This is a genomic window from Nocardiopsis flavescens, from assembly GCF_900141985.1.
GTDB classification, from domain to species: domain Bacteria; phylum Actinomycetota; class Actinomycetes; order Streptosporangiales; family Streptosporangiaceae; genus Nocardiopsis; species Nocardiopsis flavescens.
The window spans coordinates 1-55,831 of record NZ_FQZK01000029.1 but is presented as its reverse complement, the minus strand read 5'-3'; the positions used below and the strand labels follow the sequence as shown (position 1 = coordinate 55,831).

48 protein-coding genes and 2 pseudogenes are annotated in these 55,831 nt (G+C 74.3%); 24 read left to right on the top strand and 26 right to left on the bottom strand.

Annotation, left to right across the window (positions count from 1 at the left end; all coding sequences use genetic code 11):
• Window positions 1-641: 641 nt before the first annotated feature.
• The 3 genes from BUE45_RS33940 (at window position 642) to BUE45_RS28010 (ending at window position 2,383) form a co-directional block, all read left to right on the top strand.
• Entirely contained in the window at window positions 642-1,079 is a 438-nt protein-coding gene (locus BUE45_RS33940; RefSeq protein WP_073383908.1) for an ArsR/SmtB family transcription factor, read from the top strand.
• A 1-nt stretch (window position 1,080) separates the two neighbouring features.
• Window positions 1,081-1,725, top strand: coding sequence for an SRPBCC domain-containing protein (locus BUE45_RS28015; protein ID WP_073383893.1), 645 nt, complete (start codon window positions 1,081-1,083; stop codon window positions 1,723-1,725).
• Between the two features lie 166 nt (window positions 1,726-1,891).
• On the top strand, window positions 1,892-2,383 hold the full coding sequence (locus BUE45_RS28010; RefSeq protein WP_073383891.1) for an SRPBCC family protein: 492 nt from the start codon (window positions 1,892-1,894) through the stop codon (window positions 2,381-2,383).
• A gap of 2,388 nt (window positions 2,384-4,771) precedes the next feature.
• Here the strand turns inward: BUE45_RS28010 and BUE45_RS28005 are convergent.
• Complete coding sequence (locus tag BUE45_RS28005; protein WP_218619601.1) at window positions 4,772-5,281, bottom strand: PaaI family thioesterase; 510 nt, start codon at window positions 5,279-5,281, stop codon at window positions 4,772-4,774.
• A 68-nt stretch (window positions 5,282-5,349) separates the two neighbouring features.
• Here BUE45_RS28005 and BUE45_RS28000 point away from each other — a divergent pair, with 68 nt between their 5' ends.
• Entirely contained in the window at window positions 5,350-6,678 is a 1,329-nt protein-coding gene (locus tag BUE45_RS28000; protein ID WP_073383890.1) for an aminotransferase-like domain-containing protein, read from the top strand.
• Between the two features lie 190 nt (window positions 6,679-6,868).
• Here the strand turns inward: BUE45_RS28000 and BUE45_RS27995 are convergent, their stop codons facing one another.
• The 4 genes from BUE45_RS27995 to BUE45_RS27980 are packed head-to-tail and all read right to left on the bottom strand — an operon-like array spanning window position 6,869 to window position 11,093.
• Window positions 6,869-7,735, bottom strand: coding sequence for a carbohydrate ABC transporter permease (locus BUE45_RS27995; protein WP_178378680.1), 867 nt, complete (start codon window positions 7,733-7,735; stop codon window positions 6,869-6,871).
• Window positions 7,735-8,673, bottom strand: coding sequence for a carbohydrate ABC transporter permease (locus tag BUE45_RS27990; RefSeq protein ID WP_084738019.1), 939 nt, complete (start codon window positions 8,671-8,673; stop codon window positions 7,735-7,737). The genes BUE45_RS27995 and BUE45_RS27990 overlap by 1 nt, the downstream gene beginning before the upstream one ends.
• 22 nt (window positions 8,674-8,695) lie before the next feature.
• Window positions 8,696-10,048, bottom strand: coding sequence for an ABC transporter substrate-binding protein (locus BUE45_RS27985; RefSeq protein ID WP_073383888.1), 1,353 nt, complete (start codon window positions 10,046-10,048; stop codon window positions 8,696-8,698).
• A gap of 16 nt (window positions 10,049-10,064) precedes the next feature.
• A complete protein-coding gene (locus tag BUE45_RS27980; RefSeq protein ID WP_178378679.1) occupies window positions 10,065-11,093 on the bottom strand; it encodes a LacI family DNA-binding transcriptional regulator in 1,029 nt (342 codons plus the stop codon).
• Window positions 11,094-11,243: 150 nt separating this feature from the next.
• Here BUE45_RS27980 and BUE45_RS27975 point away from each other — a divergent pair, with 150 nt between their 5' ends.
• Window positions 11,244-12,242, top strand: a complete 999-nt coding sequence (locus tag BUE45_RS27975) for an ADP-ribosylglycohydrolase family protein (protein WP_073383885.1) — start codon at window positions 11,244-11,246, stop codon at window positions 12,240-12,242.
• Window positions 12,232-13,269 (top strand): ADP-ribosylglycohydrolase family protein, encoded by a 1,038-nt coding sequence (locus BUE45_RS27970; RefSeq protein WP_073383884.1) that lies wholly within the window; start codon window positions 12,232-12,234, stop codon window positions 13,267-13,269. The genes BUE45_RS27975 and BUE45_RS27970 overlap by 11 nt, the downstream gene beginning before the upstream one ends.
• 123 nt (window positions 13,270-13,392) lie before the next feature.
• Here BUE45_RS27970 and BUE45_RS27965 read toward each other — a convergent pair whose 3' ends face one another.
• From BUE45_RS27965 to BUE45_RS27950, 4 genes are all read right to left on the bottom strand, one after another.
• Window positions 13,393-14,859 (bottom strand): glycoside hydrolase family 43 protein, encoded by a 1,467-nt coding sequence (locus tag BUE45_RS27965; protein ID WP_073383882.1) that lies wholly within the window; start codon window positions 14,857-14,859, stop codon window positions 13,393-13,395.
• 81 nt (window positions 14,860-14,940) lie between these two features.
• Window positions 14,941-16,497: a Na+/H+ antiporter gene (locus BUE45_RS27960; RefSeq protein ID WP_281256383.1), complete on the bottom strand. Its 1,557-nt coding sequence runs from the start codon at window positions 16,495-16,497 to the stop codon at window positions 14,941-14,943.
• A gap of 76 nt (window positions 16,498-16,573) precedes the next feature.
• On the bottom strand, window positions 16,574-16,945 hold the full coding sequence (locus tag BUE45_RS27955) for a DUF2255 family protein (RefSeq protein WP_073383879.1): 372 nt from the start codon (window positions 16,943-16,945) through the stop codon (window positions 16,574-16,576).
• A gap of 176 nt (window positions 16,946-17,121) precedes the next feature.
• Complete coding sequence (locus BUE45_RS27950) at window positions 17,122-17,487, bottom strand: hypothetical protein (RefSeq protein WP_073383878.1); 366 nt, start codon at window positions 17,485-17,487, stop codon at window positions 17,122-17,124.
• Window positions 17,488-17,677: 190 nt separating this feature from the next.
• Here BUE45_RS27950 and BUE45_RS32110 point away from each other — a divergent pair, with 190 nt between their 5' ends.
• From BUE45_RS32110 to BUE45_RS27930, 4 genes are read left to right on the top strand one after another with little or no spacing between them, the layout of a single operon-like run.
• A complete protein-coding gene (locus BUE45_RS32110; RefSeq protein ID WP_143173507.1) occupies window positions 17,678-18,040 on the top strand; it encodes a hypothetical protein in 363 nt (120 codons plus the stop codon).
• Window positions 18,037-18,933 carry a hypothetical protein gene (locus BUE45_RS27940; RefSeq protein WP_073383877.1) on the top strand — a complete coding sequence of 299 codons (897 nt, stop codon included), beginning with the start codon at window positions 18,037-18,039 and terminating at the stop codon, window positions 18,931-18,933. The genes BUE45_RS32110 and BUE45_RS27940 overlap by 4 nt, the downstream gene beginning before the upstream one ends.
• Window positions 18,930-19,220, top strand: a complete 291-nt coding sequence (locus BUE45_RS33935; protein ID WP_073383875.1) for a hypothetical protein — start codon at window positions 18,930-18,932, stop codon at window positions 19,218-19,220. The genes BUE45_RS27940 and BUE45_RS33935 overlap by 4 nt, the downstream gene beginning before the upstream one ends.
• A gap of 11 nt (window positions 19,221-19,231) precedes the next feature.
• Window positions 19,232-19,609: a roadblock/LC7 domain-containing protein gene (locus BUE45_RS27930; RefSeq protein ID WP_073383874.1), complete on the top strand. Its 378-nt coding sequence runs from the start codon at window positions 19,232-19,234 to the stop codon at window positions 19,607-19,609.
• A gap of 117 nt (window positions 19,610-19,726) precedes the next feature.
• On the opposite strand, the gene BUE45_RS27925 is transcribed toward BUE45_RS27930, so the two are convergent.
• The 5 genes from BUE45_RS27925 to BUE45_RS27905 all read right to left on the bottom strand — a co-directional run bounded on the left by BUE45_RS27925 (window position 19,727) and on the right by BUE45_RS27905 (window position 24,700).
• Complete coding sequence (locus tag BUE45_RS27925; protein WP_073383873.1) at window positions 19,727-20,881, bottom strand: amidohydrolase; 1,155 nt, start codon at window positions 20,879-20,881, stop codon at window positions 19,727-19,729.
• Complete coding sequence (locus BUE45_RS27920; protein ID WP_073383871.1) at window positions 20,871-21,536, bottom strand: DUF1028 domain-containing protein; 666 nt, start codon at window positions 21,534-21,536, stop codon at window positions 20,871-20,873. The genes BUE45_RS27925 and BUE45_RS27920 overlap by 11 nt, the downstream gene beginning before the upstream one ends.
• Window positions 21,533-21,955, bottom strand: a complete 423-nt coding sequence (locus BUE45_RS27915) for a RidA family protein (protein WP_073383870.1) — start codon at window positions 21,953-21,955, stop codon at window positions 21,533-21,535. Before BUE45_RS27915 ends, BUE45_RS27920 begins: the two co-directional genes overlap by 4 nt.
• A 7-nt stretch (window positions 21,956-21,962) precedes the next feature.
• Window positions 21,963-23,252 (bottom strand): flavin-containing monooxygenase, encoded by a 1,290-nt coding sequence (locus tag BUE45_RS27910; RefSeq protein ID WP_073383869.1) that lies wholly within the window; start codon window positions 23,250-23,252, stop codon window positions 21,963-21,965.
• A gap of 131 nt (window positions 23,253-23,383) precedes the next feature.
• Window positions 23,384-24,700 carry an MFS transporter gene (locus tag BUE45_RS27905; RefSeq protein WP_073383900.1) on the bottom strand — a complete coding sequence of 439 codons (1,317 nt, stop codon included), beginning with the start codon at window positions 24,698-24,700 and terminating at the stop codon, window positions 23,384-23,386.
• 280 nt (window positions 24,701-24,980) lie between these two features.
• Here BUE45_RS27905 and BUE45_RS27900 point away from each other — a divergent pair, with 280 nt between their 5' ends.
• A complete protein-coding gene (locus BUE45_RS27900; RefSeq protein WP_073383867.1) occupies window positions 24,981-25,898 on the top strand; it encodes a LysR family transcriptional regulator in 918 nt (305 codons plus the stop codon).
• A gap of 95 nt (window positions 25,899-25,993) precedes the next feature.
• Here the strand turns inward: BUE45_RS27900 and BUE45_RS27895 are convergent, their stop codons facing one another.
• Complete coding sequence (locus tag BUE45_RS27895; RefSeq protein ID WP_073383899.1) at window positions 25,994-26,557, bottom strand: helix-turn-helix domain-containing protein; 564 nt, start codon at window positions 26,555-26,557, stop codon at window positions 25,994-25,996.
• A 152-nt stretch (window positions 26,558-26,709) separates the two neighbouring features.
• Here BUE45_RS27895 and BUE45_RS27890 point away from each other — a divergent pair, with 152 nt between their 5' ends.
• A complete protein-coding gene (locus tag BUE45_RS27890) occupies window positions 26,710-27,927 on the top strand; it encodes an MFS transporter (RefSeq protein ID WP_073383866.1) in 1,218 nt (405 codons plus the stop codon).
• 214 nt (window positions 27,928-28,141) lie between these two features.
• On the opposite strand, the gene BUE45_RS27885 is transcribed toward BUE45_RS27890, so the two are convergent.
• Window positions 28,142-29,173: an SMP-30/gluconolactonase/LRE family protein gene (locus tag BUE45_RS27885; protein ID WP_073383864.1), complete on the bottom strand. Its 1,032-nt coding sequence runs from the start codon at window positions 29,171-29,173 to the stop codon at window positions 28,142-28,144.
• An 83-nt stretch (window positions 29,174-29,256) separates the two neighbouring features.
• Window positions 29,257-31,047, bottom strand: coding sequence for a flavin-containing monooxygenase (locus BUE45_RS27880; RefSeq protein WP_073383863.1), 1,791 nt, complete (start codon window positions 31,045-31,047; stop codon window positions 29,257-29,259).
• 461 nt (window positions 31,048-31,508) lie between these two features.
• On the opposite strand from BUE45_RS27880, the gene BUE45_RS27875 reads away from it, so the two are divergent.
• The gene (locus BUE45_RS27875) at window positions 31,509-32,165 is read left to right on the top strand and encodes a TetR/AcrR family transcriptional regulator (RefSeq protein ID WP_073383897.1); all 657 of its coding nucleotides are present in this window, start codon (window positions 31,509-31,511) and stop codon (window positions 32,163-32,165) included.
• Window positions 32,166-32,313: 148 nt separating this feature from the next.
• Here BUE45_RS27875 and BUE45_RS27870 read toward each other — a convergent pair whose 3' ends face one another.
• Window positions 32,314-34,131, bottom strand: coding sequence for a calcineurin-like phosphoesterase C-terminal domain-containing protein (locus tag BUE45_RS27870; RefSeq protein WP_073383861.1), 1,818 nt, complete (start codon window positions 34,129-34,131; stop codon window positions 32,314-32,316).
• 469 nt (window positions 34,132-34,600) lie between these two features.
• On the opposite strand from BUE45_RS27870, the gene BUE45_RS27865 reads away from it, so the two are divergent.
• From BUE45_RS27865 to BUE45_RS27855, 3 genes are read left to right on the top strand one after another with little or no spacing between them, the layout of a single operon-like run.
• On the top strand, window positions 34,601-35,128 hold the full coding sequence (locus tag BUE45_RS27865; RefSeq protein ID WP_073383860.1) for a PadR family transcriptional regulator: 528 nt from the start codon (window positions 34,601-34,603) through the stop codon (window positions 35,126-35,128).
• Complete coding sequence (locus tag BUE45_RS27860; RefSeq protein WP_073383859.1) at window positions 35,125-35,853, top strand: ABC transporter ATP-binding protein; 729 nt, start codon at window positions 35,125-35,127, stop codon at window positions 35,851-35,853. Before BUE45_RS27865 ends, BUE45_RS27860 begins: the two co-directional genes overlap by 4 nt.
• The gene (locus BUE45_RS27855; protein WP_073383857.1) at window positions 35,850-38,216 is read left to right on the top strand and encodes an ABC transporter permease; all 2,367 of its coding nucleotides are present in this window, start codon (window positions 35,850-35,852) and stop codon (window positions 38,214-38,216) included. Before BUE45_RS27860 ends, BUE45_RS27855 begins: the two co-directional genes overlap by 4 nt.
• A 60-nt stretch (window positions 38,217-38,276) precedes the next feature.
• Here BUE45_RS27855 and BUE45_RS34120 read toward each other — a convergent pair.
• Window positions 38,277-38,564: pseudogene (locus BUE45_RS34120) on the bottom strand (aldo/keto reductase); the annotation flags it as partial.
• A 573-nt stretch (window positions 38,565-39,137) separates the two neighbouring features.
• On the opposite strand from BUE45_RS34120, the gene BUE45_RS27845 reads away from it, so the two are divergent.
• A complete protein-coding gene (locus BUE45_RS27845) occupies window positions 39,138-40,085 on the top strand; it encodes a threonine ammonia-lyase (protein WP_073383855.1) in 948 nt (315 codons plus the stop codon).
• 320 nt (window positions 40,086-40,405) lie between these two features.
• Here BUE45_RS27845 and BUE45_RS32735 read toward each other — a convergent pair whose 3' ends face one another.
• Window positions 40,406-40,600: a hypothetical protein gene (locus tag BUE45_RS32735; RefSeq protein WP_178378678.1), complete on the bottom strand. Its 195-nt coding sequence runs from the start codon at window positions 40,598-40,600 to the stop codon at window positions 40,406-40,408.
• Window positions 40,601-40,956: 356 nt separating this feature from the next.
• Between BUE45_RS32735 and BUE45_RS27835 the strand changes: the two genes are divergently transcribed.
• Together BUE45_RS27835 and BUE45_RS27830 are read left to right on the top strand one after the other, a co-directional pair.
• The gene (locus BUE45_RS27835; protein WP_143173506.1) at window positions 40,957-41,358 is read left to right on the top strand and encodes a hypothetical protein; all 402 of its coding nucleotides are present in this window, start codon (window positions 40,957-40,959) and stop codon (window positions 41,356-41,358) included.
• The gene (locus tag BUE45_RS27830) at window positions 41,355-42,296 is read left to right on the top strand and encodes a hypothetical protein (protein WP_073383852.1); all 942 of its coding nucleotides are present in this window, start codon (window positions 41,355-41,357) and stop codon (window positions 42,294-42,296) included. Before BUE45_RS27835 ends, BUE45_RS27830 begins: the two co-directional genes overlap by 4 nt.
• Window positions 42,297-42,842: 546 nt before the next feature.
• On the opposite strand, the gene BUE45_RS27825 is transcribed toward BUE45_RS27830, so the two are convergent.
• The 4 genes from BUE45_RS27825 to BUE45_RS27810 form a co-directional block, all read right to left on the bottom strand.
• Window positions 42,843-43,526 carry a transient-receptor-potential channel family protein gene (locus BUE45_RS27825; RefSeq protein WP_178378677.1) on the bottom strand — a complete coding sequence of 228 codons (684 nt, stop codon included), beginning with the start codon at window positions 43,524-43,526 and terminating at the stop codon, window positions 42,843-42,845.
• 25 nt (window positions 43,527-43,551) lie between these two features.
• Window positions 43,552-44,352, bottom strand: a complete 801-nt coding sequence (locus BUE45_RS32730) for a DUF2637 domain-containing protein (RefSeq protein WP_245833501.1) — start codon at window positions 44,350-44,352, stop codon at window positions 43,552-43,554.
• A gap of 195 nt (window positions 44,353-44,547) precedes the next feature.
• Window positions 44,548-45,231: a GntR family transcriptional regulator gene (locus tag BUE45_RS27815; protein WP_178378674.1), complete on the bottom strand. Its 684-nt coding sequence runs from the start codon at window positions 45,229-45,231 to the stop codon at window positions 44,548-44,550.
• Window positions 45,232-45,304: 73 nt separating this feature from the next.
• A complete protein-coding gene (locus tag BUE45_RS27810) occupies window positions 45,305-46,492 on the bottom strand; it encodes a molybdopterin molybdotransferase MoeA (protein ID WP_245833500.1) in 1,188 nt (395 codons plus the stop codon).
• Window positions 46,493-46,643: 151 nt separating this feature from the next.
• Here BUE45_RS27810 and BUE45_RS27805 point away from each other — a divergent pair, with 151 nt between their 5' ends.
• The 5 genes from BUE45_RS27805 to fdhD all read left to right on the top strand — a co-directional run bounded on the left by BUE45_RS27805 (window position 46,644) and on the right by fdhD (window position 53,896).
• The gene (locus tag BUE45_RS27805; RefSeq protein ID WP_073383846.1) at window positions 46,644-47,627 is read left to right on the top strand and encodes a 2-dehydropantoate 2-reductase; all 984 of its coding nucleotides are present in this window, start codon (window positions 46,644-46,646) and stop codon (window positions 47,625-47,627) included.
• Between the two features lie 137 nt (window positions 47,628-47,764).
• The gene (locus tag BUE45_RS27800) at window positions 47,765-49,729 is read left to right on the top strand and encodes a molybdopterin oxidoreductase family protein (protein WP_073383845.1); all 1,965 of its coding nucleotides are present in this window, start codon (window positions 47,765-47,767) and stop codon (window positions 49,727-49,729) included.
• 205 nt (window positions 49,730-49,934) lie between these two features.
• Entirely contained in the window at window positions 49,935-51,944 is a 2,010-nt protein-coding gene (locus BUE45_RS27795; RefSeq protein ID WP_073383843.1) for an NAD(P)H-dependent oxidoreductase subunit E, read from the top strand.
• Window positions 51,941-52,882, top strand: coding sequence for a 2Fe-2S iron-sulfur cluster-binding protein (locus BUE45_RS27790; protein ID WP_073383841.1), 942 nt, complete (start codon window positions 51,941-51,943; stop codon window positions 52,880-52,882). The genes BUE45_RS27795 and BUE45_RS27790 overlap by 4 nt, the downstream gene beginning before the upstream one ends.
• Before the next feature lie 132 nt (window positions 52,883-53,014).
• Window positions 53,015-53,896, top strand: coding sequence for a formate dehydrogenase accessory sulfurtransferase FdhD (gene fdhD / locus BUE45_RS27785; protein WP_073383839.1), 882 nt, complete (start codon window positions 53,015-53,017; stop codon window positions 53,894-53,896).
• A 195-nt stretch (window positions 53,897-54,091) separates the two neighbouring features.
• Here the strand turns inward: fdhD and BUE45_RS27780 are convergent, their stop codons facing one another.
• Together BUE45_RS27780 and BUE45_RS33605 are read right to left on the bottom strand one after the other, a co-directional pair.
• Window positions 54,092-55,654, bottom strand: coding sequence for an aldehyde dehydrogenase family protein (locus BUE45_RS27780; RefSeq protein WP_073383838.1), 1,563 nt, complete (start codon window positions 55,652-55,654; stop codon window positions 54,092-54,094).
• Window positions 55,651-55,831, bottom strand: a pseudogene (locus BUE45_RS33605) (succinate--CoA ligase subunit alpha); the annotation flags it as partial. The pseudogene BUE45_RS33605 and the gene BUE45_RS27780, both read right to left, overlap by 4 nt.

Sequence of the window (55,831 nt, the reverse complement as noted above, 5' to 3'; positions counted from 1 at the left end):
CCTGGCCCCGGCGCAGTCGGCGGGCGGCAGACTTCCAGGTCGGTGCGTTGGGCGCACGGCCCCAGTGGTGGGGGTGTCATCCGGGGCCGGGTCGAGCGAGGCGATCCCACCCCAGCCCTTGAGACGGGAGGAATGCCCCCTGCAAAGGACCAGGCGCGCGAGGAGCGGCCCGAACGTAGAGCCCACCCATGCCCTCCCAATGCCATAGGGGGTGAAACGTGCACTGTCCTGGGACCCCGGCCACAGCCGGTCAGCGTTGATCCACACCCCGACCCCAGGCGGTTGACGAGGGCGTACTCGGCTCCGCGAACCCACGGGGGTGAAGGCCGCGCGCACCTGCCGGCCGCACCACAGGGGGTCGCCCACCCACCTGGAGCCCCCGGTCACAGCCGGAGGGTACCGCTCCCACACCAGGTCGCGCGGGGTAAGGCCGCGGGTACCCGCGGTCCGCGCTACCCGGGGTCGTCCACCCACCTGGATTCCCCAGCCCCAGCGGGACCCTGTCGCTCCAAGCTCAGGTCGCGCAAGGCGAGCCCGCGCACGCCCGCCCCGCCCCGCCACCGAGGCCCCCACCTCCCGGAGCCCCGACCAGAAAACATCGCCTCCACTTATATAAGTGAAATCTGTTACAATCCTTGACCGTGCACGCATTCGACATCCTCGGCGACCCGGTGCGCCGACGCATCCTGGAACTGCTCGCCGACGGCGAGCAGACCTCCGGCGCGATCACGGACGTGATCCGGGCCGAGTTCGGACTCTCCCAGCCGGGGGTCTCACAGCACCTGCGCGTGCTCCGCGACAGCGGGATCGCGTCGGTGCGGGCCGAGGGCGCCCGCCGGTTCTACTCCGTCGAGCCCGCGCCGCTGCGCGAGGTCGACGCGTGGCTGAACCGGTTCCGCCGGTTCTGGGACCAGCGCCTCGACGCCCTGGAAACCGAACTGGCCCGGGGCAGGCGCGCAGCGCGGACCCCGCCCGGCGGGGTGCCCGGCCCACCGGCCGTATCCGAGTCCGACGCCGGCACCAGCACCGACAACAGCGCCGGCACCGACCAGACCGATCCCCGAGCGCAAGGAGCATGACATGAAGGACGCCTTGGATGAACTGGCCGCCGCACGCCGGGCGATGGGCAAGGGCAGCCTGCCCGCCGGCGACGCCTACACCATCGAGGTGCGGCGCCGGTACCGAGCGCAGATCGAGGACGTCTGGGACGCCGTCACCGATCCCGAGCGGCTGGGCCGGTGGCTGAACCCGGTCACGGGGGACCTGCGGCTCGGCGGGAGGTTCGAACTGGACGGAGGCGAGCACGGCGAGATCCTCCGATGCGAGCCGCCGCGCCTGCTCAGGGTGTCCTGGCTCTACGGCCCTGAGGCAGACGCGTGGCCCGGCACGAGCGAAGTGGAACTGCGCCTGGCCCCGGGTCCGGCCGGCGACACCGAATTCGAACTCATCCACGCGGCGGCCGTCGGGGAACCCCTCTTCCCGACGTACGGCCCCGGTGCCGGCGGCGTCGGCTGGGACCTGCGCCTCCTCTCCCTCGCCCGGCTGCTGGCCGGGGTCGAGCCCGTCGACCACGAGATGGTCGAGAAGTCGGCCGAAGCGCGCGAGTTCATCCGGCGCAGCGCCGCGGCCTGGGGCGAGGCCCACCTGGCCGCCGGCGGCGAACCGGAGCACGTCGCGGCCGCGGTCGAGGCCACCACCGGGTTCTACGCGCCCGACCCGACCTGACCTGCGTTCTCCGGTGGGCCGGCCGGCGTCCGCCGCACCGCCGCCCGTCAAAAGCGCCGACCGCGAAACGGGGCCCAGACCCCTCCGCCGACCAGCACGGAGGCCACGGCGGTCGGGACGAGCAGCACGACGACCTGTAGTCCCGCACCCGGAAGGAACGCGCGCCGTGAAGTACACCAACTCGATCGAGATCGCCCTGCCCCGGGAGCAGGTGGCCCGACTGCTCGCCGACCCGGCGCACATACCGAAGTGGCTGCGGGGGATCGTGCTGCACGAGCCGGTGGACGGGATGCACGGACGGCTCGGAACCACGTCACGGGTCGTGATGGAGGCGGGGCGGCAGAAGATCGAGCTCACCGAAACGGTCACACGCCGGGAACCGGAAAACCTGCACGACATCCCCCGGGAGGTCGTCGTCCACTTCGACCGCGAGACCGCCGGCGCGGGCATGTGGAGCGTCGTGCGCGATCGGCTGACCGAAACCGGTCCGGAGACGACACTCTGGGAGAGCGAGAGCGAATACCGGTTCAGCGGCCTGCTGATGCGGCTGGTGGGGCTTGTGATGCCCGGTTCCTTCCACAAGCAGTCGCAGCAGCACATGCAGGACTTCAAGGCGTTCGCGGAACAGGGGAAGGACGTCCGCGAAGGACGGAACTGACCCGCCGTGAAGAGCGCCGTGTTCCGTTCGGCGTGTGCGGGAGGCGCTTGAGAACCCGGAACGGAACGGCGCGGATCGTCCCCCACTTAGGGCGCCAGGCCACAGCCGGCCGGTGGGCCGGAGCCTGCACCGTAGTGGTTTTCCGCCCGACCGGGGCGCCAGGCCACAGCCGGTCGGCGGACCGGGGCCTGCGCCACATGGTTTTCCACCCGACCGGAGCGCCCGGCCCCAGTCGGAGGGTGTCGCTCCCCCCTCAGGTCGCGGGGGTGAGAGCTCGACCGGAGTTCTCCAAGAGCTCAGCCATCTGGAAAGGGCGGCCAGCGGAGCGTGGACCTGGCCCCGGCGCAGTCGGCGGGCGGCAGACTGCTGAGGCTGTGCGTTGGGCGCACGTCCGTGGTGGTGGGGGTGTGTTCCGGGGCTGGGTCGAGCGAGGCGATCCCAGCCCAGACACAGCGGCGGGAGGAATGCCCCCTGTAAAGGGTGGTGGGCGCGAGGAGCGGCCCGTACGTAGAGCCCACCCATGCCCTCCTTAACGCAATGGGGGGTTGAGCGTGCACTGTCTCTGGGCCCAGGCACAACCCGTGAGCATTGATCGCCACCCCGACCCCAGGCGGTTGACGAGGGCGTACTCGGCTCCGCGAACCCCTGGGGGTGAAGGCCGCGAGTACCCTCCCCGCCCAGCCAGTGGGGGTTGTCCACCCGCCTGGAGCCCCCGACCCCAGCCGGAGGGTGTCGCGTCCACGCAAGGTCGCGCGGGGTAAGGCCGCGCGGACCTGCTCGCCTAGCCGCGCGGGGGTGAGGGCCGCGCGCACCTGCGTGCTCGCGGCCTCGGTGCGTCGTGGTGCGGGAGGGTGCTTTGGTGCTGGTTACTGCGTCTGGGGCTGGTGTTCCAAGCGAGGTCGTGAGCAACCGCGGCTGCGCGGGCGGACCCTTCCTCCCTTTCCAGATGGTCGAGCGGGGCAGGCCTCGCCCGGACCCGCCCCCGGACAGCACACCCCCACCACCCCACACGCGCGACCCACGCACCCGCCCGGCCGTCTGCCGCCCGTCGCATCGTGGGGGCGGATCCGGCTCCGCCGGTCTGTACCTTCCCAAGCGGCGGGCGTCTTGGAAACCAAAGGTTCTGGACGGGCGCGACCACAGACCGCCCTTCCCAACGGGTGACCGTCCTGGAAGCCTCCACGTCCGTCCCACCCCCTCGGGCGGAGCACGCGGGAGCGTGCCCCGAAACCCCCTACGGCGGGCCGAACAAGAGCGCGCGGCCCTACCCCGCGCGACCTGCGGTGGGAGCGATGCCCTCCGGCTGTGGCTAGGCGCTCCAGGCGGGTGGACAACCCCCAGGGGCGCGGCCAGCAGGTACGCGCGGCCTTCACCCCCATGGGTCCGCGGAGGGAGATATGCCCTCGTCAACCCCCTGGAGCCGGGGCATGGATCAATGTTCACCGGCTGTGTCTGAGGCCCCAAGACAGCGCACGTTTCACCCCCTACGGCGTTGGGAGGGCATGGGTGTGCTCTACGTTCGGGCCGCTCCTCGCGCCCCCCGCCCTTTGCAGGGGGCATTCCTCCCGCCGCTGTGTCTGGGCTGGGATCGCCTCGCTCGACCCAGCCCCGGAACACACCCCCACCACCGGCGACGCGCGCCCAACGCACCGACCCTGCGCTCTGCCGTGCGCCGACTGCGCCGGGGCCAGGTCCACGCTCCGCTGGCCGCCCTTTCCAAGCGGTTGAGCTTTCGGAGAACTCCGGTCGAGCTCTCACCCCCACAACCTGAGCAGGGAGCGACACCCTCCGGCTGAGGCTGAGCATTCCAAGTGGGTGGACAACCGCCACTGGCTGGGCGGGGCAGGTACGCGCGGCTTTGACCCCCGCGTGTCCGCGGAGCCGAGTACGCCCTCGTCAAGCCCCTGGAGCCGGGGTGGCGATCAACGCTCACCGGCTGTGTCCGGGGCCCCAAGACAGCGCACGCTCAACCCCCCATTGCGTTGAGGAGGGCATGGGTGTGCTCTACGTACGGGCCGCTCCTCGCGCCCACCACCCTTTGCAGGGGGCATTCCTCCCACCCCAAGCGGCTGAGCTGGGATCGCCTCGCTCGACCCAGCCCCGGAACACACCCCCACCACCACGGACGCGCGCCCAACGCACCGGCCCGCCGCTCTGCCGCACCCCGACCGCGCCGGGGCCAGGTCCACGCTCCGCTGGCCGCCCACCCCAAGCGGCCGAGCTTTCGGAGAACTCCGGTCGAGCTCTCACCCCCGCGACCTGAGCGGGGAGCGACACCCTCCCGCTATGGCCAGGTCCCCGGTCCTCCGACCGGCTGTGCCTCGGCGCCCCGGTCAGGGCGAAAACCGCCACCTCGCAGGCCCCGCCACCCGCGCCCGCCCCCACACCTCACCTCCCGAAAGCGCCGTCGCCGCGCAGGGTGATCACCGCGCTGGTGACCGTCGCGACGGTCTTCCCGTCCGCGCGCACGACCTCGCAGGCGTAGTGGGTGATCGTGCGCCCCGCATGGGCGGGGCGGGCGCGGGCGACCAGCTCCCCCGACCAGACCGGGCGCAGGAACACCACCCTGAGGTCGATGCTGGTGAACGACTCCCCCGGCCTGATCAGCGTGGACCTGGCGGTGCCGATCGCCGCGTCGGCCAGCTCCGCGAGGAAGCCGCCGTGGACCGTGCCCTGCTGGTTGCCGTGCAGCGCAGGGTCGGCCACGACGCGGACGGCGGCGGTCCCGGCCCCCACCTCGACGATCTCGAAGTCCAGCAGCCGGGAGATCGCGGTCGGGTACCGCATCGGCAGGGGGTCCCCCGGCGGCGGCCCGCCGGACACGACGCCCTCCAGGTAGGCCAGTACCGGGAGGTCGCCGTCGTGCGGCGCGGGCGCGCGGCCCGTGTTCTGCTCCATGCCGCCACGCTAGCCCCGGGACCCGCTACGATCTCGGCATTGTCCTGGATACAGGATCGGGGGCACCGGTGGCGCACGCGCGATACAAGACCATCGTCGACGGCTTCGCGTCGCGGATCCGCGACGGGCGGCTCCCGCCCGGGACGCGGCTGCCCACCCACCGGGACCTGGCCCGCGAGCACGGCGTCGCGCTGGCGACCGCCACCCGGGTCTACGCCGAGCTGGCCGGGGCGGGGCTGGTGGTCGGCGAGCCCGGCCGGGGCACCTTCGTGCGCGACCAGAGCGGCTACGCGGGGGCCGAGCCCCCGCGCGTCCCCCGGGAGCACCGGGTCGCCGACCTGTCCTTCGGCCGGCCCCTCTCCCCCGGCCAGGACTCCGACCTGCGCGCGGCCCTGCGGCGCCTGGCCGCGGCGGGCGACGCCGGGTCCCTGCTCCTACAGCCCCCGCCCGGGGGACGCGCCGCCGACCGGGCGGCGGTGGCCACCCACCTGCTCGGCGCGGGGATCGACGCCGCCCCCGACGAGGTGCTGCTCACCGCGGGCGCCCAGCACGGCCTGGACAGCGCGGTCCGCGCGCTGACCCGCCCCGGCGAGGTCGTCGCCGTGGACGAGTCGACCTACCCGGGGGTCAAGCTCACCGCCGGCCTGCACGGCGTCGAGCTGGCCCCCGTGCCCCACACCCCGTCCGGCATGGACACCGGCGCGCTCGACGCCCTGTGCCGGCGGCGCTCCGTCGCCGCCGTCTACACGATGCCGACGGTGCACAACCCGCTGGGGACCGTCATGGACGGGGAGCGGCGCCTGGCGCTGGCCGCCCTGGTCCGGCGGCACGGCCTGGTGCTGGTCGAGGACGGCACGCACGCCTTCCTGGACCCCGGGGCGCCGCCGCCGGTCCGGTCCCTGGCCCCCGGGCGCACCGTGTACCTGGCGAGCCTGTCCAAGAACCTCGCGACCGGGCTGCGGTTCGGCGCGCTCGTCGCGCCGTCCGCACTGCGGGGCCGCCTGACCCGCGCGCTGCGGGCGTCCACCTGGGGCGTGCCCCCGCTGGTCGCGGCCCTGGCCGCCGGCTGGCTGAGGGACGGGACGGTGGAGCGGCTGGAGCAGGAGCGGCGGTCGCGGGCCCGCCGCCGCCAGCGCCTGGCGGCCCGGGCGCTCACCGGGCTCGACTACCGGGCCCACCCCGGGTCCGACTTCGGCTGGCTGCGGCTGCCGCGCGAGCCGCGGCCGGCGACGGTCGCGCGCGACCTGGCCGGGCGCGGCGTCCTGGTCTCCACCGAGGAGGCGTTCGCCGTGGGCCCGCACCCGGCGCCCGCGCTGCGCCTGTCGCTGTCCTCCCCGGCCTCGTCCGCGGAGCTGGAGCGGGCCCTGAAGGAGGTGCGGGCGGTGCTGCCGGAGTGAGGGCCGGGCGCCGGGAGGCCGCGCGGGGTCGGCGAGGTGTGCACCCGCGGTCGAGGGCGGGCCGGGCGGGGGCGGCACCGGCAGGCGGGAGCGCCGCGGACGCGAAGGAGCCCGGGAACGCGGTCGAGGACGGCGACCACGTTCCCGGGCCCGGGGGGCAGGGACGGCCCTGGGGGGGCCGCCCGCCCGGTCAGTTGGCCAGGCCCGTGGAGGCGTAGCCCTCCACGAAACGGCGCTGGAGCACCAGGAACAGGGCCAGCACGGGCAGGGCCATGATGAGCCCGGCCGCGGCGACCAGCGCGTGGTTGACGGTGAACCCCTGCTGGAACGAGTACAGGGAGATCGACACCGGCAGCGCCTCGCTGTCCTGGATGAAGGTGACCGCGAGCAGGAACTCGTTGTAGGCCTGGAGCGCGGCGATCAGCCCGGCCGTGAGCACGCCCGGCCAGATGAGGGGCAGCACGATGCGGAAGAACACCGTCAGCTCCCCGGCCCCGTCGATGCGCGCCGCCGCCTCGTAGTCCGGCGGGATCGCGATCAGGTAGGACCGCAGCAGCAGCGTGCTGAAGGGGCTGTAGATCGCCCAGTAGATGAGGACGAGACCGAACTGGGTGTCGTACAGGCCCGTCTTCGTCCACCAGGAGACCAGCGGAACCAGGAAGAGCTGGAGCGGCAGGGCCGTGACGACCAGCAGGTACATCGTGATCGCGCCCGGCGCGGGCACGTCCAGGCGCACCATGGCGTAGGCCGCCGCCCCGGAGATCAGGCAGACCCCCACCGCCGTGGCGGTGACGATGACCGCGCTGTTGCGCAGCCCGGTCGCCATGCCGGCGTTGTTCCAGGCGGTCAAGAAGTTCTCCCACGCCGCGTCGGCGGGCAGGCCCATGGGGTTGGTGCTCAGCTCGGCCGGCGTCTTGAGGGCGCTGAAGAACAGCACCACGATCGGGGCCGCCGCGTACACCGCCAGCAGGATCAGCAGGAGGTACACCAGGGGGCCGCCCCGGTTCGGGGAGCCGAGCCGGCGCGGACGCCGGGAACGGCGTGCGGTCGTCGTCATCACACGTCCCATCGGAGTCGGCGGCGGAGCACGAGGTAGCCCGCGATGGTGAGGGCGCTGATCAGCGCCATGACGACGCCGACCGCCGAGGCGTGGCCGGCCCGCCCCTCGCTGAACGCGGTGCGGTAGAGCAGCGTGCTGAGCATGTCGGTGGAGCCCGCCGGCCCGCCCTGCGTGAGGATGTACACGTAGTCGAAGACCAGGAACGACCAGATGATGGTCATGAGGAACAGGAACACCAGGGTCGGCCGGATGCCCGGCAGGGTCACGTGCCAGAACTCGCGCCAGCGCCCCGCGCCGTCCAGGCGCGCGGCCTCGTACAGCGACGGGTTCACGGACTGCATGGCGGTCAGGAAGAGCATGACCAGGAAGCCCCACCACTGCCAGTTGTTGATCATGGCGATGGCGCCCAGGGCCAGGTCCGGGTCGCCCAGGGGGTTGAGCCCGCCCACCCAGGGCACGCCGAACGCGTCCAGGGCCGGGATGAGGCCCGCCGTGGGGCTGAGGACCTGCCGCCAGACCGCCGCGGAGACCACGGTGGCCATCACGTAGGGCACGAAGAAGATCACCCGGAAGAGGGTCCTGCCCCGCCGGATGCGGCTGAGCAGGTAGGCGCCGAGCAGGCCCATGCCCATGGGGACCGTCAGGAAGAAGAGGGTCCACACCAGGTTGTGCCGCAGGGCGTTGAGGAACGCCTCGTCGCCCCACAGGGCGGCGTAGTTGTCCCACCCGACGAAGCCGGGGGTGTTGATGCCGTCCCAGTCGGTGAACGAGTAGGCCACCGAGGAGAGCGCCGGACCGGCGATCACCAGGACGTTGACCACCAGCAGCGGGGCGAGGAACAGCAGCCCCGCCGTGCGGCGGCGCGGGGTTCGCGACGCCCGGGGGAGGGCCCGCGCGCGGGCCCTCCCTTCGGCGTCATGTGTGTTGACGGACATTCCGCAGGGTTTTCCGTTCCCTCTACTGGGGTGTGAAGGGAGTCGGCGAGGCGCCGCTGCCCAGTTCCTGGAGGAACATCGAGTTCAGGACCTCGGTGTACTCGGCGGGCTCGATGTCCCCGGTGATGATCTTGTCGAACTCGGTGTAGAGCGCGGTGTTGGTCTCGGGCGGCAGGAACGTCCAGCTGGCGTAGCCGAGGTTGGTCGAGGCCGGGATCTCCTCGTACAGGCGCTGGACGCGGGGGTCGGTGCCCTCGGGGAAGTCGGAGGACTCGTAGGCCACGGGCGGGGGGTTCTCGCCCTGCTCGGCGAGGTAGCCCAGGGAGCGGCCGGTGTCGCCCACGAGGTGGTCCAGGAACGCGGCGGCGGCGTCGGGGTCCTTGCTGCCGGAGCTGATGGACAGGGCGGTGCCGATGGCCAGGGGGTACACGCCGGGCTCGACGTCGTCGGACAGGGACGGCAGGGGCGCCCAGTCCCAGTCCTCGGGGTCGTTGCCGGAGTCGGCGAAGAAGGTGCCCATGGAGCTGAAGCTCCAGGTGCCGGACATGTACATGGCGACGTCGCCGGTGGCCAGGCCGGTGCACATGTCGGGGTCGGTGTTGGTGAAGTAGCGGTCCGCGCCGCCGCCCCACCAGCCCTTGTCCAGCTGCTCCTTCATCATCTCCATGGCCTCGACGACGGAGTCGTCGGTCCAGTCGCGGGCGCCGGTGAGGATGTCGTAGAGCCGGTTGGGGCCGACCGCGGCGTTGAGCAGGCAGGTGAGGTACCACTCGCTCTGTGCCGGGTAGCCGCTGTTGCCGGCGCCGACGGGGATGAGGCCCTTGGAGTCGGCGTCCTCGCACAGCTCCTCGAACTCGGCGCGGGTGGTCGGCGGGGTCCAGCCGTTCTCCTCGAACACGGCCCGGTTGTAGTACAGCACGAGGGAGCCGTAGCTGGTCGGCACCGAGTACATGCGGTCCTCGACCCGGCTGAGCTGGGCGGCCCAGGGCAGGAGGCGCTCGTCCCAGCCGTACTCGGTGGCGTAGTCGTCCAGTTCGAGCGTCTTGAGCCCCTGCGCGTAGGAGATCGAGGTGGTCGGGCCGGGCGAGTAGATGATGTCGGGGGCGTTGCCGGAGGAGACCGCGGTGTCGGTGAGGGACGCCAGGTCGGTCAGCTGCTTGGTCGACATCCGCACGGAGTGCGGGGTAGAGGAGTTGAAGCTGTCGATGAAGTTGGCGCGGAAGTACTCCTCCGTCTCGGGCGTGGGGAAGGCGCCCCAGTACTCGATCGACGAGGGGTCCCCTCCGGAGCCTCCGCAGGCCGAGAGCAGCGTGGCTCCGGCGAAGGCTCCTCCCGCGATCTTGAACATGTCGCGGCGGGGGAGGTGGTAGGTCACGGGATCCTCGGATTCGTCAGGTCGATTCGCGAATGATGAGCTTCTGGGGGAGGACGACCTCCCGGACGCCGCCGTCGGAGGCCTCCCCGGCGAGCCGGTCCAGGAAGATGCGGGCGCAGGCCCTGCCGATCTCGAACGCCGGGTTGTGCACCGTGGTGAGCCCGGGCGACAGCAGCGAGGAGGCCTCGATGTCGTCGTATCCGGTCACGGCGACGTCGCCGGGCACCGAGAGCCCCTTCTCCCGCACCGCGTCCAGGGCGCCGACCGCCATGAGGTCGTTGCCGCAGACCAGCGCCCGCGGCGGCTCGTCCAGGTCCAGCAGGGCGCGGGCGCCCAGGGCGCCGCCGCTGCGGGTGAAGGGACCGGAGGTGACGAGCGACTCGTCCACCTCCAGGCCGAACTCCCGGAACGCCCGCCGGTAGCCGGCCAGGCGCAGCCGGCCGGGGGGGGTGTTCAGGTCCCCGTTGACCAGGCCGATCCTGCGGTAACCGCGGTCGAGCAGGTGGGCCACCATGTCGGCCATGCCCCCCGTGTCGTCGGCGCGCACGATGTCGCCGAAGCGGGGGTCGAGGTCGCCGCTGAGCCGCACCAGGGACGCGCCGGCGGCCGTGATGTCCGCGAAGTGGCGCTCCTCGGCGCTGAGCGCCGCCATGACGATGCCGTCGACACGGCGGTCGATCAGGTGCCGCACCACGGAGTCCAGGTCCTGGGTGGTGCCCTGCGCCACACAGACCGAGATCAGGAAGCCCTCGGGCTGGAGGACCTCCTGGAGCCCGGCCGCCATCAGCGGGTAGAAGGGGTTGGTCACGTCGGAGACCACCAGGGCCACCGCCTGGCTGCGGCCGGTGCGCAGGCCGCGGGCCGAGGGATCGGGACGGTAGCCGAGGTCGTCGACGACCTGGAGGACCTTCGCCTTGGTCCGGTCGCTGACCGGTCTGCGCCCGCTCAGGACGTGGGAGACGGTCGTGATGCTCACACCGGCGCGGGCCGCCACATCAGCGATGCCGACACGGCTCTCCTTGCTCATCGCCCTCATCTCGCTCATATGCAAAACGTATTGCAAAGGGATAGGGTTCATAGTGGCCAAGCCGGGAGTGACGTGTCAAGCACAGAGATGCAACCATCCCCCCAACATGGGGTGATGCCGTGCGCACCTCCGATCGGGCCCTACGCAAAACGATGTGAGAGGACTTCGATGGCCACACGCGAAAGGTGCCGGGGGGCGCTGCTGGGGCTGGCGGTGGGAGACGCCATGGGCGCCCCCACCGAGGGCATGACGCCGTCCGCCATCCGCGCGGCCCACGGCCGCGTCGAGGACTTCCTGGGCGACCGCGTGTCCGGGACCGACGACACCGAGTACGCGGTCCTGTGCGCCCAGGGGCTGCTCGCCCACGGCCGCGCGCTCACATCGGACGACGTGGCCGGCGTGTGGCGCCGCGCCGTCCTACAGCAGGAGGGCGGCTTCCACGGGGCCGGCTTCAGCGAGATGACCGCCATCGCCAACCTCCGGGCCGGGATGGCGCCCCCGGTCAGCGGCAACGACAGCCACGAGTCCTGGAGCGACGGCGCGGCGATGCGGATCGCCCCCGTCGGCCTGCTGTGCGCGGGCGACCCCGGCGAGGCCGCCCGCCTGGCCGCGCAGGACGCCCGGGTCAGCCACGCCGAGGACGGGATCTACGGGGCGCAGCTGGTCGCCGCCGCGGTGGCCCGCGCCCTGGTCACCGACGACCACGCCGAGGTCGTCGCGGCGGGCCTGGCCGCCGTCCCCGCCGACTCCTGGACCGCCCGCCTGACCCTGCGGGCCCTGGACGTCGCGCGCCGGGCGCCCGACCTGGCCGCGGCCGAGCGGGACCTGTACGAGGAGATCTCGCTCTTCCACTACCCGTGGCCCGACAGCGCCCCCGAGGCGGTGGCGCTGGCCGTCGGGCTGTTCGCCGCGGCCCGCGGGGAGTTCGTCCCCGGGGTCGTCGCCGCCGTCAACATCGGCCGCGACTCCGACACCATCGCCGCCATGGTGGGCGCCATGGCGGGCGCCCTGCACGGGGAGTCGGCGATCCCCGAGCGGTGGCGGACCGCGGTGAGGGAGGTCACCGGGGTCTGCGTCACCGTCACGGCCGGGGTCGACCTGGTGGACCTCGCCGACGCCCTGTACGAGGCCGGACGCACGAACGAGGAGACCGACGTTGCACGCTGACAACGCGCGAGGCGCCCTGCTGGGCATGGCGATGGGCGACGCGCTGGGACTGCCCGCCGAGTACCACCGCCACGCGCGCGCGGGCTGGGGCCGCTCGGTCCTGTGGGAGAAGAACACCGTCCTGGACGAGCAGCGCATCTCCCGCCCGATGCTGCCCTTCGGCCTGTCCGGGGGGTCCGGGGGCCTGCTGTCCGGGACCGACGACGTCGAGACCGCCGCGACCACCGCCCTGGTCCTGCTGGAGTCGCGCGACCACGGCACCAACACCCTCTTCGAGGGCTGGCGCAAGCACTACGTGGAGACCGACGACGTGTGGTGCGGCATCGCCGAGCGCGGCGCCGTGCGCCACGCCCTGCGCGGCGAGCGCCCGCCCGTGACGGGGTCCGACAACCCCGTGTACTGGGACGACGGCGCCGTGGCCAGCGCGGTCCCGATCGGCGTCCTGTACGCGGGCGACCCCGCCAACGCGGCGCGGGTGGCGCAGGACTACGCCCGGATCACCCACTCCCGGGACGGCGTGTGGGCGGCGCGCGCGATGGCGCACGCCGTGGCCGCGCTCATCGGCGGCGAGTTCCTGGAGCCGGCCCTGCAGGAGGCGGAGCTGACGGTCCCCGCCGACAGCTGGCTGCGCCGCGGCCTGGAGCGCGCGGCCGAGGCCGCGGAGGGGGCCGACACCGCCTTCGAGGCGATCCCCGCCCTGGTCGAGTCGTTCGGCCGGCCGGTCTACAGCCACGGGGGCGTGGCGCCGGAGACCCTGCCGCTGGCCTTCACCCTGACCCGGCTGGTGCGCGGGGACCTGGCGGCGGGCCTGCAGGCCGCGGCGCTGCTCCCCCGGCAGTCGGACAGCCTGCCCGCGATGGTCGGCGCCCTGTGCGGGGCCATCGACGGCGAGAAGGCCGTGCCCGCCGACTGGGCGGCGCAGGTCGACCCGGTGTCGGGCGTGCTGCTGCCCGGCGTGGCCGGCCAGCGGCTGACCTCGCTGGCGGACCGGCTGCTGGAGGCCCGGGAGCGGTTCGCGCTCGCGTGAGCCGGTGTCCGCGTCCGCGCGGTGCGGGTCACCGCGCCGGGCGGTCCGGGAGCCGCCGACGGTCCGGGGCCCCGCGGGGGCGGCGCCCCGGGCCGTGCGGCGGCCCGCCCCCCGCTCCGGGGGTCACGCGCCGCCCCGGTAGTCGAGGCCGCGGACCTCGATCGAGCCCGACCGGCAGCTCACCCCGACCATCCGGCCGGTGAACCCGCCGGCGACCTCCGTGGACAGGTAGCGCCCGTCGACCCGGGCCAGGGCCGTGTCCCCGTCCGGGGTCCGGACCGAGGCCACGATCACGTCGGGGCCCCGCTCGCGGCTGTACGGCGGCGCGGACGGGGGCTCCACCCGCAGTTCCAGCACGGTGCCGGGCGGCGCCCCGCACTCCCCCAGCACGGCGGAGACGGGGCCGACGTCCATCACCGCGCGCACCCGGTCCCCCTCGACCTCCAGGGCCACCCGGTGGCGGGGGTCGATCCGGACCTCCAGGGCGCCCGCTCCCGCCCGCGCCCCGATCTCCGCGCTGACGACGGCCTCCGTGTGCTCCTGGCGGCGGCCGACGAAGACCGGCCCGTCCTCCCCCGGCGTCATGCGCCAGTGGTCCCGCGCCCGGCGCAGCACCCGGTCGGGCAGGACGCCCGCGCCGACCCAGCCGGCGCCGGCCTCCCCCGGGCCCGGTTCCGGGCGCACGGGCCGCTCCCGCGGTTCGATCGGGGCGCCCAGGACCGGCCAGCCCCCGCGCCACTCCACCTCGGCCGCGAAGGTCTCCCGGCCCAGGACGTGCCAGCCGGGGAAGGAGCCCCGCGGGCGCACCCCCAGGAACACCGCGGCCCACGACCCGTCGGCCCGCTCGACGAGGTCGGCGTGCCCGGTGTTCTGGACCGGCCCCGGCAGGCCCCGGGCGGTGAGCAGCGGGTTGTGCGGGCAGGCCTCGAACGGTCCCGACGGCGAGGGTCCACGGGCGACCGTCACGGCGTGCCCGGGCCCCGTCCCGCCCTCGGCGATCACGAGGTACCACCACCGGCCGGCCCGGTACAGGTGCGGGGCCTCGGGGTCGCGTCCCCCGGTCCCGCTCCACAGGGTGCGGGGCTCCGTCAGCAGCGCGCCGGTGGCGGGGTCGAGCACGGCCTGGCGTATCGCCCCTTCCGACCAGGTGAGCAGGCAGCGGCCCGCGTCGTCCCAGGCCAGGTCCGGGTCGATGCCGCCGGCGTCCGGGATGCGGACCGGGTCCGACCACGGCCCGGCGGGGTCGGAGGCCGTCATCAGCAGGTGCCCGGGGCCGTTGGAGACGTCCGTGGTCACCAGGTGGAAGGTCCCGTCGCGGTGGCGCAGGGTCGGGGCGTAGACGCCGCCGGAGGGCGGCACGACCCCGGGCGCCAGCTGGGAGGGGCGCTCCATCACCGCGCCGATCCGCTCCCAGCAGGAGAGGTCGGCCGACCGGTACAGGGGTACCCCGGGCATGTACTCGAAGCTCGAACAGGCGAGGTAGAACGTGTCGCCGACGCGGCAGACGGTGGGGTCGGGGTGAAAGCCGGGGAGGACGGGGCGCTCGGGGAGGCGGCCCGGGGACGGGGGTGCTTCGGCGGGCTCGGTCACCCCCCGAGTGTGGCACGCGGGCCCGCGGCCCAGAAGGCCGCGCGGGGGCCGGCCCCTGCGGCGGCGGGCGGGCACCGGGGATCACTCGAAGCGCTCGCGGTGGGTGAGGCGGACCTCCTCGGTGTCCATCGCCGACTGCATCCGGCGGAGCACGACGTCGTCGATGCGGCGCTCGTCGCGCAGCCGGATGACGGCCGCCCGCTTGCGGGCCAGCAGTGCCAGGCGCAGCGCCGCGTACTGGTCCCGGCGCAGGTGCACCGGCCGCTCCTCCCGCCCGTCCAGGTCCTCCCCCACCGACTCCAGGAAGTCCCGGTACTCCTCCTCCAGCCGGGCGGCCACCTCGGGGTCGGTGCCCAGGCGGTCGGCGGTCGCGGGCAGGGCGTCCAGGGCCTCCTCGGCCGCGACCCGGCGGGCGAACAGCTCCTCCCGGTCCACCTCGCCGTCGTCGCCCAGCCCCGCCCGGGCCACCAGCGGCGGCAGGACGAGCCCCTGGACGACGAGGGTCACCAGGATGACCCCGGTGGTGGTGAACACGATGAGGTCGCGGTCGGGGAAGGCGGCGCCGGAGGCGACCGTGTGCGGGACCGAGAGCGCGACGGCCAGGGACACCGCGCCGCGGAACCCCGCCACGGCGTTGACCAGGCGCGAAGGGTAGTGCGGGCCGTCCGCGGGCCGCAGCGCCCGGGGCAGCAGGGCGGCGGCCGCGGGAGGCCCCAGCACGAAGGCGCACCGCACCGCCAGGATCAGCGCGGACACCAGGGCCACCAGGAGGACGGCCTGGGCCAGGGCCAGGCTGGTGAGGCCGCGCACGGCCGTGTGGACCTCCAGCCCCACCAGCACGAACAGCGACCCGTTGACGAGGAACACCGCCAGGGACCAGGAGGCCTCGGTCTGGCGCCGGGACAGCGGGCGCCCCACGGTGGGCCCGGCCCGGCTCATCACCAGCCCCGCCACCACGACCGCCAGCACGCCGGAGGCCTGCGCGCTCTCGGCGAGGAGGAAGGCGGTGAAGGGGATGAGCAGGACGACGACGTTCTGGAGCAGGGAGTTCTCGATCCGGCGGCGCACGAAGGCCCAGAAGAGGGCGGTGACCGCCCCGGCCGCGACACCGCCGCAGTAGGAGAGCAGGAACAGCAGGCCCACGTGCGGGACGCTCAGCGACGCCTCCCCCACCGTGACTCCCACGGCCACGCCGTACACGACCAGGGCCGTCCCGTCGTTGACCAGGCCCTCGGCGCGCAGGACGGTGATGTCCCGGCGCGGCAGCAGGCGCGCCACCGCGGAGACGGCGGTGGCGTCGGTGGGGGCGACGGCGGCGCCCAGCACCCAGGCGGCGCCCCACGGCATCCCCCACAGGTGGCCCAGCACCGCGACGGCCCCGGCGGTCGCGACGACGAGCAGGGTGCCCATCACGGCGATGCCGGCGAGGTTCCGGCGGATCTCGCGCAGGGAGGTCGACAGGCTCTCCCAGTACAGCAGGAGCGGCAGGAGGATGAAGAGCATCAGCTCGGGGGGCAGCTGCACCTCGCGCAGCGCGGGCGCGAAGCCCAGCAGCCCTCCGGCGGCGAGCAGCAGCACGGGGGCCGGCAGTCCGGTGCGGCCCGCCAGCGCGGTGCAGACGAGGATCGCCGCCCCCAGCAGGACGACGAGGACGAGACCCGGCAGCGGGCACCTCCGACGGCTTCGCGCGCCGCGCCCGGCGGCGCGGCCGGTCTCAGGCGGGGACGATCCGCATCGTGGTCGTGCGGGCCGCCGGGGCGGTGATCGCGTCGACGGCGGCCGACCCGGGGCCGTACTTGTCCCGGTAGGCGGCGTCGATGGCGTCGTCCAGGGCGTGGTCGGCGTCCTGGAAGACCACGTCGGCGTCGAAGCCCCCGGCGCTGACGTGCCCCTCCAGGCGGTCGCGGGTGCCCCGGTACCAGGAGGAGGTGGTGCCGTTGACGGACCGGACGTACAGGTCGGCGCCTTGGCGCACGACCCAGATGGTCCGGGGGCGGCGGAGCCGCCCCTCGCCGTCGCGCGAGGTGATCGTCAGCTCCCCGGCCTCCCCGATGCCCGCGAGCTGCTCCTCGGTCCATCCGCTCATGCGCGTCCTCCCCGGTGTTCCCAGGGGGATCCTGCCCGGCCCGGAGCGGAACGCGCGCCCGGGACACGGTCCCTTGCCCGGGCCGGGAGGGAGCCGTGACCCGCCCTTGGGCCCGCCGGCCCCGCGGGGGCGGCCGGGGGTCCGGACGCGGACCGCGCCAGGGGGGCGGGGGTGCCTCAGAGCCGCAGCTCGGCGTCGATCTGCTTGAGGCGGTGGCGGGCCAGGGCGAGGTTGCTGCGGGAGCGGTCCAGGGCCAGGTACAGGAAGAGGGAGCCGCCGGAGCCCTCCAGCAGGCGGATGAGGTGGTACTGGCCGGACAGGGTGATGAGCATGTCCTCCACCCGGTCGTCCAGACCCAGCATCTCCAGGGCGCGGACCTTGGACCGGACCACCTCGGTGTTGGCGGCGGCGGCGATCTCCAGGTCGAAGTCGCGGCCTCCTCCGAGGGATTCGAGGCACATGCCGCTCTCGTAGTCCACGAGCGCGACGCCGATGGCGCCCTCGATGCTCATGGCTTCTTTCGTGGCGGTTTCGGGGTTCATGGGGATTCCTCCTCAGGTCCGTACCGTGGTGCGGCCTTTGGTGACTTTGGTCCGGAAAAAGTATCCGAAGCGGCGGCAGCCGCATAAGCGCCGATCACGAGCCCCGGGCGATTGTTACCCGAAGTTTTCTGGTCCGGCCATCCCGGGGCGATATGTTCCCCTTGGGGAAGATGTGCACGCTGGGAGGACCGTGTCGGGCATTGCGAGATCGGTGGACCGGGTCCTGGGCTGCGCGGGAGGGGTCGCCGCGATGCTCATGGACCGTCCGACCGGACATGTCGTGGCGGCGGCGGGCGACGTCTCGGCGCTCCCGTCCGCGGAGGCCGTCGCGGACGGGTTCCGCGCGGTGCTGGGCCTGGGCGCGGGCCGCGCGGGCCCCGTCGAGGTGGAGGGCCTGGCACTGGGGACCCGGGAGCGCCACATCGTGGTCCGGCCCGTGGCCGCCCCCCTGCCCCACGACCTGCTGCTGGTCGTGGTCCTGGACCGCGGGCGCACCAACGCGGCACTGGCCGCGCGCCAGGTCGACGAGTACGCCCGGGGCCTGCTGACATGACGGGCACGGCGACCGGGCCCGGGCCGGCCCCGCACCCGGAGTGGGTGGAGCGGCTGCGGCGGCTGCACCGCGAGGGCTTCACCGGGTGCCTGACCGTGGAGGGGCCCCCGGACGCGCGCGTCCACCTGCGCGGAGGGCTCCTCGTCGCGGTGCGGACGCCGGCCGCGCCCGGCCCCGGCACCCTGCTGGTCCGCTCCGGCGCCGTCTCCGAGCGGGCGTGGGCCGCGGCCTACGAGCGGGGCGAGGCGGACGGGGCCGCGGACGGCGGGGAGGTGGGGGCGGTCCTGCTGGAGCTGGCCCTGGTCCGCTCCGTGCTCGACGGCGTGTTCTCACTGGCCCTGCGCCCCGAAGCGCGGTCGGCGGCGGACGAGCCCGGGGCACCGGCGCCGCCGTACGCCCTCGCCGAGGGGATCTCCCCCGGGCGGGCCTGGGCGGAGGCCCAGCGCAGGATCGCCTTCCTGACGGCCCGGTGGGCGCCTCCGGCCGAGCTGATGGCGCTGCGGCCGACGGCGACGGCCCCCGCCGACACCGCCCCCTCCCCCGCCCACGCGCGGCTGATGGCCGGGGCCGACGGCCGGCGTACCCCGCGCGACCTGGCGTTCCTGTCGGGGCGGGAGGTGTCCGGCGTCCTGGCGGACGTGATGTGGCTGGTGGACCGGGGGCTGCTGGAGATCGCGGCCGAGCCGCGGGAGGGGCTCTCCCGGCGCCGTCCCGAACCGGCGGCCCCGGCCTCCCCCGAGGCTCCCCTGGCCAAGCGGCTGCCCGGCGCGGACAGCGTGCGACGGGCTCCCCGGGCGGACGCCGTGCTCTCCCCGGAGGCCGCGGCGCGGCTGCGCGGACGCCTGGCCGGGGGCGCCGGCGCCGCGCGCGGCGGGGAGGGCGGCCCGACATGACGCCGGAACCGCGGCGCCTCCCCCCGGAACGGGTCCCCCCGGCCCCTCCCCCGCCGGCGGAGGCCGCCCACGCGCAGGGCGCGCTGCCCCGCCGCTCCCCCTCGCCGGTCCCCCGGGGCCCCCGGCCGGGCCCCGGCGTGCTCGGCCCCGATCCCGCCGAGCCCGGCCCGCTGGCCGCGCTGCGCCGCCTCCACCGGGCGGGGGTCCCGCTGGAACGCGTGCGGCGCGGTTTGCAGGAGTTGAACGACGAGAGCGGTGCCCCCGGCCCCGGGGGCGACCGCGGTTAGGGAGGGACGCAGTGGTCCAGGACGAGATCGCCCGGGAACTGGCCGGTCTGCGCGAGCGGGTCACGGGTGTGACCGGGAGCGTCGTGGCCGCCTCGGACGGGCTGGTGGTGGCCTCCGACAGCCCCGGAGGGCGGGCCCAGGCGCTGGCCGCCCTGGCCGCGGCCGGGCTGGGGCTGGCGCACCGGACCTCGCACGAGGCCGCGCTGGGGCCGCTGCGCGAGGTGGAGACCCGCTGCCAGGGAGGGCACATGGTGGTCTACGCGGTGGGCGCCGAGGCGCTGATGGCGGTCCTGGGCGACGAGGGCCTGGACGGCGCGACCCTCAGACGCGAGTCACGGGGCACCGTGGAGCGGATCGGCCGCCTGCTCCAGGTGACCGGGGCCCTCTGACGGCCCGCGCCGGCCGCGCCGGCCCGCAGGCGCGTCAGGCGCCCCGGATCCGTACGCGGCCGGGACGGCGCCGGTCCGGGCCGGGGCCGAGCGGCCCCGGCCCGGACCGGCCGCCGCTCAGCCCCGGGGCGCGGGACCGGCGTTCCCCGCGCCGCCGAAGTACTCGTGCGCGGTGCGGGCGAGCAGCGTCGCGCCGTCCCTGATGACCCGGTCGGCCGCCTCCCCCACGCAGGCGGCGGCGAACTCCGGCTGGTGGTTGCTCACCGGGAAGCAGCCCAGGCCGATGTAGGGGTGGATGGCCGGCACGCGCTGGGAGACGTTGCCCATGTCGGTGGAGGCGCGGTTCATGGTCCGCTGCTCCGGGGGCGCGTCGAACGTCCTCCCCAGCGCGAGGGCGTGGCGCGTGTAGATCTCCAGGGCGCGCTCGTCCGTGCGGAACTCGGAGTAGGGACGGGACTCCGGGGTGAACTCCAGCACGGTGTCCGAGGCCAGCGCCCCCGCCTCGAAGCACCGCTCCACCCGGCGGCGCAGCGGCTCCAGCTCGGCCAGGCTCGGGGCCCGCGTGTACCAGCGGCCCTCGGTCGTCTCGGGGATGGCGTTGGGCGCCTGGCCCCCCACCGTCTGGATCCCGTGGACGCGGGTGCCCGGCGGGAGCTGCTGGCGCAGCAGGCCCAGGGCCACCTGCGCCACGACGAACGCGTCGTTGGCGTTGCGGCCCTCGTGCGGGTAGGCGGCGGCGTGGGCCGCACGGCCGGTGAAGCGGACGTGGTCGTGGGCGACGGCGTAGGGCTCGGCCCGCGCGGCGTCGACCGGCCCGGGGTGGGCCATCAGCGCCAGGTCCAGGTCCAGGAAGGCCCCGGCCTCCAGCAGCTCGATCTTGCCGCCGCCGCCCTCCTCCGCGGGGGCGCCGATCACGTCGATGCGCAGGTCCAGCCGGTCGGCCCACGGGCGCAGCGCGATCGCCGCGCCCGCCGACATCGCCGCGATCAGGTTGTGCCCGCAGGCGTGGCCCAGGCCGGGCAGCGCGTCGTACTCGACGACGAAGCCGACCCGGCGGCGGCCGGAGCCGTAGGAGGCGTGCAGCGCGGTGGGGAACCCCAGGTACGCGGTCCGCACGTCGAAGCCGTACTCCTCCAGCAGCTCGGCCGTCCACCGCGCCGCGCGGTGCTCCTGCCAGGCGGTCTCGGGGTGGGCGTGCAGGGTCTGGGAGTAGGCGATCAGGCGGTCCAGGTGCGCGTCGGCGCCGGGCGCCCCGCCGGGTTCAGCGGTCATCGCCGGGCACCCCGTACCCGGGGGAGGCGGCCGGGTCCAGGCCGCGCCGGACGTAGTCGTCGCGCTGGGGCAGCCACACCCCGAGCAGCCCGCCCAGCTCTCCGACCGGGTCCGGGCTCCAGTCCACGCGCAGGTCGGTGTCGCGCCAGCCGTTCGCGGACACGGTGGACAGCCCCGCGGAGTGCACCGGCCCCGCCTCGCCGCCGGCGGCCAGCCCCGCCGCCAGCGCGGCGAGCAGGCGCTCCTCCAGCTCTCCGCCCGCCGCGGCGAAGGCCGCGCACATGGCCGCGGGCACCCCGGGGCCGGCGAGCATGTTCCCGGCGGCGGCGCAGTGCGGGCCGGTGGCCTCGCCGTGCACGCCGAGGGTGCGGCCGCCGCTGAACGCGGCGGCGCCGGTGGCGCCGACCACGGTGAGCTGCCGGTACTGCGCGGTCGGCTCGGCGGCGACCACGGCGTCGAGCGCCTCCCGCGGGGTCGCGCCCGCGGCGATCCGGTCCAGCAGGGCCGTCCCCAGCCGCGGGTCGGTGATGTTCTGCGAGGCGGCCGCGCCGACGGAGTCGCGCAGGTGCACGGCCCGCGCGGCGACGGCGGGCGAGGACGAGGAGACGGCGACGCCGAACCTGCCGTCCTGGTGGGCGGCGATCGAGAAGGTCATGCGCCGCCTCCCGAGATGACGGCCGTGGCGTCGATCTCCACGAGCCACTCCGGACGGGCCAGGGCCTGGACGACGATGCCGGTGGAGACGGGGTGGACCCCCTTGAGCCAGCGTCCGACCTCGCGGTAGACGTCCTCGCGGTAGCGCGGGTCGACCAGGTAGATCGTCACCTTGACGATGTCCTGGAGCCCGCTCCCCGCCTCCCGCAGGAGGAGGTCGATGTTGGCCATGGCCTTCTCGGTCTGGGCGCGGACGTCGCCGATCCCCACGGACTCCCGGGTGTCCAGGTCCTGGCCGATCTGGCCGCGCAGGTAGACGACGCCGCCGGCCACCACCGCCTGGCACAGGTCGTTGTCGAGGTTCTGCTCGGGGTAGGTGTCCCTAGTGTTGAACTTGCGGATGCGCGTGTGCGTGGTCATGGTGCGTTCACCCCTGAACGTGGTCGTGGGTCCGGTCCGGGCGCGGGCGCGCGGCGTCGTGCTCCATGTAGCCGCGCTGGATGGAGATCTGGTCGGCGATGTACCGGGCGTCGTGCCAGGCGCCCCAGAGGAAGCTCGAACCGCGGCGGGACTGCCACGGGAGCCCCATGAAGTAGACGCCGGGCTCGGAGGAGACGCCGCGGCGGTGGCGGGGCCTGCCGTTCCCGTCGAGGGCGTCCACCTGGAGCCAGCCGTAGTCGGCGGTGAAGCCGGTCGCCCACAGGACCGTCGTGATCCCGGCTGCGGCGGTGTCGAGTTCGAGCACGGGGTCGGTCACCGACTCCGGGTACTCCCCCAGCACCCGGGCCTGCGGCTCCTCGGGGAGGTCGAGGCCGTTGCGCTCGACGTAGGCGTCGGCCTCGTCCAGCAGCGACAGGTGGTTCTCGTCGCCGCGGGCGATGTTCTCGCGCAGGTCGGGCGCGAAGCGCAGGGTTCCGGCGTCGTAGGACTCGGTGCGCCCGACCAGCGTGATGCCGCGGGCGGCCAGGTCCCGGAAGTCCACGGTGCGGCCCCCGTGCGCACCGCTGACCGCGATCGTGACGTGCTCGGCCCCCTGCGCGGGGGTCGCGGCCTCCCACTTGCCCAGGACTCCCAGCCACCAGACGAAGTCGTGCCCGCGGTACCGGCGCGGGGGGCGGTCGTGCGGGCCGACGGAGAGGTGGACACGGCGGCTGGCGGCGCGCAGCTCGTCGGCGATCTGGACGCCCGAGGAGCCCGAGCCGACCACGAGCACGCCGCCCTCGGGCAGTTGGGCGGGGTTGCGGTAGGCGCTGGAGTGGAGCTGGTGCAGGCCCGAATCCGCGGGGATGACCGGGGGGACGGCGGGCCGCTGGAACGGGCCGGTGGCGGCCACCACGTAGCGGGCGTCCAGGTCCCCGTCCGAGGTCCGGACCCGGAACCCCGGGCGGCCGGCGTGCCTGCGCACGGACTCCACCTCGACCCCGCACCGGATCGGCGCGCCGATCTTCTCGGCGTAGGCGGCCAGGTAGTCCGCCACCTCCTCCTTGGTGGCGAACTCCTCGGGGCCGCGGCCGGTGAACTCCAGCCCCGGGAAGCGGTCGTGCCACACGGGCCCGTTGGCGACCAGCGAGTCCCACCGCTCCGAGCGCCAGCGCTCGGCGACGCGGCTCCTCTCCAGGACGACGTGCGGGATCCCGTGGCCGCCCAGGTGCTCGCTCATCGCGATCCCGGCCTGCCCCGCGCCGACGACGACGACCTCGGTCTCTTGAACTGCCATCTGAAACCTCCAGGTCTCGATCAACGTGTGCGGACGCGCGGCGCCGAACGCGCTCCGCGTGCTCTCTCCGCGCCCGGGCGCCGCGCGGGGGCGTCGTCCCCGGGGGGCGCTCCGGGCCGGGCCCGCCCCGTTCAGCGCGGGGCGCGGTCGCTCTCGTGCAGCAGGTCCGAACCGCTGGTCTCGGGCATGGTGCGCAGGGTGACGGCGCCGATGACGCCGATCACGATCATGGTGAAGGCGGGGACCATGCTGCTGCCGGTGAGGGAGATCAGCCAGGTCATCAGGTACGGCAGGGTCCCCGCGAAAAAGGCTCCGGCGACGCTGTAGGCCATCGACAGCCCGCTCTGGCGGGTCCGGGTCGGGAACAGCTCGGCCACCGCGGAGGCGTGCGTGCCCAGGATGACCGCCAGGATCGCGGCGAGGCCGAAGGTGGCGGCGAACGCCGCCCAGGTCGTGTTCACCTGCATCAGCAGGAACAGCGGCACGGCCGCGACGATCAGCAGGGCGGCGGCGGTGTAGAGCACCGGCTTGCGGCCCACCCGGTCCGACATCCTGCCCGACAGCGGGATGATGCCCATGGCGACGACCGAGGCCGCCGCGGAGAGCAGGGCCGCCCGGTCGGCGGGCACCCCGACGATCTCCTCCTGGTAGGTGATCAGGTAGACGAGGACGATGTAGAACGTGGAGTTCATGAAGGTCTCGATGCCGACCGTCTGGAGGAACTGGCGGCCGTTGGAGCGGAACACCTCGACGACCGGCTGGCTGGGGACGTTGTTCATGTCCTCCAGGGCGCGGTACTCGGGCGTGTCCTCGATGCGCAGGCGGATGTAGAGGCCGACCGCGGCCAGGGGCACCGTCAGCAGGAAGGGGAGCCGCCAGGCCCAGTCCAGGACGGTCTCGGCGGGGAACACGGAGTGCAGGCCCCAGACGACGATGGACGCGCACAGGAACCCGCCGACCGAGCCGAACTCGATCCACGAGCAGCCGAACCCGCGCCGCTTGGGCGGCGAGAACTCCGCGAGGAACGCCGCCGCCGAGCCGAACTCACCGCCCGCGGCCAGGCCCTGGATGATGCGGGCGACCACGAGCAGGATCGGCGCGAGGATGCCGACGGACTCATAGCCGGGCAGCAGCCCGAGCATGAGCGTGCCCGCCGCCATCGAGATGATGACGATCGACAGCGTGGTCTTGCGGCCGAAGCGGTCGCCGAGGTGGCCGAAGAGCACCGAGCCGAGCGGGCGCACGAAGAACGCCACGGCGAAGACCGCGAACACCGACAGGAGTCCGGTGGTGCCGTCCTGCTCGGGGAAGAACACCTGCGCCATGGTGGTGGCCAGGTAGGCGTAGACGGCCCAGTCGAACCAGTGGACGAAGACGCCCACCGCGCCGGCGAACACGCTTCGCCTCAGGTCCTTCTTGTCCACGTGCTCCGAGACGTCGCTCGTCATGTCCCCTCCCGGGATCTCGTCCTGGCGCACCCCGGTGTCCGGGAGGGCCCGGTGGCCTCCCCCGCCGGGGCGTCCTTGTGATTGCTCAGGAGGCCGCCCGTTCGCGGGGGTGTGGAGTCGGGCGCTTCGCGGGGGCGCGGTGGAGCCCCCGGTGCCGTCGGCATCCGACCTGCCTGTGTCACGGGTCACCACTATCCAGGCGGGGGCTAGGATCTGTAAAACACATAGATCCGAAGATCGCCTTCGGAAAAACCGATACCCCCGTGGGAGGGCCGGACCGGTGAGCGACGTCAGCCTGCGCCAGCTGGAGTACCTGAGGGCCATCGCCCGGCTCGGGTCGGTGACCGGGGCGGCGCGGGAGCTGTTCGTCTCGCAGTCGACGGTGTCCACGGCGCTGGCGGACCTGGAGGCGGCGCTGGGGGTCACGCTCTTCGTCCGCTCCCCCCGGGGCATGCGCCTCACCGCCTCGGGGCAGCGCGCCCTGGCCGTGGCCGACAACGTGCGGGCCAACCTCGAACAGCTCCGGGAGACGGCCAGCCGGGAGCGCGAGGAGGTGGAGGGGGACCTCACCATCGGCTGCTACGCGACCATCGCGCCGATCCTCCTGCCGAGGGTCATCGCGGAGTTCTCGCGCCGGCACCCGCAGGTGCGGCTCTCGTTCGTCGAGGCGGCCCACGGGGCGCTCCTGGACGACCTGCTCAACTCCCGCATCGACCTGGCGATCACCTACCGCTACGAGCTGGCCTCGGTCCGCCCCGCGACGGGGGTGACCACGCGGTGGCTGCGGTCGGACCCGCCCTACGCCCTCACCCCGGTGGACGGCCCGCTGAGCGGGAGGGGCGGGGAGGGCGGGCTGGCCCTCGGCGACCTGGCGGCCGAGCCGCTGATCCTCTTCGACCTGCCTCCGGGCGGCGACTACTTCCTCGGCCTGTTCCACGAGGCGGGGCTGGTGCCGAACGTGCGCTTTCGCACCACGAGCTTCGAGATGGTGCGCGCCCTGGTGGCCCGGGGCCTGGGCAACGCCCTGCTCACGCAGCGCACGGTGCTCGAACGCAGCTACGAGGACCTGCCGTACGCGACCCGGGAGCTGGACATCCGCTCCGAGGGGCTCGGGATCGAGGTCATGCAGCTCGCCGGCCGCCGGCCGGTGCGGCGCATGGAGGCCTTCGTCGACGTCTGCCGCGAGACCCTGGCCTGACCCGGCCCGGCCCCGGCCGCGCGGGGAGGCGCGCCCGCGGGAACGGCGCCGGTCCGGGCGGATCGGCCCCGGGGCCCGCGCCGGACCCTCCCCGGTCAGGCGGTGGTGCGGGGCATCGTCACCACCCACAGGAAGTCCGCGGCGTCCGACCCGGCCTCGAAGGTGTGGTCCGCGGTGCTCTCGATGCGCGCCGACCCCCCGGCGCCGACGTACCGCTCCCCCTCGCCCGTCCGGACGCGGAGCCGCCCCCGCAGGACGTGCGCCATCGACGCGGGCGCGCCCCCGATGGGCGAGGCGCGGTACCGGTCGCCCGCGACCAGGTGCCACTTCCACATCTCCACGAACACCTCCCCCGTCTCCACCGCCTGGAGGAGGCGGGCCCAGCTCCCGTTCGGGGCCGACCACACCTCGACGCCGTCGGGCGGGCCCTCCCCGAGCACGCCCGCCAGGGCCGGGAACGTCGTGCCCAGCGCGGCGGCGATCCTGTCCACCGTGGCCACGCTCGGGTTCGCCTGGCCCAGCTCGATCTGCGTGAGCATCCGCCGGCTCACCCCGCTGAGCCCGGCGAGTCCGACCACGCTCAGGCCCCTCTCCCGCCGCACCGCACGGATGCGGCCGCCCAGCAGGACGACGACCTCCGGCCGCATCCGCTCACCCATGGTCTTCTCGGCCAACTCTCCGGTACACGTACTTCCCGGTAACACGTTCTTCCCGGTAACACATCCAAGATGAGCACTATACTGCCCACATTCCCTCGTGCGGCCCCCGCCGACCGGTCCGCCCCACGCACACGCGAACGCGAGAGGCACGCATGCCCCGAACGCAGGCGATCACCCCCCGGCCGGGACCGGGGGCCGCGCGCCCCGGGCCGCGCGTCCTCCGGTGGCAGGCCGCCTACGCCACCCTGGGCGTGCCGCAGGCGGCGGCGCCCATCGCCTTCGGCCTGATGGCCCTCCCCCTCACCGGATCGGTCGAGTCCGGCGCCGCGATGGTCTTCGCCATGACCACGGCGCAGATCCTCGGCGCCGTCCCCGTCTCCCGCCTGGGCAGGCGCTTCAACGGCGTGCACTACCTGCGGGCGCTCGTCGCCGTGCGCACGGCCGCACTGGCCGCCGTCACCCTGCTGGCCGCCGCGGGCGCCCCGTTCGGGTACCTCCTGGCGGCGGTGGTCGCCGCGGGCGGCGTCAACGGGGCCGCCTACGGGTACCAGCGGCTGCTCCTCAACCACCTGGTCCCCAGGGACCGGCTGCCCCGGACGCTGGGCGTGGCCGCGACGCTGAACGAGGTCAACTTCGCGCTCTCCCCGGTCCTCGCGTCCGTCCTCGGCGCGGCCTCACCGGTCTGGGCGATGGCGGCGATCACCGTGCTCGGGGCGGGGCCGCTGCTCCTGATGCCCCGGATCCCCGAGGCGCGCGGCCCGGGCCGGCGCGTGCCCGCGGGCGCCGCCGGGCGGGTCCCCGCCGAGGTGGCCCTGTGGCTGTTCTGCGCGGCGGCGGGAGGCGGCGCGGTCGCGGCCGTCGAGGTCGGCGCGGTGTCGTTCGCGCTCGCCTACGGGCTCGCCCCCGGCTGGGCGTTCCTGTTCGCCTCCGTGCTGTGCGTCGGCTCGGTCATCGGCGGTGTCGGGGTGAGCCTGCGCAACCGGGTTCCCGGGCGCGGCCAGGTCGCGTTCTTCCTCGCGGCGAGCGCCGCGGCGGCCGGGGTGATCCTCGCCGGGGGGCACATCGCCCTCCCGCTCGCCGGCGCGGCCGTGCTGGGGTTCTTCCTGCCGTTCCTGGGGACGTTCTACTCGCTGGTCCTGGACGAGCTCGCGCCGCCCGACCGGCGGGCGGAGATGTTCGCCTTCCTGCGCACCGCGAGCTCGCTCGGGGTCATCGCCGTCAGCGGGCTGCTCGCCCTGCTGGGCCTCCAGGCGGCGCTCGTCGGCAGTACGGGGTTCCTGCTGGTCGCGGCGCTCCTGGCCGTGCTGCACGCCGCCCTGTCCCGGCGCGGCGGCGCGGCGCGGACCGCCGGCCCCGCCCCGGACGCCTGACGCCTGCCAGGGGTGCCCGCAGGGTCCCCGCGGGGGCCGGGCCCCGGGCCTCCTTCCGCCGCGCGGACGGCCCCCGCCGTGCGGCACCGCCGCGCCCGCGGGGCACCGCACGGGGAGCGCCCGCACGCGCCGGCCGGCGGGGGGCCGCCGGGAAGGCGCTCCCGCCCTCCCGGTGCGGGGGCCGCACCACGCGGGGACACCCTCCGCAGACGCCCTAACCGCCGTTGGACTGGCGGATCCCCTCGGCGAGCGCGTCGAAGGAGTAGACGAACCCGCCGTCCTCCCCGCTCACGGTCATGTAGGCGTCGGTCGTCCCCGGCCGGATGGCGACGTTGGTGGCCGAGTCCAGCCCCCCGGCGGCGTCCTCGGGCACGTCCACCGTCGCCAGGTGCTCGCCGAGCGGGCTGTACACGAGGATGCCCGGACGCCCGTGGAGCGCCTGGTACAGGTTCCCGTCCGCGTCGACGGCGTTGGAGTCCACCCGGCTCGTACCGCCGTCGACGTGGACGGCGGTGTGGGCCGCGGCGACCGCGGTGCCCTCCCCGTCGAGTTCCAGGAGGTCGACGCGGTTCGCCCCGTACTGGCTCACCCACAGCCCCGTGAAGTCCTCGGTGAAGGAGATGCCGTTGGGCGCGGGCAGGTCCCCGGCCAGGACGGTCGCCTCCGCGGTCTCCCCGTCGATCCTGACCACCCGGCCGCGGGCCTCCCAGAACGGCTCGTCGTACCCGGCGGAGTCGGTGACGTACAGGTTCCCGGCCTCGTCGAAGGCCAGGTCGTCCGGCAGCATCACCGCCCCGTCCACCTCCCCGGAGAAGAAGGTCGTGCGGTCCTCCCCCTCGGCGGTGACGCTGTCGATCCGCCCTCCCGCGAAGTCGGTCAGGTAGAGGCGCCCGTCGGCGGGGCTGAACTGGGCGGAGGTGTACGCGCCGTCCCCCTCGGCGAGGACGGGCTCCACCTCGCGGGTGCCGGTGTCCACCCGCAGGACCTTCGGCTCCCCGGCGGGGGCCGTGACGTCCACGACGAGCAGCCCCCCGTCCGGGGCGAAAACGGGCCCCTCCAGCAGGGTCATCCCGGTCTCCTCGTGGACGGACGTCACCTGGACGAGGAGTTCGGCCGTCCGGTCCGCGCCGTCCCGCTCCGGCAGCCCCGGGGACGCCGGAGCGGCACAGGCCGCCGTGCCCGCCAGGGCGGTCGCCGCGAGGACGCGGGCCGCCGCGCGCCGCCCGCGGGACGGGTGGTGTTCCATGGTCTCTCCCTGCTGTTCGGCGGCCGGGGCCCCGCGGGGCCCCGGCCGGTGTCGCGGCCCGGGACCGGGCCGCGCGGCGGGCCTCAGCGCCCCGGGACCAGCACCTCGTCGAGGGCGTTCTCGCGCCACTCGCGCAGGAGCCGGTGGAAGGCCACGGGGCCGGGGCTGTAGGAGTTGCCGCCGTGCACGCCGGCGCCCTCGCGGTTGTAGTAGCCGGGCGTGCACTCGGCCTGGAAGGCGGAGTTGTCGTGCGCGCTCTCCCGCACGGTGCGCCCCCACTCCAGGGCCGCCTCCCGCGGGGGCTCGACCACCGCCCCGGCCTTGCGGGCCGCGGCGACGACCGCGGCGATGTGCCCGGCCTGCTCCAGCAGGATGTGCGCGAAGTTCACGGAGTTGGCGTTCTGGAGCGGGCCCAGGTGGAAGAGGTTGGGAAAGCCCGGGCTGTAGAAGCCGTGCAGGGTGAGGGGGCCGCGGCTCCAGGACGCCAGCAGGTCGTGCCCGCCGCGCCCGCGGACCGGGAGCGCGCCGGACAGCACCCCGGAGACGCCGACGTCGAACCCGGTGGCGAAGACGACGCAGTCCACGGGGTAGGCGGTGTCCCCCACGACCACGGAGTCCGCGGTCATGCGCGTGACGCCGCCGTGGTCGGCGGTGTCGACGAGCGTGACGTCGGGCCGGTTGAAGGCCTGGAGGTAGTGGTCGCTGAAGCAGGGCCGTTTGCACATGTACCGGTACCAGGGCTTGAGCAGCTCCGCCGTGGCCGGGTCCCGTACCACCTCGTCCACCCGCGCCCGGATCCGGTTCATCTTCCACGCGTCGAGCAGCTCGTCGGCGCGCTCGCGCTCCTGCGGGGAGACGTCCGTGTCCAGCGCGCCGGAGATCATCTTGCGCTGGAGCCGCGCGGTGGACGTCCAGCCGTCCCGGGTCAGGTCGGTCTCCACCCGCTCGCCCGAGACGACCGCGAGGAAGTTCTCCATGCGCTCGCGCTGCCACCCGGGTTCCAGGGAGGCGGCCCAGGCCGGATCGGTGGGCCGGTTGTCGCGCACGTCCACCGAGGAGGGCGTGCGCTGGAACACGTACAGGTGCCGGGCGTCGCGCGCGAGGTGCGGGATGACCTGCACGCCGGTCGCACCGGTCCCCACGACCGCGACCCTCTTGTCGGCGAGGCCGTCGAGCCCGCCGTCCTGGTCGCCGCCGGTGTAGCCGTAGTCCCACCGGCTGGTGTGGAAGGTGTGGCCCTGGAAGTCCTCGATGCCCGGGATGCCCGGCAGTTTGGGCCGGGTCAGCGTGCCGGAGGAGGTGATGACGAAGCGGGCGCGCATCCGGTCCCCGCGGTCGGTCCCCACCACCCACGTGTCGCTGCGCTCGTCCCAGTCCAGCGAGGTGACGCGGGTGTGGAACAGCGCGTCGCGGTACAGGCCGAAGGTCTCGGCGATCGCCACGGCGTGCCGGCGGATCTCCTCGCCGGGCGCGTAGCGCCAGGAGGGGACGGTGCCGACCTCCTCCAGGAGCGGCATGTAGGAGTAGGACTCGATGTCGCAGTGGATGCCGGGGTAGCGGTTCCAGTACCAGGTGCCGCCGAAGTCCCCGGCCTCGTCCGTCATGCGGATCGACTCCACGCCGGCCTGGCGCAGCCGCGCGCCGGTGGCGAGGCCGCCGAACCCGCCGCCGACCACGATCACCTCCACCGTGTCGGTCAGCGGCTCGCGCTCCCGGCGCGGGGTGTACGGGTCGTGCGCGTAGTAGCCGAACTCGCCGGAGGCCGGGCGGTACTGGGCGGCGCCGTCGGGGCGGATGCGCCGGTCCCGTTCCCGGGCGTACCTGGCGCGCAGCGCGTCGAGGTCGATCCCCTCGGTGTGGTCCGTGGCTGGCATGCGGTTTCCTCTCCTTCTCTGCGCCGTCCGGGACCGCGCCGGCGGTCCCGGGCCGGTGGGCGCGGGGGCGCCCCGAAGCTCCGCGCCCGGTCGGGTCCGAGTGCGGGGTGGTGGGAGGGGGATGTGGCCGTCCGGCGGTCAGGCCGTGCGGGCGGGGGCGCCCGAGGGGAGCCGCCCGGGGCCGGCGGGTGCTCGGGGGCGGACACCGGTCATGCGGGCTCCCGTCTCCTGACGTGCGCGGACACCGACTTTTAAGTCAGTTGCATGACTTAAGGTAACAGCGCGTGCCGGAGCGGATCACCCTGCGGCCCGGCCGCCCGGCGGCGGAGGGGCCCCGGCGGCCCCGCCAGCTGGGGCGGGGGCGCGCGGTGTGGGCCTCATCACGCTCGCGCGGCCGTCCGGCACCGGACCGCGCGGCGGTCCGCACGCGTGTTCCCCGGCCGGTCGGTACGGTGGTCCCCATGAACGGCAGGCGGACGAGGTCGGACCGTGTCACCACGACGCGGGAGGCGATCCTGGCAGCGGCGGAGCGGCTCTTCGCCGAGCACGGGGTCGCCGGCGTCTCCAACCGCCAGATCGGCCAGGAGGCGGGGCAGGGGAACAACACCGCGGTCACCTACCACTTCGGCTCCCGGGAGGGCCTGGTGAGCGCCATCGTGCGCGCGCACACCGGGCGGATCGAGGAGATCCGCCGCCACATGGTGCTGCGCACCGAGGGCTCCGACGAGGTCCGGGACTGGATCGCCTGCATGGTGGAGCCCTTCGCCCAGCACCTGGCGGACCTGGGCGTCCCCTCCTGGTTCGGGCGGTTCAGCGCCCAGGTGATGGCCGACCCCGCCTACCGGGACATCATGGCCCGGGAGGCACTGGGCTCCCCCCACCTGGCCCGCGCGGGCGAGCAGCTGCTCCGGTGCCTGCCCGACCTGCCCGCGGAGGTCGGCGAGGAGCGCCGGGAGATGGCGAGCCTCCTCATGGTCCACGTGATCGCCGAGCGGGAGCGGGCCCTGGCCCAGGGCGCGCGCACCCCCCGCGAGTCCTGGCAGCGGGCCGCGACGGGCTTGTCCGACGCCCTGGCCGGCCTGTGGACCGCGCCGGTGAGCGCGCACTCCCCGGGGTGAGGACCGCCCGGGGCACCGGGGCCCGCGGAGCCGGGCGGTGCGGGCGGGCGGCCCCGGGGCTGTACCGGTACCGCACCGGGACCTCGGCGGGAACACGGGGCGGGGCCGCCACCCGGAGAGGTGGCGGCCCCGCGGCGGGTCCCGGCCGTCAGGGCAGGTCCACGACCTCGAATGCGAGGGTGTCGGTGAACGCGCGGCCGTAGGCGTCGGTCGCGGTCACCTCGGCGGTGTGCCGGCCGGCGGCCAGGTCGGCGGGCAGGTCGAACCGCCACAGGTGCATCGTCCGGTCCGCGAGGCTGCCGCCGTGGACCAGCTGCTGGGAGACGGCGTAGGGGTCGGAGTACTCGGCGCCGACGTTGACGGCCTCGCCCTCCAGCCGCTGGGTGCGCGCGGCCTGCTCGGCGGGGCCGCCGTCGAGCCCGACCTCCACGGTGGAGCCGGTGGAGCCGAAGAAGAAGTTGGTGGTCAGCCAGGTGCCGCCGGCCAGGTCGTCCCGGTCCAGCACCAGGGGCTCCAGCTCGGGGGCCTCGCCGACGGGGTCGTCGTTCCACTCCTGGCGCTCGTCGAACCAGGTGCGGTAGGTCGGGCTGTTCAGGCCCAGCTGCGTCTGCACGCCGTCGGGCTCACCGGTGACCGTGTAGCGCTCCCGGAACTCGGCGCCCTCGACGTCCAGGGTCACCACGCCGGGGCGGCCGCCGTCGCGGCCGATCGCGGTGGGGTAGCCCTCCTCGCCGACCTCGCCGGAGTACCAGTCGCCCGAGATCGCGCCCGCGGTGATGTGCGGGAACGGCAGGCCCTCGACGCCGAAGAGCTCGCGCCAGCCCGCGGAGTCGTCGCCCTCCTTGAGGTTCTCGATGCTGTGGCTGTGCCCGGAGACCGCGACGGCGCTGCGGCCCTCCAGCAGTTCGTGCACGCGGGCGACCTGGTCGACCTGGTGCACCGGGGAGCTGTCGTCGGCGTAGTTGAGCAGGCCGATGTGCCCGGCGACCACGACCAGCTTGTCCTCGTCGACGCCGGCCAGGTCGTTCTCCAGCCAGGCGATCTGGTCCTCGCCGAGCCGGCCGTTGTAGGAGGGCCTGCCCTCCGGGTCGGCGCAGTGCCGCTCGATGCCCTCGGGGCTGTCCTCGGCGGCGGTGCACGGGTAGTCGACGGTGTTCAGCGCGACGACGTGCACGTCGCCGACCTCGTAGGAGTAGTACGCGGGGGCCAGCTGCGCGCGGAAGGTGTCGAAGGAGTGCGCGGCGCTGGGCGCGTCGAAGTCGAGGTCGTGGTTGCCGGGCAGGAAGCGGGCCGGGCCGTTGGTCTCGGCGACCAGGTCCTTGACGGCGGGGTAGAGCGACAGGTCGTCGCCGACCACGTCGCCGACGAACAGCGTGCCGCAGCCCGCGTAGTCGTGGCGCTCGGACAGGTCCTTGATGGCCCCGGCCCGCGCGTACTCGATCTCCTGCGCGGTGTAGGTCTGCAGGTCGCCGGCGATGACGCAGCTCTGCGCGTCGGCGGCGGTCAGCCCGCTCTCCACGAGGGGGAAGTTGACCTCGGAGGGCAGGGGGCCGGTCGGCTCGATGCCGCCGTAGCGCAGTTCCGGGGAGCCCTCGGGCAGGTGGTTGTAGTGGAACTGGGGGATGTTGTGCTCGTCCAGCGGCACCTGGTAGCCGGACGGCTGGGTGATCGACACGGTCATGTTGTCGAACGCGGGCAGCCGGTACCGGCCCTCGTCGTCGGTGCGCACCACGTCGCGGCCGTTGGTGACCGCGACCCCGGCCAGGCCCGGGTCGCCGTCGCCGGTGCCGTCGCGGCCGGTGTCGACGAACACCGTGCCGGTCAGCTCGGGGGTGTCCGGGGAGTCGGCGGCGGTGCGGACGACCTCGATCCCGCCGCGGTAGACGGAGCCGTCTCCGTCCTCCGCGGGCGAGGCCGCCGCCGGGGCGGTCGTCGCGGCCACGGAGCCGGCGAGGGCGGCGACCACCGAGACCGTCAGTGCGGCGCTCGTCCAGCGGCGCACCCGTGGGGCGCGCGGCGTCTGCGCAGGTGAGGATTGTGCCGTGAGCATGCGGTTTGCTCTCCGATACGTGAGGGGACCTGACCGGCCGGGGGACCGGCGCACGTTCACCTTTCTCGACACGGCTGAACACGGACACAGGCGCCGACCAACAAACGACTACCGTTCGGTGACACCTGGTGGCGCTGCGTGAGCATTGTGGCACGGCGACCTGCGAAAACCGGTCGCACCGCACCGGGTGTCGGAGGGAGCGTCGGGCGGGGTATGGGGCGGGCGCCGAACGCACCGCCCGCGGCCCGGCTCCGGGACCCGGCGGCCCTGGCCCCGCCCGGGCCGCCGAGGGCACCGGGGACGGGCGGACGACGGGCCCGCCGGCTCCCACCTGCGCGGACCTCACTATGCAAAGCGGGTATACACACCGTGTATAGTCGGCGTCATGTCTCTCGGCCAAACACTTCTGGGGCTGCTCGAAACCCGCCCCCAGCACGGATACGACCTCAAACGCGCCTACGACGAGCGCTTCGCCGCCGCCCGCCCGCTCGCCTACGGGCAGGTCTACGCCACCCTCTCCCGGCTGCTCAAGAACGGGCTGGTGGAGGTGGAGGCGGTGGAGCCCGGCGCGGGCCCCGAGCGCAAGCGCTACACCGTGACCGACTCCGGGGTCACCGACGTCGAAGCGTGGCTCGCCGCCCCGGAGGCCCCCGAGCCCTACCTCCAGAACACCCTCTACACCAAGGTCGTGCTCGCCCTGCTCACCGGCCGCTCGGCCGACGGGATCCTCGACGTCCAGCGGGCCGAGCACCTGCGCCTGATGCGCGAGCTCACCCGCCGCAAGACGGACGGGGACCTCTCCGACCAGCTCATCTGCGACCACGCGCTGTTCCACCTGGAGGCCGACCTGCGGTGGCTGGAACTGACCGCCGCCCGGCTGAACGACCTGGCCGGAGAGGTGCGCGGCCGATGAACCGACCCGCCTCCCCCGCGCTCCCCGACCGCCTCCCCGGGGACCCCGCGCCGCCCCTGCTCGCCGGCTCCGGCCTGCGCAAGTCCTTCGGCCTCACCCGGGCCCTGGAGGACGCCTCCCTCAGCCTGTACCCCGGTGAGGTCGTCGCCGTCATGGGCCCCTCCGGGTCGGGCAAGTCCACCCTGCTGCACTGCCTGGCCGGGGTGGTGCGGCCCGACGCCGGGACCATCGAGTACGGCGGGCAGGACCTGGTCACCGCCTCGGACCCCCGGCTCAGCGCGCTGCGCCGCTCCGAGTTCGGCTTCCTGTTCCAGTTCGGCCAGCTCGTCCCCGAACTCTCCTGCCTGGAGAACGTCGCACTCCCCCTGCGGCTCGGCGGGTGGTCCCGCCGCCGGGCGGAGCGCAGCGCCGCCGAGTGGCTGGACCGGCTGGACGTGGGCGGACTCGCGCGCAAGACCCCCGGCGAGTGCTCGGGCGGCCAGGGCCAGCGGGTCGCGGTGGCCCGCGCCCTCATCACCGGACCGCGCGTGGTGTTCGCCGACGAACCCACCGGAGCGCTCGACTCCCTGAACGGCGAACGGGTGATCCGCATGCTCACCGAGGCGGCCCGGGAGACCGGGGCGGCCGTGGTCGTGGTGACGCACGAGGCCCGGGTGGCCGCCTACGCCGACCGCGAGGTCGTCTGCCGGGACGGCCGCACCCTCGACACCGGAGCCCGGGGATGAGCCCGCGCGAGCGCGACCCCGCCGGGCCCGGACCCGCGCGCGAGCGCCCGTCCCGCCCGGGCGAGCTGCGGCTGGGCGCGCAGCTCGCCCTGCGCGGCGGCCGGGAGGTCGTCCTGCGGACCCTCCTGACGGCGATCGGGGTCGGCGTGGCCACCGCCGCGCTGCTCCTGGCCGCCTCCCTGCCGACCGTCCTGGACCGCCTGTCCGAGCGGAACGCGGACCGCGTGGACCACCAGGTCGCCCCGGACCCGCCGCCCCCGGCGGGCGAGGACACCCTGCTGATCGGCATCGCCACCACCACCTACGAGACACAGGAGATCCACGGCCGCCTGCTGCGGGCCGAGGGGTCCGACCCCCCGCTCCCGCCCGGCGTGGCCGAGATCCCCGGACCGGGCGAACTCCTCCTCTCCCCCGCCCTGGCCGACCTGATCGACGCCCCGGGCAACGAGGTCCTCCGGGACCGGTTCGACCAGACCGTCGTCGGGGAGATCGGGCCGGAGGGCCTCCTGGGACCGCACGAGGCGGCCTTCTACCTCGGCAGCGACGACCTGTCCGTGGAGAACGCCGGGATACGGATCACCGGGTTCGGCGGGGAGCCGGGCCCGGTCCTTCGGGGACCGGTCGTCCTGCTGCTCGGTGTGGTCGGCGCGGTCGTCATGCTCACCCCGGTCGTGGTCTTCCTCGGCGCGGCGGTGCGCTTCGGCGGCGAGCAGCGCGAACGGCGCCTGGCGGCGCTGCGCCTCATGGGGGCCGACCGGGGGGCCGTCCGCCGCATCGCGGCCGGCGAGACCCTCCCCGGTATCGGGCTCGGCCTGGTGCTCGGGGCGGTGCTCTTCCTCGCCGGGCGCCCGCTCGTGGAGACGGTGCGGGTGAGCTCCGGCCTGTACGCCGGCGACGTGACACCGCACCCGGTGCTCGGCGCGCTGGTGTTCGCCGGGGTGCCGCTGCTGGCCCTGTGGGTGGTGCTCGCCTCCCTGCGCGGTGTCGTGGTGGAACCGCTCGGCACGGTGCGCCGGGCCGAGCGGGCGCGCCCCAAGCTGTGGTGGCGCCTGCTGCTCCTGGTGCTCGGGGTGGTCCTGATCTTCCTGAGCATGAGCCCCGGCCAGGGGGCGAGCGGGGACGGGTGGCTGCCCCTGGTGACGATCGGACTCCTGGCCGCACTCTTCGGCACGACCGCCGTGCTGCCCTGGCTGGTGGACCGGCTGTTCGGACGCGCCTCGGGCGGCCCCCTCGCGCTCCAGCTGGCGGTGCGCCGGCTGGCGGCGGCGGGCGGCGGGCCCACCCGGGCGGTCAGCGGCATCGTGGTGACCGTCGCGGGGGCCATCGCGCTGCAGAGCCTGTTCGTGAACGCCTGGGCCGACGCGGAGGTGAGACTGGCGGACACCGCCGCCGAGGCGTACACCGTCGACGCGTTCGGCGCCGCCGGGTACCAGGTCCAGGCGGAGCTGTGGATGCCCCCCGCCGACGACGATCCCGCCGGGGCCCTCGCGCGGGTGCCCGGGGTGGAGGAGGCCGCCGCCTTCCGCACGGTGTGGGGCACCGCCGCCGACGGTACCGACGTCCCGGTCCGGATCGCCGACTGCGCCGTCCTGGTGCAGATGGCCGACCTGCCCGGCTGCTCCGCCGGGGACGTCTTCAGCGCGGTGCCGGGGCTGGGGTCCGGCGACACCCTCATGGTCCGCCCGCGGGACGGCGCGACGGAGAGCGCCTGGACGCTGCCCGCGGTCTCCGGTTTCGAGGGGCCGCTGGTCGAACACCCCTGGACCGGTGAGGGGCACACGGCGCGGGACGTGGTCCTGGCCACCCCGGAGGCCGCCGCCGTGCCCGGTGAGATCGCCGCCCGGAGCACGATCTGGATCCGGGCCGACCACACCGTCCCCGGGATGGAGGAGGGGGTGAGGCACACCGTCGCGGCGCTGGACCCGACCTCGCGCGCGCACTTCCCCATCACCACCCTGGTCAACCCCGGCATGCTCGACATCCGCGACGCGCTCGTCGCCGGGGCCCTGGCCTGCCTGACGGTGATCGCCGCGGGGCTGGTGGTGGGCACGGTCGAGCAGGTCCGCGGGCGCAGGCGGGTGCACGCGGTGCTCACCGCCTTCGGCGCCCGGCGGAGCACGCTGGTGGCCTCGGTGGTCTGGCAGACCACGCTGCCCGTGTTCCTGGGCATCGTGCTGGCCACGGCGGTCGGGACCGCCCTGGGGACCCTGATCCAGGGGGTGGCCGGGCTCCCCGTGCGCTTCGTCCCGGTGGAGACCCTCGTCATCGCGGGTGCGGGGGTGGGCGTGGCGGCCCTGACCACCCTCTTCGCGATCCCCGCGCTGCTGCGGACGATGCGCCCAGAGGGCCTGCGCTCGGAGTGAGGGGGTCGGGCGGCGGGTCCGCGGTGCCGTGCGCGCCGCCGGCCCGCCGCCGATGCCCAGGTCCCGGCACACGGGGAACAGCTCGTCCTCCGGACTCTGGTCGAACACGTTGTAGACGACCTGCACCGTGTCGATCAGGCCGGTGTCGGGCGTCCTGAGCACGTTCGTCGGCTCCCGGCGGTCGACGCTGATCCCGACCGCCCGGACGAGCCCTTCGCGTTCGGGCTCGCCGGCCGCTTCCCGCCCACGGTCGTCCTCGGACCAGGAGTCCTCCCAGACGTGGAACTGGAAGAGGTCCACACTGTCGACGCCGAGGTCGGCCAGGCTCTTCTCCGCGTATTCGCGGATGTGGTCCTCCGGAAAGACGTCCGCCGACTCGGATTCCCGCGTGGAGGGGAAGGCGGTGGTACGGGCTCTCGGCGGCGGGCCCGGCCGAACAGCCCCCTGCCCGGCCGGTTCTCAGCACTGCCGCACGGGGTCCGGCGGGCGTCCGCGCGCGGTGGTCGGCGGACCCCCGTTTCCAGGGTCACCGGCGGCGCGGCCGGGACGGTGGGCCCCGGTGCGGCCGGGTCGACCACCGCGGCCCGGCGGGAGACGGCCCCGGAGGCGCGGCGGCCGTGTGTGCGCCGCTGGACCGCGCCGGGATGGAGCCCCGCCTGCCCGCCGGGGGCGCGCCGGGTGCGCCGGGCGTCCTCCCGGAGGAGGCGCGGCGGGTGGTGGCCGGTGGTGCCGGGTGTGGGGGGCACGCGAGAATGGCGTGCGACGGCCGCAGGTGCTTCCGTCGCGACCACCTTCCTCCCCCCTGCCGTGAGGGGAGCGTCCGCCCCGGAGAACGGGGGGCGCTCCGCGTCGGCGTGTGCGTGGCGCCGCTCGGGACACCTGACGCGGCTCCCCTGGCTCCGAGAGCGAAAGGCACGCGGTATGCACACCCCGGATCTGGACCTGGAGCGGATCGCCCGCGCCCCGGAGCTGATCGACCCGGTCTTCCTGAACTCCCCGCAGTACGTGGACGAACAGCTGTGCGCCGCGCTCGGGCGGCGTGTCGTGGTCAAGGTCGAGACCCTCAACCCCCTGCGCAGCTTCAAGGGCAGGGGCGTGGACCTGCTGGCGCGGGAGTTCGCCCCGGGAACCCGCATGGTGTGCACCTCCACCGGCAACTTCGGCCAGGCCGTGGGGTACGCGGCCACCCGGCACGGCCTGGGGGCGGAGGTCTTCGTCCCCGCGGGGACCAGCCGGGTCAAGCTCACCCGGATGGGCGCCCTGGGCGCGCGGGTGCACGAGGTCGCGGACGGCGGGGTGGGCCGGGCGGCCCGCGCCTTCGCCGCGGCGCACCCGGACGCGGTGTTCGTGCAGGACGGACTGCACCCCCGGATCGCCGAAGGCGCGGGGACCATCGGCGTGGAGCTGCTGCGCGCGGGGCCGATCGACACGGTGGTGCTGCCCGTCGGGGACGGCTCCCTGATCACCGGGGTGGCCCGGTGGGTCAAGGAGCACTCCCCCGCGACCCGGGTCGTGGGGGTGTGCGCGCAGGGCGCGCCGAGTATGGCCACCAGCTGGGACCGGGGGCGGGCGGTCTCCACGGCGGGGACCGACACCTTCGCCGAGGGGATCGCGATCAGTGAGCCGATTCCGGAGTCGGTGGCGCGGATGCGGGCGCTGGTGGACCGGATGGTGGTGGTCACCGACGCCGAGATGCTCGCTGCCATGCGGACGGCGCTGACGACGCTCGGAGTCGTACCCGAGCCCGCGGGGGCGGCCGGCCTGGCCGCGATCGCCTCCCGGGAGCTGCCCGGTGAGGTGGTGGCCACGGTCATCACCGGCGCCAATGTGGATCAGGGGCTGTTCCCCCGGGTGATGGCGGCGCCGTGACGGAGCGGTCCGTGCCGCTCCGGCAGAGCCGCCGCCCGGTCCGGTTCCCACGGCGGGGGACCGGACCGGGCGGGCACGCACGGGGACGGGCGGTGTCCCGTACCGGGTGCGGAGCGGGCTCCGCGCCGCCGCGGGAGCCCGGCCGTGACAGGAGCCGTCACCGCTCGACGTCCCCCGGCGCCGTGCCCGCGGCGTCCGGCAACCTCCCGACGGGTGGCGGGCGGTTTCCGGGAGACGGGAACGCCCCCCGACTGCCTGCGACCGCCGTGCAGGTCCCGCAACGGAACCCTCTGATCTGCGCGGATGGCCGAAGCGCCAGGTCAGGACTGCACCCCGTCGACCTCCACGCCGAGGGTGCGGAACTGCGGCTGGACGCCACCGAGATCCAGGTCCACAGGCTCCAGGCGGGCCGCGGCGACCGGCGGGCATTCGTGGCGGGCAAGAAGAAGCACGAGCACGATGAAGGCCACCGTCGTGGCCGACCACCGAAGGCGCACGTTGTGGAGCGATTCCATCGGATTTCTTTTGGAGGGCCACGGTCTCCTGAGTTCAGGGCCGATGGAGGTCAGCACTACGGGGGTGATCGACCACGTGCTGGTGGCGGGAACCGGTCTCAGGATCGGAGCCGTCGGCCGCCACCTGGACGGGCGGGAGGTCGGGGTGCCCCTAGGGTGCGGGTATGGAGACGACCGGGGAACACCGCTTCGACGGTGTGATCTTCGACTTCTTCGGGGTGCTCACCCCGGCTGGGTCGCGAACCTCATCACGGACTGGGCGCTCGTGCCCGAAGGGATCTGGGACGGCTCCACGGACGAGATCCGCACGTGGCTCGATGCGGAAGAGAACCAGGGCAGCGGGAAGCTGATCGTCGATGAACGATACGGATGCCACGACGATCCAGTGGCTCAACCTGCTGCACGGCTCACCGAGCTTCGTCATCCGTATCGACCCGCGCACGAGCACGCCGACGGTGGTGCAGGTCGAGGTCGTGCCTGACGACGACGGCGTGTACTGGATCGCCGGGACGACGACCCTCCCGCGCGGCGACGTGCTCCCCTCGGTCTTCCAGGTCGACACCGCAGCCGGTGGGAGTCTCCTGGGCGTGCACTGGAAGATCCACGGAAGGTGGATGTCCTCGTCGGACAGGACGCAGGTCCTCGCAGCACTGGATGCCGGGGAGGGCGACATGTTCCCGTTCAACTGGACCTACGTGGTGCCACTGGCGCGCAACGTCTATCTCGACGGCACCGGGGCGTCGGAGGGCACGGCATGACCCGGGAGCGGCTGGAGAACCTCACCGGCGTCATCCTTGGGTCCCCGGCCGATGAGGTCGCCCTGGCGGTCGCGGATGCGCTGGCGCCGGCACCGCTTCCGCCTGCGTTGCGTGCGTTCCTGACGATCTGCGACGGTGCGCAGGCCGGCGGCGTCGAGGTGTTCAGCGCCGAACGCATCACGCAGGCGACGAACCACGGCGCACACTCCTGGCAGTTGCCTGCCGACACTCTGGTCATCGGGACGGCGGGTCCCGGTCGCGCGCTGATCATGGGCGCGGGCCAGGACGAGGTCCATGAGGTCGACGACGATCCTTGGGACGCGCGCACACTCGAACTCACCGCGGACACGCCGCTGGATCTGTTCGTGCGCCACCGCGGGATGCCGCTGCAGGACCGCGCTCCGTGGTCGGTGATTCCCGGTCTCGGTGCGGCGCTCGACGTGACCCGGGCGAGCCTGACCCGCGACGTCGAGGCACTGCTGGATACCGGCATCGCTTCCCGTGTCGGCGAGCCACTGCCGTTGTCGCTCCGGGGGTTGCGACAGCTCGACGTCGCCTCCGGGGCACGGCTGCCGGCCTCGGACGAGTACCACATGTTCCTCGTCAACTACCGCCCCGATGCCCCAGCGACCGGCCCATCGGCCAGGAAGGAGTGGGAGCAGGCATGCGAAGCGATCGTCTCGGCAGCCCTGCACGACCGCATCCGCGCCGCACCCGTGTCCGCGGTGATCGACGCGATCGGGTCGGTGAGCGACGATGACGAGATGACGATGGCGGATACCGTCAGATCATCGGCATGGTTGGCGCTGCTCGGTAAAACCCGTGATGAACTCGCCCTTCTGCTCGGGGGCGAAGACCATGGGGACGCTCCCTTGCGTCAGCTCGCGCAGGTGATCCTCGCCGGGCACGTGCCCGTGAGCCTCGATGCCGCGATCTGAGATGGGAAGAGTGTTCGCCGTTCTTCAGAAAATCGTCGACTCGCTATCGTCAGGCGATCTGCAGGCCGTCGTCGTCAGCGGCATGAGCGGCGACCTCACGTTGAGTTGCGAGTACCGGCTGAACGAGTCACCCCTCATGCGGATCCAGAACGGCCACGTCCTGTAGCGTGCTCGCCGCTCGAACGTCTCGTCGCGATACCTGATGGGCTGCTTCGCTCAATGGCTCCTCCAGTGCCTCTTCCCGCCGCACCTGAGGTTGCGCCGCTCCGATCCGTCTGGCACCGTCACCTGTGAAAAAGCCGGATGCCCCATCGCTCCTCGGAGCGATGTCTCCGGATCTCTGCTTTACACGGAGCCGGGCCGGTCGATGCCGATCGCGAGGTCAGTACGAGGCCGCGCGCTCAGCCGGGCATTCAGCCCTGGGCCCGCCCGATTGCGGGCGTCGCCGAGAACGGTACGCGGCGACTGGAAGCCGCGGAGATCCACTCCGGCGGAAAGACGCGGGCAAGGCCGAGGACCTGCGCGGGCCGCTCACCTGCGTATCGGCTACGCGACCGGGTCTGGTTCAACGTTTCCGATGAGGAACTTGCCGACGAGTTCGTGGCGGTAGTGGTGCGCCAAAGGCTTGCCGAGTTGGGGTTCGACCTGATGCGGATCGGCACCATGCGCTTTGAACAGCTGGAAGATGCGGCTGAGGTCGTGCACCAGCTCAGCCGTCAGCGGCTTACCGTCGGACAACTGAGGCTTCTCGTCGTTACGGCGAGGCAGCACGTCGTGAGCGGTGAGCACCGCACGACCAAAGGGGGTCGCACCCAGCGAGTCCTCGGCAGTCGCATCAGCGCCCGCCTCGATGAGCGCGACGAGCATCTCGAACGCTTCATCGTTCTTCGCGGTCTCGGCGAGGATCCAGACCTGCTCAGAGTCCGCGTTGAAGGTCCGACGCGACCAGCGCGACCGCATCACCGCGGCTACCGCGGCGTCGTGAAGCACAGATCTCGACCAGCCGGTCGACGACTTCGCATCGACGAAGCTCGGGTCGCTCCCCCTCCGCAGGAGCATCCTCGCGATGGTGAAGTGCCCCGTTCTGATCGCTACTTGCAGCGCGGACTGACCGGTGTACTTCTTCGGTGATCCCGTGGCAACAGCGTCGACCAGAAACGGATCCTTCTCAATCCGCGCCCTCACGCTCTCCTCATCGCCATTCACGATGTCCTTGAAGATCGCCTGCACCAACACTCCTCAGCTTCTGCATGAATCACGCCCAGGGCGGGCGGCGAGAAACGCCGGGCCCCGAGCGTGACTCTCGAATCATACGTGGCCGTCCTTCGTTGGAACTCATCTCAAAGCCATCAGCGTGCTTGGCCAGGTGCTTGTAGCGGATGAGGATGCAGGCGATGCCGAGCATGGCCGGGAAAGTGGAGGCCTCGCGTTCCCGGCGCACGTTCAACCTGCGGTAGGAGCCCGGCCAGGCGATCGAGCGCTCGATCTTGTGCCGGTGCCGGCCCAGGCGTCGGGAGGACCCGACGCCGGGGCGGGCCGGGCGCACTGCGATGCCGCGTTCGCGCAGCCGGCGGCGCTGAGCCCGGGAGTGGTAGGCCTTGTCGCCGTGGAGCTTGGCCGGACGCCGTCTCCGGGGGCCTCTCCTCGATCGCACCGCGGGGATATCGGGCCGGGGGCTTGAGGTGCGGAACTCGCGCATGAGCGGCTCGTACGCACCGATCAGCGCGAAGGACGGCCAGGCGTGGATGATCCGCGACCACTTCGTCGGGTCGGCCACCGCGACGCTCGCGGCAAGGGAGGCGATGGAGCCGAGGATGAGCAGGGTCCAGGGCAACAGGCCGCCCCGACGGCCGTGACGGGCATCGCCCAGCAAGGTCATGGGCGAGCCGACGATCATGCCGTCCACCGACAGCGGGAACAGCGCCGCGCGCCATTCGGATTCGCCGTGGCGCAGCGCGAGTTCGTACATGTGCGAAGAGGACACCACCGCGGCGATACCCGCGAGCATCAGCACGGCGGCGATGGCCACCATCCGTGACCACCGGGAGGGCTCCATCACGATCACTTCTCTCACGTGTGATCGAGGAACCCCCACAGGACCGGGAGCGGTGCGGCGGGTGGTGGGAGACGGCCGTCCCCAACACCCGCCGGGAGATTTCCGGGAGGCGGGAACGCCCCCCGACGGCCTGCGACCGCCGCGAAGGCCCAGCAACGGAACCCTCTGATCTGCGAGGGCGCCCGGACCGCCAGGTCAGGGCTGCACCCCGTCGACCTCCTCGTGGTAGGTGCGGCGGGTGCGCTCGGTGTGCTCGCTCATGAGGGCGCGGGCCCGCGCCGCGTCGCCGCGCTCGATGACCTCGACCAGCTCCTCGTGCTCGTCCCAGGAGGCCGAGCCGCGGATGCCGGCGACGGGCGCGTAGTACCAGCGGACCCGGCGGTCGACCTGGGCGGCCAGCTCGGCGAGCACCCGGTTGCCGGAGGCCTCGGTGACGGTCCGGTGGAAGTCGGCGTTGGCCTTGACCACGGCCTCGGTGTCCGCCCGCTCGGTGGCCTCGCGGCCCGCGGCGACCAGCGCGCGCAGGAGCCGGACCTGCTCGGGGGAGGCGTTCTCGGCGGCGAGCCTGGCGGACTCGGCCTCCAGCATGGCGCGGACCGCCAGGAGCTGGTCGGCCTCGCTCTCGGTGGGTGTGTGGACGAAAGCCCCGTAGCCGGGCCTCAGGTCCACCCAGCCCTCGTTGCTGAGCCGCTGCATGGCCTCGCGGACCGGCTGGCGCGAGACGCCGAGGGTGCCGGCCAGCTCGGTCTCGACCAGGTGCCGGCCGGGCGAGAGCGCCCGGGTGGTGATGAGGTCGAGGATGGCCTCGTAGACGGCCTCCCGCAGCGGGACCGGGCGCTGGATCCGTCCTGCGACGGCGTTCAATCCCTGCGAGGACATGAGGAGTCTCCAGATTCCGGCGGTGGGGTCGGTCTCACTGTAGACAGTGTACGAAGTGCATGGCGTGGGCGCGTCACCAGGGCAGTCCGACGAGTTCGACACGCCCCGGCGCGCGGACGGGCGGGACGACCGCGAGCGCGTCGGCCACGGCGGCCGCGCGCAGGTCGGCCGAGCCGCTGGAGGGCAGTTCCACCGCGAGGTCGCGGCTCACCCGTACCGGGACCAGCCGGACGTCGCGGGGGTGGGGCCGCGTCTCCCCGATGAGCCGGACCCGGCGCCCGGTGTGCGCCGGGTCGCGGCGTCCCGCGCGGCCGCTCAGCGCGGGGACGAGCAGGGTGAGGGCCGCGGCCAGGGCCGCGCCGGGGTTGCCGGGCAGGCCCACCACCAGGGCCCCGGAGGGGAGCACCGCAAGGACCTGTGGGTGGCCGGGGCGGCAGGCCACACCATCGACCGCGAACCTCGCGCCCAGGGCGGTCAGCGCCGCGCGCAGGTGGTCGGCCGGGCCCGCCGAGGAGGAGCCGCACACCGCGACGAGGTCGGTCCCCGGCACCGCCTCCAGGGCCTGCTCCAGGTCGCCCCGCCGGTCGGCCAGCAGGTCCGGGGGCGCGCAGTCGCCCCCGGACCAGGCGACCAGCCCGGGCAGTACCGGGCCGATCGCGTCGCGCACCGCCCCGGGGCGCGGGACGCCCTCCCGCACCACCTCGTCGCCGGTGACCAGGACGCGGACCCGGGGGCGGAGCACCGGCAGGGTGTCCCGTCCGAGGCTGGCGGCCAGGCCCAGGAGCACGGGGGTGACGGGGTGCCCGGCACGGGCGACCACCGCCCCGGCGGGGGTGGTCTCGCCCCGCAGCCGCAGGTGCCGCCCCGGCGCGGTCTCGCCGTTCAGGCGCCCGGCGTCCCGGCCCGCGCCGCCCGCCCCCGGCCCGGACGGGTCCGGGACGGCGTGCTCGTAGGGCAGGACCGAGGTGGTGCCGTCCGGCACGACGGCGCCCGTGGCCACCTCCACCGCCTCTCCCCCGTCCAGGCGGGCCACCGGCCCGCGGTGTCCGGCCAGCGCGCGCCCGAGCACGGTCCAGGGCCCCCCGCCGCTGACGGCGTAGCCGTCCATCGCGGCGCTGTCCAGGACGGGGACGTCGACGGCGGAGACGAGGTCGGCCCCGAGCGTGGCGCCCAGGGCACGGGCGAGCGGGACCTCCCCCACGGGCGCGGCGCCCGCGGCGCCGGCCTCGCGCGCCAGCTCGCGGGCGCGGGGCCAGGGCATCGGCGCGCGTTCCCGCCGGCGGCCGTGGAGACGAAGAAGCGGAGAAGTTTCCGAGGCGACCGGGTCGGGCATTCCTTCTCTCCCTGCCGTGGTGAGGAGACGCTTGTGTTAGAGCATACTGTATACAGTATGGCAAATGGAAGGAGTCCTCATGCGCATCGCCGTTCTCGGCGCCGGAGCGATCGGCGCCTACGCGGGCGCCGCGCTCCAGCGCGGCGGAGCCGATGTCCACCTCATCGCCCGCAACGAGCACCTGCGGGCCCTGCGCGAGCGGGGTGTGCGGGTGCTCAGCCCCCGCGGCGACTTCACCGGGCACCCCCACGCCACGGACGACCCCGCCGAGGTCGGCCCCGTGGACGTCGTCCTGCTCGGGCTCAAGGCGCAGCACTACGCCGCGTGCGGCCCGCTGCTGCGCCCCCTCCTGGGCCCGGCCACCTCCGTGGTCGCCGCCCAGAACGGCATCCCCTGGTGGTACTTCCACGGGGTCCCGGGCCCGTTCGCCGACCGCAGGGTCGAGAGCGTGGACCCGGGCGGCGCCGTCAGCCGGGCGATCCCGGTCGAGCGCGCCATCGGCTGCGTGGTCTACGCGGCCACGGAGATCGTGGAGCCGGGGGTGGTCAGGCACATCGAGGGCACCCGGTTCTCCATCGGCGAGCCGGACCGCTCCGACTCCCGGCGCTGCCGCGACCTGTCCGCGGCGATGGCGGCCGGCGGGCTGAAGTGCCCGGTCGAGCCCGACCTGCGCGTGGACATCTGGGTCAAGCTCATGGGCAACATCGTCTTCAACCCGCTCAGCGCGCTCACCCGCTCGACCATGGCGCAGATCTGCCGCCACCGCTCCACCCGGGACCTGGCCCGCACCATGATGAACGAGACCCTGGACGTGGCCGCCCGGCTGGGCGTGCGCCCCTCCGTCTCCGTCGAGCGCAGGCTCGCGGGCGCCGAGCGCACCGGCGACCACCGGACCTCCACGCTGCACGACCTGGAGCGGGGGCGCCCCATGGAGCTGGACGTCATCCTGTCCGCGGTGGTCGAACTGGCCGACCTGACCGGCGCCCCCGCGCCCACCCTGCGCGCGGTCGACGCCGTGGCGGGCCTGTTGAACCAGCGGGTCTCCGAGCCCGCCCCCGCCTGACCCGCCCACGCCCGGCCGCCACCCGCCCGGGACGCCTCCGCCCCTCCGGCCCCCTTCGCACCGGCCGCCCATTGCCCCGGCACGTAACATTGCATACAGTATTCTCTTCAAGGCCACGAACTCCAAGCGAGGCCAACATGCGCCGCTCCGAAGACTTCTCCACCTCCTACGAACGACTCACCCGGCCCCTGGTCCGCGAACACGGCGAACTGCGCCCGGCCTCCTGGGAGGAGGCCCTGGACCGCGCCGCGGCCGGGTTCCGGCAGGGCATCGACCGCCACGGGCCGAACTCCTTCGGCATGCTCTCCTGCGCCCGGGCCACCAACGAGATGAACTTCGTCGCGCAGAAGTTCACGCGCGTCGTCGTCGGCACCAACAACGTCGACTCCTGCAACCGCACCTGCCACGCGCCCAGCGTCGCGGGGCTGGCCGCCGCCTTCGGGTCCGGCGGCGGCACCTCCTCCTACTCGGAGATCGAGGACACCGACCTCATCGTGATCTGGGGCGGCAACCCGCGGTTCGCCCACCCGATCTTCTTCCAGCACGTGCTCAAGGGGGTGCGCAACGGGGCCCGGCTCTTCGTCGTGGACCCCCGGCGCACGCCCACCGCCGAGTGGGCCGACCGCTGGTTCGGCCTCAACGTGGGCACCGACATCCCGCTTGCGCACGCGGTCGGCCGGGAGATCCTGCACGCGGGGCTGGCCAACGAGTCCTTCATCGAGCGCGCCACCAGCGGCATCGACGAGTACCGCGCGCTGGTGGAGCCGTGGACGCCCGCCGCGGCCGAGGCCGAGACCGGCGTGCCCGCGGAGGCCGTCCGCGAACTCGCCCACACCTACGCCCGCGCCGAGCGCGCCCAGCTGTGCTGGACCCTCGGCATCACCGAGCACCACAACGCGACCGACAACGTGCGCTCGCTGATCAACCTGTCCCTGCTGACCGGGCACGTGGGCCGGCACGGCTCCGGCCTCAACCCGCTGCGCGGCCAGAACAACGTGCAGGGCGGCGGCGACATGGGCGCCATCCCCGACCGGCTGGTGGGCTTCCAGGACATCCTGGACCCCGGGGTCCGGGAGCCGTTCGAGCGCGCCTGGGGCCGGCCGATCCAGGGCCGCAAGGGCCTGAACCTGACCCAGATGTTCGAGGCCATGGAGGAGGGCGAGCTCAAAACCCTCTACGTCATCGGCGAGAACCCCGTGCAGTCCGAGCCCGAGACGCACAAGACCACCGCCCGGCTGCGGTCCCTGGACCACCTGGTGGTGCAGGACATCTTCCTCACCCGGACCGCCGAGCTGGCGGACGTGGTGCTCCCCGCGAGCGCCGCCTGGTGCGAGTCGGACGGCACCTTCACCAACAGCGAGCGGCGGGTCCAGCTGGTGCGCAAGGCGCTGGACCCGCCCGAGGGCGCCAGGGACGACATCGAGATCATGTGCGCGCTGGCCACCCGGCTCGGCCACCCGTGGGAGCGCCCGGCCGCCGAGGAGATCTGGAACGAGGTGCGCTCGCTGTCCCCCATGCACCGGGGCATGAGCTACGCGCGCCTGGCCGAGCTGGACGGCATCCAGTGGCCCTGCTACTCCGAGGACGCGCTGGAGCCGAGCTACCTGCACTCGCGCCTGTGGTCCAAGGCCCCGGCGCTGCGGGGCGATCCCGCACCGTTCGGGATCGTGGGCCACTCGCCGCCGGTGGACCTGCTGGACGAGGACTTCCCGTTCCGGCTCACCACCGGCCGCCGCCTGGACGACTACAACACCGGCGTGCAGACCGGGGGGTTCTCCTCGCCGCTGCGGCGGGGCGAGCTGCTGGACCTGTCCCCGGAGGACGCCGCCAAGCTCGGGATCGAGGACGGAGAGACCGTCCGCGTGACCTCCCGCCGCGGCTCGGTCCTGGTCCCGGCCTCGGTCACCGCGTCCATGCGGCCGGGCCTGGTGTTCATGACCTTCCACTTCCCGCACCAGGTCGACACCCAGCTGCTGACCATCGACGCCACCGACCCCATCGCCGGGACCGCCGAGTACAAGGCGGCGGCCGTGCGGATCGAGCGCCTGGGGCCCCGGCCCGCGGCCGAGCACAGGGGCGCCCCCGACGGGGCGCTCCGCTAGCCGAACGGAGCGGAGGGCGGACCGTCTCCCCAGCCCCCTGGCGGGACGGTCCACCCCCGTGCCCGACGGACCGGGCACCCGGAGGGACCGCCTCCGTCGCCGAATTCGCATCGGTGACGAGGGTTGTCAATCCGGAACTCCCATCCTACTGTCTCCTGTATACAGAATCCTGTGATCTGTCTTACATGATTGAGGTGATCCGGGCGTGGACCTGCGACTTCTGGACGAGGCGGCCACCGCCGACGAACGCGACGCCGTCGACTCCCTCCTGGGCACGCCCGAATCCGGCTGGGACGGCGGGACCCGCCAGGACTCCGACCTGCGCTACGCCCGGGGCGGGCACACCGCCCGGGACCGGCGCGACCTGCTCCTGCCCGCCCTGCACGCGGTCAACGACCGGGTGGGCTGGATCAGCCGCGGGGCGCTCAACCACATCTGCCGCAGGCTCACCGTCCCCCCGGCCGAGGCCTACGCCGTCGCCTCCTTCTACGCGATGTTCGCCCTGCACGAGCGCCCCCGGCGGGTCGTGCACCTGTGCACCGACATCGCCTGCGCGGCGGCGGGCTCGGACGGCCTGCGCGAACGGCTGGCCGCGCGCCTGGGCCCTCCCGGGACCGGCTCCGGCGACGCCCCCGCCGCCTGGCACGAGAGCCCGTGCCTGGGCATGTGCGAGCGCGCCCCCGCGGCCCTGGCCCTCCAGGCCGGGGCGCCGGCCCGGTTCGCGGTCGCGGCGCCCGCCACCCCCGGGGGCCTGGACGCCCTCGCCGAAGGCGGTCCCGGCGGACGGGGCGCGGACGGGGACCGCCCCTCCCCCGCGTCCGACCACCCCACCACCTTCCACCCCGGCCCCCCGCCCGGTGCCTCCCCCGAGCCCGGCCCCGCGGCCGCCGTGCCCGACGCCGGCTCCCCCGACCACGTCCTCCTGCGCCGGATCGGCCGCGTGGACCCGCTCAGCCTGGACGACTACCGCTCGGCGGGCGGATACGCGGCGCTGCGCGAGGCCCTGCGCCTGGGCCCCGCCGGGGTGATCCGGGAGGTCACCGACTCCGGCCTGGTCGGCCGGGGCGGCGCCGCCTTCCCCACCGGGCGCAAGTGGAACGCCACCGCCCAGCAGCCGGACGCCCCGCACTACCTGGTGTGCAACGCCGACGAGAGCGAGCCCGGGACCTTCAAGGACCGCGTCATCATGGAGGGCGACCCCTTCTCCCTGGTGGAGGCCATGACCATCGCCGGGTACGCGATCGGCGCGCGCACCGGCTACCTCTACATCCGGGGCGAGTACCCCCGGGCCCTCCTGCACCTGGAGAACGCGGTCTCGCTGGCCCGGGAGCGCGGCCTGCTCGGCCCCGACGTCATGGGGTCGGGCTTCTCCTTCGACATCGAGATCCGGCGCGGCGCGGGCGCCTACATCTGCGGCGAGGAGACGGCGATCTTCGGCTCCATCGAGGGGCAGCGCGGAGAGCCCCGCACCAAGCCGCCGTTCCCCGTGGAGAAGGGGCTGTTCGGCAAGCCGACCGCCGTGAACAACGTGGAGACCCTGGTCAACGTGCTTCCCGTCCTGCTGATGGGAGGACCGGCGTACGCGGCCGTGGGCACCGCGGGGTCCACCGGCCCCAAGCTGTTCTGCCTGTCCGGCGCGGTGCGCCGCCCCGGCCTGTACGAGCTGCCCTTCGGGGCCACCCTGGGCGACCTGGTGGAGGCGGCGGGCGGTCCGCACGAGGGCCGGTCCCTCAGGGCCGTGCTCCTGGGCGGGGCGGCCGGGACCTTCGTCCGGCCCGACGAACTCGACATCCCGCTGACCTTCGAGGGCGCGCGCGCCGCCGGGGCCTCGCTGGGCTCGGGCGTCGTGCTGGTCCTGGACGACACCGCCGACCTGCCCGCGATCCTGGCCCGGGTGGCCGCCTTCTTCCGCGACGAGTCCTGCGGGCAGTGCGTGCCCTGCCGGGTCGGCACCGTGCGCCAGGAGGAGTCCCTGCTGCGGCTGCGCTCGGGCGCCTCCCCCGCCGCGGAGGTCCCCCTGCTGCGGGAGGTCGGGCGGGCGATGCGGGACGCGTCGATCTGCGGGCTGGGCCAGACCGCCTGGAACGCCGTGGAGTCGGCGATCGACCGGCTCGGCCTGTACTCCGCGGACGACCCCGCCGCACCCGACCCCGCCCCCGGCGGCACAGCGACCCCAGCCCCGGGCGACCGGGCTGCGACCGAGGAGGCCCGATGACCGTCCCCGTACTCCTGCCCACCCCCCGACGGCTGATCGACGCGACCATCGACGGCGAGTCCGTCCGCGTCCCGGAGGGGACCACCGTCCTGGAGGCCTGCGAGGCCGCCGGGACCGAGGTGCCCACCCTCTGCTACGGCGACACCCTCACCCCGCGCAACGCCTGCCGCGTGTGCGTGGTGGAGGTGGAGGGCGCCCGCACGCTCGCCCCGGCCTGCTCGCGCAGGCTGGAGGCCGGCATGAGCGTGGCCACCGACTCCGAGCGGGTGCGGCACAGCCGCAAGCTGGTCCTGGAGCTGCTGGGCTCGTCGGTGGACCTGTCCACCACGCCCGCGGTCGCCGAGTGGATGGAGCGCTACGGCGCGGACCCGGGGCGGTTCGGCCCCCGGGCCGAGCCTGCCGCGCTCGGGGTGCGCGACGCCCGGCACGCGGGCGCGCACGAGCCCGGCGACGGCGCGGCGGCGGCGACCGTCGAGCAGCCCGCCAAGGTGGACAACGACCTGTACGTACGCGACTACTCCAAGTGCATCATGTGCTACAAGTGCGTGGACGCCTGCGGAGACCAGTGGCAGAACTCGTTCGCGATCGGGGTGGCCGGGCGCGGGTTCGACGCCCGCATCTCCACCGAGCACGACGTGGCGCTGCCCGACTCGGCCTGCGTGTACTGCGGGAACTGCATCGAGGTCTGTCCGACCGGGGCACTGTCGTTCACCACGGAGTTCGACATGCGCCGGGACGGCACCTGGAACGAGGAGGACCAGACCGAGACGACCACGGTGTGCACCTACTGCGGGGTCGGGTGCAACGTGACCCTGCACGTGCAGGACAACCGGATCGTCAAGGTGTCGTCCCCGCACGACAACCCGGTCACACACGGCAACCTGTGCATCAAGGGCAGGTTCGGCTTCCAGCACGTGCAGCGGCGCGGCGACGGCTGAGCCGCGGGGCGGAGTCCCGGTCCCGGCGCGGCGGTCCGTCCCGCACCGTTTTGACGCTTCGCCCCCTCGACACCGGATGTCGGGAAGAGTAGACCAGTAGACGGCCCGGACGCCGGAAGGCGGTGGTGGGGAATGGGACGGGTGACCGTCCGTGAGAGGGTCCTGCGGATCAGGGAGGGTGTCGAGGCCGAACGCGTGGACACCCTGGTCGTGGAGGAGCCGCTGGAGATCAGGCTGGACGGCTCGCCGTTGAGCATCACCATGCGCACCCCCGGGAGCGACTTCGACCTCGCCGCCGGGTTCCTGGTGAGCGAGGGCGTGGTGTCCGAGGGCTCGCAGGTCACCGCCATCCGCTACTGCGCGGGGGCCACGGAGGACGGGTCCAACACCTACAACGTGCTGGACGTGTCCCTGGCCCCCGGGGTGCCGCTCCCGGACACCTCGCTGGAGCGCAACTTCTACACCTCGTCCTCGTGCGGGCTGTGCGGCAAGGCCAGTCTGGACGCCGTGCGCACCAAGGCCCGGTGGCCGGTGGCCGACGACGGCCTGCGGATCGACGTGCCCACCCTCACCGGGCTCCCGGACCGCCTGCGCGAGGCCCAGCGGGTGTTCGACCGCACCGGCGGCCTGCACGCGGCCGGGCTGTTCACCGCCGCGGGCGAACTGCTGGCCCTGCGCGAGGACGTGGGGCGGCACAACGCGGTGGACAAGCTGGTCGGCTGGGCGCTGCGCTCGGGCCGGCTCCCGCTGCGCGAGACCGTGCTCATGGTCTCGGGCCGCGCCTCCTTCGAGCTGGTCCAGAAGGCGTGGATGGCGGGCATCCCCATGATGGCCGCCGTCTCGGCGCCCTCCTCCCTCGCTGTCGAACTGGCCACGGAGGCGGGCATGACGCTCGTCGGCTTCCTGCGCGGCAGCTCCATGAACGTCTACAGCGGCAGGAACCGCGTTCTCCTGGAGAGGGCGCTCACCGCGCCCTCGGCGGCCCCAGGGGTCCCGCGGCCTCCGCACCGGTAGGCGCGGCCCTGGCCGGTGCGTTCCAGCCCCCCGCACCGACCGGGGCCGATACCGGACTTCTCCGGCGCCGCTCGGGCCTGCGATGCGAGCGGCCCGCCGGCCGCCACGGGCCCGGGGGTTCGTCCCCCGGGCCCGTTCGGTGCGCCCGCCCCGGGGTCGGGGGAGCGGGCGCCGGCCGGATCCCGGGCGCACCGCCTACCGCACCGCCCCCTCCCATCCCTCGGGGCGCAGCGTGTAGTGCGGGAAGTTGCCGGGAGGCCGCTCGTGTCCGGGGCCCCGGGTGACGGCGTGCACGAGGAGCGCGCCGCCGACGAAGGCGCCGCGCCAGGAGTCGCCCCGGCCGCCGAACAGCTCGTCGCGGTCGCCGCGCGAGCGGGGGCGGTTGACGCCGACCTTGAAGGCCCGCACCCCGGCCGCCAGGCGCACGGCCGTGTCGGTGTCGTCGCAGGACAGCGTGGCGACCAGGGCGCCGTTGCTCGCGTTCATCGCCGCCATCAGCTCGGCCTCGGTGTCGACCGGCACGATCGAGTCGACCGGTCCGAAGGGCTCGGCGTGGAACAGCGGGGACGACCTCGGCGGCTCCAGCAGGGCCACCGGTGCCACGTAGGCGTCGGTGTTCTGGCCGGGGAGCAGCAGGGCGTCGTCCAGGGACCCGCGGTACAGCGGCACCGCCCCGCCCGCGACGGCCTCCGCCACCCGGTCGTTGAGCTCCTTGGCCTTGGCGGCGCTGATCAGCGGCCCGAAGTCCAGCCCGGGCGGGTCGTCGGCGGGGTCGGCGACCGCGAGCGGGTGGCCGAACCTCACCTGCTCCGCCGCGGCCAGGTACGCCTGGAGGAAGTCGGCGAACCGGGAGCGCTGCACCACGAACCGGGGGTAGGCCGTGCAGCGCTGCTTGGCGTAGTCGAAGGTCGCGCGGATCTGGCCGGAGAGGGTGTCCCAGTCGTCGTACTCCCACACCCCCCAGCAGTTGAGCCCCTCCTGTTCCAGGATGTGGGGCCGGTCCAGGTCCGCCAGGTCGGCGGCGACCCGGCCGCCGGTGTCGCGGCCCCCGACGAAGGACACGCAGCCGATCTCCGGGCTGCGGACCAGCGCCGGGGCGAGGTCCCGGCCGCCCCCGCCGACCAGGGTGAACGGCAGGCCCTCCCGCACGGCCAGGGCGACCGCGAGGGTGAGGCACACCAGGCCGCCGTCGGTGGGGGTCTTGGCGATCACGCCGTTGCCCGCCAGGGCCTGCACGCACATGGCGTGCGCCAGGACGCTCATCGGGTAGTTCCAGCTGGCGATGTTGCTGACGGGCCCGTCCAGGGCGCGCCGGCCGTCCAGCATCCCGTCGATCCCGTCCAGGTACCACTCCACGCCGGAGACGGCCCGGTCGACGTCCTGGCACGCCAGCCGCCAGGGCTTGCCGATCTCCCAGACGAGCGCCAGGGCCAGGGTGTCCCGGTGCGCGGCCCAGGCCCGGACCGCGGCCCGGACCCGGGTGCGCCGCTCCTCCAGCGGGACCCGGGTCCAGGCGCGGTGCTCGATCGCGGCCGCCGCCACGGCCCGGGCCGCGGTCGGGGCATCGAGCATGGGCGGCCCGGCGATCTCGGCGCCGTCCACCGGGGAGTGGGAGGTGCGCGGACGTCCGTCCGCGCGCCACCGGCCGCCCCAGCGGTTGTGCACCCGGTCGGCCCCGAAGGCCTCCGGGGCGGCCGCGCGGCACCGGGCGTACAGGGCCGCCCACTCGGTGCCGGGTTTGAGGATCGTCTCCGTCATGGGGTCGCGGACGCCTGCGCCGGGGCGCGGCCGTCCCCCTCCTCTCGGTGGTCGGCCGTCTCCAGGACGGACCGGGCGATCCCGGCGGTTTCGCTGGGGGTCTTGCCGACCTTGACGCCGGCGGCCTCCAGGGCCTCCTTCTTCGCCGCGGCCGTCCCCGAGGAACCCGACACGATG

Coding starts and splice junctions, on each gene's coding strand:
- BUE45_RS27885 (WP_073383864.1), bottom strand. CDS start 29,173: ATGGAACACCACCCGTCCCGCGGGCGGCGCGCGGCGGCCCGCGTCCTC.
- BUE45_RS27875 (WP_073383897.1), top strand. CDS start 31,509: ATGAACGGCAGGCGGACGAGGTCGGACCGTGTCACCACGACGCGGGAG.
- BUE45_RS27790 (WP_073383841.1), top strand. CDS start 51,941: ATGACCGTCCCCGTACTCCTGCCCACCCCCCGACGGCTGATCGACGCG.
- BUE45_RS27890 (WP_073383866.1), top strand. CDS start 26,710: ATGCCCCGAACGCAGGCGATCACCCCCCGGCCGGGACCGGGGGCCGCG.
- BUE45_RS27995 (WP_178378680.1), bottom strand. CDS start 7,735: ATGACGACGACCGCACGCCGTTCCCGGCGTCCGCGCCGGCTCGGCTCC.
- BUE45_RS27835 (WP_143173506.1), top strand. CDS start 40,957: ATGAACGATACGGATGCCACGACGATCCAGTGGCTCAACCTGCTGCAC.
- BUE45_RS27950 (WP_073383878.1), bottom strand. CDS start 17,487: ATGAACCCCGAAACCGCCACGAAAGAAGCCATGAGCATCGAGGGCGCC.
- BUE45_RS27830 (WP_073383852.1), top strand. CDS start 41,355: ATGACCCGGGAGCGGCTGGAGAACCTCACCGGCGTCATCCTTGGGTCC.
- BUE45_RS27780 (WP_073383838.1), bottom strand. CDS start 55,654: ATGACGGAGACGATCCTCAAACCCGGCACCGAGTGGGCGGCCCTGTAC.
- fdhD (WP_073383839.1), top strand. CDS start 53,015: ATGGGACGGGTGACCGTCCGTGAGAGGGTCCTGCGGATCAGGGAGGGT.
- BUE45_RS27860 (WP_073383859.1), top strand. CDS start 35,125: ATGAACCGACCCGCCTCCCCCGCGCTCCCCGACCGCCTCCCCGGGGAC.
- BUE45_RS27865 (WP_073383860.1), top strand. CDS start 34,601: ATGTCTCTCGGCCAAACACTTCTGGGGCTGCTCGAAACCCGCCCCCAG.
- BUE45_RS27880 (WP_073383863.1), bottom strand. CDS start 31,047: ATGCCAGCCACGGACCACACCGAGGGGATCGACCTCGACGCGCTGCGC.
- BUE45_RS27955 (WP_073383879.1), bottom strand. CDS start 16,945: ATGAGCGGATGGACCGAGGAGCAGCTCGCGGGCATCGGGGAGGCCGGG.
- BUE45_RS27975 (WP_073383885.1), top strand. CDS start 11,244: ATGGCCACACGCGAAAGGTGCCGGGGGGCGCTGCTGGGGCTGGCGGTG.
- BUE45_RS27905 (WP_073383900.1), bottom strand. CDS start 24,700: ATGACGAGCGACGTCTCGGAGCACGTGGACAAGAAGGACCTGAGGCGA.
- BUE45_RS27990 (WP_084738019.1), bottom strand. CDS start 8,673: ATGTCCGTCAACACACATGACGCCGAAGGGAGGGCCCGCGCGCGGGCC.
- BUE45_RS27800 (WP_073383845.1), top strand. CDS start 47,765: ATGCGCCGCTCCGAAGACTTCTCCACCTCCTACGAACGACTCACCCGG.
- BUE45_RS27910 (WP_073383869.1), bottom strand. CDS start 23,252: ATGGCAGTTCAAGAGACCGAGGTCGTCGTCGTCGGCGCGGGGCAGGCC.
- BUE45_RS27815 (WP_178378674.1), bottom strand. CDS start 45,231: ATGTCCTCGCAGGGATTGAACGCCGTCGCAGGACGGATCCAGCGCCCG.
- BUE45_RS27845 (WP_073383855.1), top strand. CDS start 39,138: ATGCACACCCCGGATCTGGACCTGGAGCGGATCGCCCGCGCCCCGGAG.
- BUE45_RS28015 (WP_073383893.1), top strand. CDS start 1,081: ATGAAGGACGCCTTGGATGAACTGGCCGCCGCACGCCGGGCGATGGGC.
- BUE45_RS27920 (WP_073383871.1), bottom strand. CDS start 21,536: ATGACCTTCTCGATCGCCGCCCACCAGGACGGCAGGTTCGGCGTCGCC.
- BUE45_RS27940 (WP_073383877.1), top strand. CDS start 18,037: ATGACGGGCACGGCGACCGGGCCCGGGCCGGCCCCGCACCCGGAGTGG.
- BUE45_RS27925 (WP_073383873.1), bottom strand. CDS start 20,881: ATGACCGCTGAACCCGGCGGGGCGCCCGGCGCCGACGCGCACCTGGAC.
- BUE45_RS27915 (WP_073383870.1), bottom strand. CDS start 21,955: ATGACCACGCACACGCGCATCCGCAAGTTCAACACTAGGGACACCTAC.
- BUE45_RS27980 (WP_178378679.1), bottom strand. CDS start 11,093: ATGAGCGAGATGAGGGCGATGAGCAAGGAGAGCCGTGTCGGCATCGCT.
- BUE45_RS28005 (WP_218619601.1), bottom strand. CDS start 5,281: ATGGAGCAGAACACGGGCCGCGCGCCCGCGCCGCACGACGGCGACCTC.
- BUE45_RS33935 (WP_073383875.1), top strand. CDS start 18,930: ATGACGCCGGAACCGCGGCGCCTCCCCCCGGAACGGGTCCCCCCGGCC.
- BUE45_RS27855 (WP_073383857.1), top strand. CDS start 35,850: ATGAGCCCGCGCGAGCGCGACCCCGCCGGGCCCGGACCCGCGCGCGAG.
- BUE45_RS27805 (WP_073383846.1), top strand. CDS start 46,644: ATGCGCATCGCCGTTCTCGGCGCCGGAGCGATCGGCGCCTACGCGGGC.
- BUE45_RS32730 (WP_245833501.1), bottom strand. CDS start 44,352: ATGGAGCCCTCCCGGTGGTCACGGATGGTGGCCATCGCCGCCGTGCTG.
- BUE45_RS27895 (WP_073383899.1), bottom strand. CDS start 26,557: ATGGGTGAGCGGATGCGGCCGGAGGTCGTCGTCCTGCTGGGCGGCCGC.
- BUE45_RS27810 (WP_245833500.1), bottom strand. CDS start 46,492: ATGCCCTGGCCCCGCGCCCGCGAGCTGGCGCGCGAGGCCGGCGCCGCG.
- BUE45_RS32735 (WP_178378678.1), bottom strand. CDS start 40,600: ATGGAATCGCTCCACAACGTGCGCCTTCGGTGGTCGGCCACGACGGTG.